Here is a 55,477-nt window from a genome sequence, read left to right on the forward strand (position 1 = left end):
CCGTCCTCACCTGTTGCGGGGGCCAATGCATGGTCGAGCCGGTCGAGTTGTTTGTAGATGCGCGCGGAACCGGTCTCGGCGGCGATCCCCACAGCCTGTGTTCCGATGCGAGCGGCCAGGACCACGTTTCCGGCTCCCGCGTGCGCGCGTGCAGCACGAGCCAGGTAGACGCCGCGGTCTCGCCGATAGGTGGCCGGAAGCCCTGCAATAGCGTTGTCGAAGCCGATTGCCGCCTGTTCGAAGTCACCCAAGGCAGCAAGAGAGCGGGCGCGGGCGGTATCGATGTACGCCGCATCGAGCCAAGAGCCCCATACCGAGTCGGCGTCCGCACGACCCAGAAGCGTGAATGCGGTGTCGTACGCTCGCTGTGCTTCACCGCCTTCGCCCAGCACGGCGTGGGCATGCGCCTCGTGCACGACGGCGATGACTTCGAGGCGGCTTCCTGAAGGCGCAGTACGCCGGGCGGCGGCAGCGAGCCCGAGTGCGTCGGCCGCGTATCCCGTATCGACCGCGAGTTGGGCCTTGCGTCCGAGGACGTACGCGGTGAGGCCGGTGTCACCGGTGATGTGGGAGGCGTCGAGCGCCTTGGCGGTGTGTCCGTGGGCGGCGCGGTCGTCACCCATGTCCTGGGCGAACCAGCCTCCCAGTTCCTCGTACCGCGTCTCCAGAGAGAGAAGCCTTGTCGCATCGGTTCCGCGTGCGGATCGGCGGCGGATCGAGAGCGCGGCGAGATGCTGTTGCAACGCGGGCAGTAGATATCGAGGGCCGATCAGATTGTCCGTCTGGATCATGACTCGGCGGAGTTGGGAGAAGTGCTCCAGAGGAGACCCCATGTCGGCGGGTTCGTCAGCGGCTGCCGCTCTTGTGGGAAGAGCCGTTGAGGCCAGGCCGGCGAGCCCGGAGGCAAGGACAACGCGGCGGGGCACGGGCACGAAGCGGATCCTTCCATTGATACGAGCCGGTACGACGACCAGGTCCGTGTCGCCCTCGCCCAAGCCTGCCTGCTCGTAGGGACTCAGAACCAGGGGCTTCGCATGCATGGCCCCATGCCTACGGGGCCTGGCCCCATGAACCGACGTCTCGGCCATGGACACCGAAGCGGAGCCGTTGCTCAGGGCCTCAAGTTCGGCCCTCTCCCAACCACGTACCAATGCACCGGCAGCATCCAGTGCCTTGTCGAGACGCACGGCGGCGGAGCGTGGAACGGGACGTTCGGCACGCTCGAAGCGCCCGATGTGGGAGCGGTCGAGCAACGCCCTTCGGGCGAGTACCTGCTGAGCGAGTCCGCGGGCTTCACGGAACTGACGTAACTCGTAACCCCAGCGGTGCCACGGGCCGGCATCGGGTGTCAGTTCATTCGGCCGCTGCCCCATGGTTCCTCCTCTCGTGTTGCGACGGATTGGTTGGCGTCGACCGATTGTCATGGCGCCGGAGCGACCTCCATGGGGCGCACGGGGCCATCAAGTAGGGCCCCGTGCGGGGACTCCCGATGGGCCTGACCATCGATTTCACTAGTGGCACGGGTCGTTCACACGCTATCCGGACGACCGAAGCGGCGATCCCTCTTCTCATCACGACGGGTGATCCCTCAGCCGCATATCGATCCATGCGCACATCGGGAGGTCTGCCATGCCCCACCCACAGCCCCGGAGCAACCGGCTCGCGTTGGCGGACACGCCCAACGCCGTGGCTCTGGCGCGGCTGCACACTGCCGATGTTCTGTCGGGCTGGGGAGTGTCCTCCGGCACCGTCGAGACGGCGCAGCTCCTGGTGTCGGAGCTGACGACCAATGCCGTGCGGCACTCGGAGGAAGGCGCGTCGTCGACGCCTCCGGTCTCGTCGCGGGGCGGCAGTCAGACCTTCGAGCTGTTGCTGGAGGCCGGGCCCGACGCAGTCAGGGTGTCGGTGTGGGACCGCGATGCGAGGCCGCCCGTTCTCAAGGAGGTCGGCGTGGACGCGACGGGCGGGCGCGGGATCTTCATTGTGGCGGTCATGAGCAGGGCCTGGGGCTACTACCCGGCTCGGAGTGCGCCGGGCAAAGTGGTGTGGGCCGAGATCGCACTCGCCGTTGCGGGGCCGAGGGCCGGCCGCGACGCTTCCCTGTCGTCTCCGGGCCTGCCCGAATCCGATGGCCGCCACGTACCCGATGCCGGACGGGCCGACCCGAACCTGATCGGTCGCGTGCTCGTCGGCATCAAGGATCTCTGAGCGCCCCGCCCGACTGGCCGGGCGTCAGCGCCAACGAGCGACGGACACCTTCTTCCGTCCGCGCAGCACGCCTCTGCGCCAGCACGTCCCCGTGCGGCTTGTCGCCGCACACACAAGCGGGCGTTCGCCCCATCTCATGAGGACTACCCGATGACGAATTCGCTGACGACCGCGATGGCCGCGCCCCACGCCCTGAAACTTGCCCTGGAGTACGCCGGTCTCGACTTCGAGTGGGAGGAAGGCCCCGCGCCCGGCGGCCGGCGCCTGCGGTTGACTCCCTCGGTCGCCCACCCCTGGACACACGGAGACGTGCGGGCCCACCTGCTCGCCGAGGGCATCGCCGCCGAGGTGGCGCGCCTGGAACAGCCCCTGCCGTGCCCCGGCCACGAACTGCTTCTCACCCTGCCCTCGGAAGAAGCGGTCCGGTCCCTCGGGCGGCTGATCGAGACCCGGCTCTCCGAGGTGCAGAACGCGGCATTGCAACTGCACCGTGCCCTGGCCCGCATCGGCATCGAGCGGCATCTCGACCTCCAGGCCACGGGGAACCGGGACCTCATCGACCTCGGCATGCTCGATACGGACGCGGCCACGCTGCTCTACCGCCGCCTCGGCGGCGACGAGTCGGTCCTGCGCGACCTCGACCTCGGGGACTGGCACGACCACGAGCGGTTCGCCCGGGAACTGGAGCGGGTGATCCCCGCGAGCGGGCAGGGTCTGCTCGTCGAGTCGGTGCCCACCTGCGGACACTGCCGCAGCCAGTACGGGGGCAACCGCATCCGCTTCGATTACCTGGACGCCGATGACGCGCTGCTGCTCGCGGACACGCTGCACCGGACCGCTGCATCGGCAGAATGCGGGCCGCTTCCCGCCAACTCCGCCTGAGGCTCAAGGAAGGGGCACCTACGGAGATCCGTAGGTGCCCCTCTCGTTCGGAGTGGCGGTCGTCGTCAGCTCTTGCAGACCGCCACGTTGTCGCTGGTGCCGGGGACGGCGGCGGCGCGGGTGGCCTGGAAGTTGGCTTCGAAGGCGTCGAAGACGGAGGGGGTGGTGATGCGGAGCATGGCCTCGTCGTTGTTGCGGAGGGCGGGGCCGCTCCAGTTGTGGCTGCCGGTGAACATCACCTTCTGGACCGTGCCGGCGTACATGCCGTCGACCATCCAGTTCTTGGAGTGGACGATCCGGTTGGGCGTGGTGGAGTCGCCGTCGTTGTCGTGCTGGTAGCAGCGGTTGGTGAGGCCGGAGACGCCGTGGAGGGCGGTCCAGGTGCCGGAGTCGGTCTCGCTGTAGACGAGGTCGACGAGGCAGCCCTGGCCGGCGAGGGCGCGGAGCTTGTCGGCGACGCCCTGGCGGGTGATCTTGAGCATGGCGGCGTGGACGGTGGTGCGGCGGGCGGTGCCGGCGGAGTCGGTGTAGCGGCAGGTGATGTTGTCCATCGCGTTGACGATGGTGTCCGTGGTGTTGTCGCTGCCCGCGCGGGGGAAGAAGTAGTACTTGTAGTCGCCGGCGTTGCCGTACGTGTACGACCAGGCGGTGCGGTTCTGGGCCGGGAGACGCGTGAAGTAGTCCACGTAGCCGTCGTACAGGGCGGTGTTGCCGGCGACGGTGACCGAACTGTTCCAGTAGCGGCTGTAGTTGGACGGCGTCAGGTTCGAGGTGAGCTGAACGACGACGTTCTTCTGGGCGCCGTCGCCGACGCTGCTCGCGAGCAGGAACTTGTTGTGGTTGATGCCGCTCGTGGCCGTGCCGAGGCAGGAGCGGCCCTTGGCGCAGAGGGCGACCCAGGAGGCGGCGGAGGTGCTGGTGCCGAGGCTGCTCTTGAGGAGGTCGTAGGAGGCCGGGTAGTCGAGGGTGCTCTCGTCGAGGACGACCTTGACGTTGACACCCCGGGCCTTCGCGGCGCCGAGTTCCGTGGCGACGGTCTCGTCCCAGAGGTGGTACATCGCGAGGCGGAGGACCGAGCCGCTGTCCGCGTTCGCGATGACGGAGCGGACCTGGGCGCGGATGGTCTGCTGCTCGGTGGTGGTGCCGGTCGGCTTGTTGAAGACCGGGCCGGTGGGGACGGTCGCCGCGGCGGCGGTCTGCGCGGGGACGAGCAGCGCGGCCACGCAGGCGGAGGCGGCGAGCAGCACGCCGGCCGCGCGCCTGCCGGGCGCGGAGCGCGGTGCGGAGGAGCGCGGGGAGGCGGACCACCGGGACAGGGACCATGAACGGGTTCTGGTGAGCGGCGGTATCATCGTCGGCTTTCCTCTTTCCTGGTGCGGTGCGTCCGCGCGGGATGCTGTGCGCGGGCCGTGCGTCTCTCGGTCCGTCAAACCGGGTCAGCAAAGCACGACTTCGACGCGGAGTCACCCGGCTCGGGGGCCGTGTCGCCGGGGCACGGGAAAAGGGCGTGGAGTACGGGACCGTATCCGTACTCCACGCCCTGGTTCCGGGAGGTGACAGGGGCCGCGGCGGTGGTGCGGGAGGGGGCGGTGTCCGGCTGCTTCAGGTCAGGAACCGGAACGCCGCCGCCCCGTACCACCGCACTGGTATCGCACCACCGCCGCGGCCTCGTCCTGCCCGTGCCGTGCGCGAACCCCTCATCCGGGTGGGCGCGGTCGGCACGGGCAGGGTCTGTGGGGTGGGAGGTCAGTCCTCGCGGAGGGCGCGGACCGCCTCCTCCACGCGGGCCCCGTACTCGGGGTCGGCCGCGTGGAAGTGGGCCAGGTTCTTCTCGATGACGTCGTCACGGGTGACCTGGGAGAGGCCCCCGGCGATGTTGGCGATCAGCCGGGCCTTCTCGTCGTCGGACATCAGGCGGTACAGCTCGCCCGCCTGGAAGAAGTCGTCGTCCTTGGTGTGGGCGGGGGCGGCGTGCGTGCCGGTCCAGCCGTGGACGGCGAGGGGGGCGGAGTGCGGGGCGTCCGTCTGGGCGGGGCCCGCGTACGAGTTGGGCTCGTAGTTCTTGTCGTGGCGCGAGCCGTTGCGGGTGGCGTGGAGGCCGTCGCGGCCGTAGTTGTCGACGGTCGCGGTGCGCGGGGCGTTCACCGGGAGGTGGGTGTGGTTGACGCCGAGGCGGTAGCGGTGCGCGTCCGCGTAGGCGAAGAGGCGGCCCTGGAGCATCTTGTCCGGGGACGGGCCGATGCCGGGCACGAAGTTGTTCGGGGAGAACGCGGCCTGCTCGACCTCCGCGAAGACGTTGTCCGGGTTGCGGTCCAGCACCAGCCGGCCCACCCGCTGGAGCGGGTAGTCCGCGTGCGGCCACACCTTCGTCACGTCGAACGGGTTGAAGCGGTAGTCCGCCGCCTCGGCTGCCGGCATGAGCTGCACGTACAGCGTCCAGGACGGGTTCATGCCGCGCTCGATGGCCTGGAGCAGGTCCGTCTGGTGCGAGCTGCCGTCCTTGCCGACGAGTTCGGCGGCCTGGTCGGCGGAGAGGGAGCGCACGCCCTGGTTCGTTTTGAAGTGGTACTTCACGAAGTACGCGTCGCCCTCGGCGTTCGTCCACTGGTAGGTGTGCGAGCCGTAGCCGTTCATGTGCCGGTACGAGGCGGGTATGCCGCGGTCGCCCATCAGCCAGGTGACCTGGTGGGTGGCCTCCGGTGCGTGCGCCCAGAAGTCCCAGACGTTGTCCGGCTCCTGACGGCCCGTGAACGGGTCGCGCTTCTGCGAGTGGATGAAGTCGGGGAACTTGATCGGGTCCTTGATGAAGAACACCGGGGTGTTGTTGCCGACGAGGTCGTAATTGCCCTCGTCCGTGTAGAACTTGAGCGCGAAGCCGCGCGGGTCGCGCACCGCGTCCGCGCCCCCGAGCGAGTCGGCGACGGTGGAGAAGCGGATGAACGTCTCGGTGCGGCGGCCCACCTCGGAGAGGAAGTCGGCGCGGGTGAAGCCGGTGACGTCGTCGGTCACCTCGAAGTAGCCGTACGCGCCGGAGCCCCGGGCGTGCACCACGCGCTCCGGGATGCGCTCCCGGTTGAAGCGGGCCAGCTTCTCCAGGAGATGGCCGTCCTGGAGGAGGATCGGGCCACCGACGCCGGCGGTGGCGGAGTTCTGGTTGTCGGCGACCGGGGCGCCGGACTCGGTCGTAAGCACACGCTGCGTCATGGTGTCGGGGCGACCTTCCGTACGGGAGCTGCTGAACTGCGACGAGACACCCCCTGGGGGCTCCAGGAGCGTAGATACGCCCCGAACCCGACGTCAACAGTTTGTTGAATTTCTTGAGGGGGAGGGAGAAGCGTGGTGTTCCGGACGGTGCCGGCGCCTGGGCGCGACAGGACAGGTGTCAGCGCCGGCACCGTCCGGAAGTCAGTGGGGGCGGGGCCGGGTCAGGCCCGGACGGACCCGCCCGAGAGGCGTTCCACCGAGCGCAGCAGCGCCGAGTGGTCCAGGCCGCCGTCGCCCTGCGCGCGCAGCGAGGCGACGAGCTGGGCGACCACGCCGCCGACGGGCAGCGCGGCACCGACGTTGCGGGCGGCGTCGGTGACGATGCCCATGTCCTTGTGGTGCAGGTCGATCCGGAAGCCCGGGGCGAAGTCCCGGTTGAGGAAGTTGTCCTTCTTGCGGGTCAGGACGGTCGAACCGGCGAGGCCGCCGTTCAGGACGTCCAGCGCCGCGCCGAGGTCGACGCCGGACTTCTCCAGGAAGACCACGGCCTCGGCGCAGGCCTGGATGTTGACCGCGACGATCAGCTGGTTGGCCGCCTTCACCGTCTGGCCGGAGCCGTGCGGGCCGCAGAGCACGATGGTCTTCCCGAGGGCTTCGAGGAGCGGCTTCGCCGCGTCGAAGTCGGCCTGCTCGCCGCCCACCATGATGGACAGCACGGCCTCGATCGCCCCGGCCTCGCCGCCCGACACGGGGGCGTCCAGGACCCGGACGCCCTTCTCGGCGGCGTTCTTCGCCAGGTCCACGGAGGTCTGCGGGGTGATCGAGGACATGTCGATCAGCAGGGTGCCGCGCCGGACGTTCTCCAGGATGCCGTCCGGGCCGTACGCGACCGCCTCGACCTGCGGGGACGCGGGCACCATCGTGATGACGACGTCCGCGTCCCGGACCGCGTCGGCGATCGAGGGGGCGCCGGTGCCGCCGGCCGCGGCCAGCCGGTCGATCTTGTCCTGCTCCAGGGTGTAGCCGGTGACGTCGTACCCGGCCTTGATCAGGTTCTCGGACATGGGCGAGCCCATGATGCCGAGCCCGATCCACGCGACCTTGGGGAGGTTGTTGCTCATGAGGGTGCCTTCCGATTCAGCGTGTGTACGGGGGGCCGCCGCGCTCAGCGGGCGGCCCGCGCGGTGGCCGGGAGCCAGTCGAAGGACGCGGCGCTCGGCCGGTCGCCGGGCTTGTACTCCAGGCCGACCCAGCCCTCGTACCCGGCCTTCGTCAGCTCGTCGAGCAGCCGCTCCAGCGGGAGCGAGCCGGTGCCGGGCGCGCCGCGCCCCGGGTTGTCGGCGATCTGGACGTGACCGGTCCGGCTCGCGTACGCGGCGATCACCCGGCCGAGGTCCTCGCCGTTCATCGACAGGTGGTACAGGTCCAGCAGGAACTTCGCGTTGCCGAGACCGGTCGCCGCGTTGACCCGGTCGACGACCTCGATCGCCGCCTCCGCGCTCACCAGCGGATAGTCCGGGGACTCCGGCCTGTTCAGGGTCTCGATCAACAGGACCGCGCCGATCCGGTCGGCGGCGCGGGCGGCCGCGGTCAGGTTCTCCAGGGCGAGCGCGTCCTGGACGGCCGGGTCGACGCCGTCGATCCGGTTGCCGTACAGCGCGTTGAGCGCCGTGCAGCCGACCGAGGCGGCGAAGTCCGCCGCCACCTCGATGTTGGCGCGGAAGCGGTCGGACTCCTCGCCCGGCACGGAGAGCGCGCCGCGGTCGGGGCCGGGCAGCCGTCCGGCGTAGAAGTTCAGGCCCACGAGCCGGGTGCCGGCGTCGTCGAGCGCCTTCTTGAGGGCGTCGAGCTCGGCCTGCTCGGGGGTGGGGTCGTCGATCCACGGCCACCACAGCTCGACCGCGGTGAAGCCCGCCGCGGCGGCGGCCGCGGGGCGCTCCAGGAGCGGGAGTTCCGTGAAGAGGATCGACAGGTTCACATCGAAGCGCTGGTCCGGGTAGCCCATGAGGGTGTCGGCGCTCCTTCCGTATTGCGGAAGTTTGTTTCTGCTTAATGGAAGGTTGCCGGGATGGATGGGTGGCTGTCAAGGGGTGTCCGGAAATCCCGTCGCTCCCCGGTTCCGAACGGACGGGCTCCGGCCCGGCGTTGCGCGGTGCGCAATGGCCGGTGCGTCTCTTGCCCGCGGCCCCCGGGGAGCGCCACTGTGGCTGTGCCGTCCGACGTCACCGACCCCACGAGGTGCCTCGCATGACTTCCCCCACCAGCCGCCGCACCGTCCTCGGCGCGCTCCTGGCGGGCGGCGCGCTCGCCGCCGCCCCCGGCCTCCCGCGCGAGGAGCGCCGCCCCCGCCCCCATCCGCCGAAGCCCCCGGTCCGCGCGTCCGGAACGCTCTTCCTCGGCACCTACACCTCGACCGGTCCCGGCGGCACCGGCATCGGCGTGGCCTCCTACGACCCGGTGAGCGGGGCGATCACCGCCCGTACGACCGTCACCGGAGTCCCCGACCCCTCGTACCTCGCGCTCCACCCCACGGGCCGCACCCTGTACGCCGTCGACGAGCGGAGCGACGGGGGCGTGAGTGCCGTCGCGCTCGCCGGGGACGGGACCTTCCGGGTGCTCGGCACCCGCTCCACCGGCGGCGCCGGCCCCTGCCACCTCTCGGTCCACCCGGGCGGCCGCTGGCTGCTGAGCGCCAACTACACCTCCGGCAGCGTCGCCGTGCACCCCCTGGCCGACGACGGGTCGATCGGCGAGCGCACCGACCTGGTCGCCCACACCGTGCCCGCCCCCGGACCCGGACAGGGCGGGCCGCACGCCCACCAGATCGTCACCGCCCCGGACGGCGCCCACGTCCTCGCCGTCGACCTGGGCAACGACACGGTGTACACCTACCGCCTCGACGAGACGCGCGGCACCCTGGAACGGCTCTCGTACGCCGCCCTGCGCCCCGGCGCCGGACCGCGCCACCTCACCTTCCACCCCGGCGGCCGGTACGCGTACCTCGCCTGCGAACTCGACAACACCGTCGTCGTCTGCGGCTACGACCCCGCCACCGGCACCCTCACCCCCGGCACCCCGCAGTCCACCGGCACCGGGACCGGCACCAGCTACCCCGCCCAGCTCCTGGTCACCGCCGACGGCCGCTTCGCCTACCTCGCCAACCGGGGGCACAACAGCCTCACCCGCTACGCCGTCGAGGACGAGGGGGCCGCGCTGCGCCTGCTGGACACCGTCCCGGTCGGCGGCGACTTCCCCCGCCACACCGCCTTCTCCCCGGACGGCGCCCTCCTCCTGGCCGCCAACCAGCGGTCCGGCACCGTCACCGTCTTCCGGGTCGACGCCGCCACCGGTGCCCTCACCCCGACGGGAGCGCCCTTCGCCTTCCCGGCCGCCGTATGCGTGCTGCCGGTGGCGGGCCCCGGACGCTAGGGTCTCCTCCGAGGTGCGGGCCGCCCCCCGAACGCGGCCCGAGGCAAGAGGAGAGACCGTGCGCCTGAGAGTGGAGTTCACCACCGAGCCCTTCGACCTCGACGAGGCACCGGCCCACGCGGTCGTGGCCCGCGAGGTCATCCAGTCCGCCGAACTGGACGCCGTGGACGTCGGCCCCTTCGGCAACACGGCGGAGGGCGGCGCGGACGCCGTGCTCACCGCGGTGGACTCCCTGCTCCGCCGGACCCTGGCGTCCGGGGCCACCCGGGTCTCCCTCCAGGTCAACGTGATCGGGGAGGGCCCGCGGTGACCGGGGCCGCGGACCACCCCCTGATCGGCGCGGTCAGACCGCTCGTCGACGCGATGGGCGCGGAGCTGCTCGGACCCGACGAGGCCGAGGCCGACGACGTCGTCCTGGCCTGGGAGGGCGAGGCCGTCATAGCCGTGCGGCTCCCGCAGCTCTCCGAATCGCTGGACCACATCCTCGCCGCGATGGAGCGCCGGCACGGCAGGCCGCTCGCCGAGCTGGACCGCCGCACCAAGCAGGAGGTCGTCCGCACCCTGGAGGCACGCGGTGCCTTCTCCGTGCGGCACGGCGTGGAGACCGTGGCGGGCGCGCTCGGCGTCTCGCGGTTCACCGTCTACAACTACTTGAACAGGGAAAACGGCTCCAAGAGCGGCTAGTTGGAGCCGCCTTCCCGCGTTACGGGCACATGAACGCGCGAGCCGCCGTCCGGATCACCGGGCGGCGGCTTTTTACATGAACGGAATTTCAACAAAGTGTTGACGTGGTGTGGTGGAGGGCGTTAGCTATCCCGCAGCCCGACCAACGCACAGCGCACCACAGCCACGGAGGCTCCCGTGACTTCGAGCTCCACGCCGGGCCTGGCCCGGTTCAACACCCTGGCGGACGAGGCCGCGGCCACCGCACTGCACGAGGTCTGTGCCAGTACGGCCTGGGGACGTGCCGTCCTCGCCCACCGCCCGTACGCCACCGCCGAAGCCCTGTTCTCCGCGAGCGACACCGCCACGGCGGCACTCGACGCGCGGGACCTGGCCGAGGCCATGGCCGGTCACCCCCCGATCGGCCGGCCGAAGCCCGGGGACCCGGTCTCCTCCCGCGAACAGCGGGGGATGGCCGGAGCCTCCGAGGAACTCAAGGCCGAGATGCTCGCCCTGAACCTGGCCTACCAGGAACGGTTCGGCCACGTCTTCCTGATCTGCGCCACCGGGGCCACCGGTGAGCAGATGCGCGACGCCGTGAAGTCCCGGATCGGGAACACGCCGGAGCGGGAGCGCGAGGTCGTCCGCACCGAACTGGGCAGGATCAACCGCGTCCGCCTCACGCGCCTCGTCGCCGAGGACACGTAACCGAAGGAGAGCAAGGCCTTGAGCACCTCGACCACCGCATCGGTGTCCACGCACATCCTGGACACCAGCATCGGCCGCCCGGCCGGGGCCGTCCCCGTCTCGCTCTCCGCCCGCGGCGGCGGCGACGCGCCGTGGGTGGCGCTCGGCGGGTCCACGACCGATGCGGACGGGCGCTGCAAGGACCTGCCGGCCCTGCCGGAAGGCACCACCCACGTACGGCTGGACTTCGAGACCGAGCCGTACTTCACCGCCAAGAAGCAAGCCGAGGCGCAGCAGGACGCCCCCCGCGTAAGGGACAGCGGTGCGTTCTTCCCGGAGGTGGCGATCACCTTCGCCGTCACTCCGGGCGAGCACTACCACGTACCGCTGCTGCTCAACCCGTTCGGCTACTCCGTATACCGAGGGAGCTAGCAGACCATGCCCACGATTCTCGGCCAGAACCAGTACGGCAAAGCAGAGAACCGCGTCGTCAGGATCGTGCGGGACGGCGACACCCACCACATCAAGGACCTCAACGTCTCCGTCGCCCTCTCCGGCGACATGGACGAGGTCCACTACTCGGGATCCAACGCCAACGTCCTGCCCACGGACACCACCAAGAACACGGTGTTCGCCTTCGCCAAGCAGCACGGCATCGACTCCGCCGAGCAGTTCGGCATCCATCTCGCCCGCCACTTCGTGACGTCCCAGGAGCCGATCAAGCGGGCCCGGATCCGCATCGAGCAGTACGCCTGGGACCGCATCGCCACCTCCGACGCCAACTCCCGCTTCATCGGCTCCGACGAGGTCAACCACTCCTTCGTCCGCCGCAACCAGGAGATCCGCACCAGCCAGATCACCTTCGACGGCGAGCACTGGCAGGTCATCTCCGGGCTCAAGGAGCTGACCGTGCTCAACTCGACGAACTCCGAGTTCTGGGGGTACGTCAAGGACGAGTACACGACGCTCAAGGAGGCGTACGACCGCATCCTGGCCACCGACGTCTCGGCCCGCTGGCGCTACAACTGGACCAGCGACGAGCAGCGGATGCCCAACTGGGAGAAGTCCTACGAGCAGGCGCGCACGCACATGCTCCAGGCCTTCGCCGAGACGTACTCCCTCTCGCTCCAGCAGACCCTCTACCAGATGGGTTCGCGGATCATCAACAGCCGCAGCGAGATCGACGAGATCCGCTTCTCGCTGCCGAACAACCACCACTTCCTCGTCGACCTGGAGCCCTTCGGCCTCAAGAACGACAACGAGGTCTACTTCGCGGCCGACCGGCCGTACGGCCTGATCGAGGCCACCGTGCTCCGGGACGGCGTCGAGCCGCAGATCCCGGTCGACCTGACCAACCTCTGACCCGGCGGCGCGCCGGGTCCGTCCGCCCGGGGCGGACCGGCGCGCCTCCACCGGTCACACCCAGCTCCTCCACCCTCTCGGCACCCGCGGCCCGCCTCACCGCCGCGGCACTCAAATCCTCCTAGGGTCCTGCCGTGCCCGCACCCCCGACGAGAGAAGGACGCACCATGGCAGCAACCGGCCGAGTGGAACGCATCGTCATCGAGAACTGCTCGATCGCGACCGTCGACGCCGACGACACCGAGTACGCCTCGGGCCACCTCGTCGTCGCGGACGGCCGCATCGAGTCCGTCGGCGCCGGCCGGGCCCCCGAGGGCCTGGAGAACGTCGTACGCCGGATCGACGGCACCGGGCATCTGCTCACCCCGGGCCTGATCAACACCCACCACCACTTCTACCAGTGGATCACCCGGGGCCTGGCCACCGACCACAACCTCTTCGAGTGGCTGGTCGCCCTCTACCCGACCTGGGCGCGCGTCGACGAACCGATGGTCCGCGCCGCCGCCCAGGGCTCGCTCGCCATGATGGCGCGCGGCGGCGTCACCACCGCGATGGACCACCACTACGTCTACCCGCGCGGCTCGGGCGACCTGTCCGGCGCGATCATCGGCGCCGCCCGGGACATGGGCGTACGGTTCACCCTCGCCCGGGGCTCCATGGACCGCAGCGAGAAGGACGGCGGACTGCCGCCGGACTTCGCCGTCGAGACCCTGGAAGGCGCGCTCGCCGCCACCGAGGCGACCATCGACGCCCACCACGACGCCTCCTTCGACGCGATGACCCAGATCGCCGTCGCCCCCTGCTCCCCGTTCTCCGTCTCCACCGCACTCATGCGCGAGGGCGCCGAACTGGCCCGCAGGCGCGGGGTCCGGCTGCACACCCACGGCTCGGAGACCGTGGAGGAGGAGAAGTTCTGCCACGAGCTGTTCGGCATGGGACCGACCGACTACTTCGCGTCCACCGGCTGGCTCGGCGAGGACGTGTGGATGGCGCACTGCGTCCACATGAACGACGCCGACATCGCCGCGTTCGCCCGCACCGGCACCGGCGTCGCCCACTGCCCGTCCTCCAACGCCCGGCTCGCCGCCGGCATCGCCCGGGTCCCGGACATGCTCGCCGCCGGGGTCCCGGTCGGCCTCGGCGTCGACGGCACCGCCTCCAACGAGTCCGGCGAACTCCACACCGAGCTGCGCAACGCCCTCCTCGTCAACCGCCTCGGCCCGCACCGCGAACGCGCCCTGAACGCCCGTCAGGCGCTCCGGCTCGGCACGTACGGCGGGGCCAGGGTCCTGGGCCGCGCCGACCAGATCGGCTCCCTGGAACCCGGCAAGCTCGCCGACGTCGTGCTCTGGAGGATGGACACCCTCGCCCACGCCTCCATCGCCGACCCGGTGACCGCGCTCGTCTTCGGCGCCGCCGCGCCCGTCACCCTCTCGCTCGTCGGCGGCCGGCCCGTCGTCGAGTCGGGCCGGCTGGTCACCGCCGACGAGGACGCCATCGCCGTCGCCACCCGTGACGAGGCCCGGCGCCTCGCCGGGATCGCCGCCGGAGCCTGACCCGCCCCCCCCCGAACCGGCCGGCCGAGGGGGACGGCCCTCGTCCGGCCGCCGCGGACCCGAGCGGGGTCCGCGGCAACCGGTGCGGGAGGCATCCGCCCAGCGCGGACGCCTCCCGCACCGGCGATCAAAGCTGCCCGCACCAGCTGCACGACCTGCCCCACCTGCATCAACGCACCACACGGGGCCCGGTCCCCGGACCGGCCCCGGCACCACCTCCCTGACACCCACGTCACCGCAGACGTGTAACCGACCGGAGGAACCGCCGTGGCAGCCACGCCCAGGTTTCGCAACGACGCCAGTGCAGCACCCGGACCCGAAGCGGCCGTCGACCGGAAGCATCCGGTCGACGAGACGCTCCCCCCACTGAAGATGGTGACCAGCGGCCTCCAGCACGTGGCCGCGATGTACGCGGGCGTGGTCGCCCCGCCCATGATCGTGGGGCCCGCCGTGGGCCTCACCCCCAAGGAGACCGCCTTCCTGATGGGGGCGAGCCTCTTCACCGCCGGCATCGCCACCCTGCTCCAGACGCTCGGCTTCTGGCGCATAGGCGCCCGGCTGCCGTTCGTCAACGGCGTCTCGTTCGCCGGGGTCACCCCGATGGTGGCGATAGGCAAGGACCGGGGGCACGACGGCATCGCCGTGATCTTCGGCGCGATCATCGTCGCCAGCCTCCTCGGCTTCGTCCTCGCCCCGTACTTCTGCAAACTCGTCCGCTTCTTCCCACCCGTCGTCACCGGCACCGTCATCACCCTGATCGGTGTCTCCCTGCTGCCGGTCGCCTTCAACTGGTCCCAGGGCGGCAACGCCACCGCCGACGACTACGGCTCCACCACCAACATCACCATGGCCGCCGTCACCCTGGTGATCGTGCTGGCGCTGCGCAAACTGCTCCGGGGCTTCCTCCAGCAGATCGCGATCCTGCTCGGCCTGGTCGCCGGCACCCTCGTCGCCATCCCCGTCGGCATCACCGACTTCGGTGCGATCGGCGACGCCGACGTGGTCGGCTTCCCCACCCCGTTCCACTTCGGCGCCCCGCAGTTCGAGATCGCCGCGATCGTCTCCATGTGCATCGTGATGCTGGTCTGCATGACCGAGTCGACCGCCGACATGCTGGCCCTCGGCCGGATCGTCGACCGCCCGGCCGACGAGCGGACGATCGAGGGCGGACTGCGCGCCGACACCCTGGGCAGCGCGCTCAGCCCGCTGTTCAACGGCTTCATGTGCAGCGCCTTCGCCCAGAACATCGGACTGGTCGCCATGACGAAGGTACGCAGCCGTTTCGTCGTCGCGGCGGGAGGCGGCATCCTCATCCTGCTCGGCCTCTTCCCCGTCGCGGCGTCCGTCATCGCGCTGGTCCCGCTGCCCGTCCTCGGCGGCGCGGGCATCGTCCTGTTCGGCTCGGTCGCCGCGAGCGGCATCCAGACCCTGGCCACCGCCGCGCTGGAGAAGGGCGAGAACGCGCTGATCGTCGCCGCGGCCGTCGGCGTCGGCCTGATACCGATCGCCGCGCCGGACTTCTACCACGCCTTCCCGAAGGACCTGCTGGTCGTGCTCGACTCCGGGATCTCGACCGGATGCGTGGTGGCGATCGTCCTCAACCTGGCCTTCAACCACCTGGGCCGCGCGGCGGACCCCGGTCCGGCGGAGCCGGCCCCCGAGGGCGAACCGCTCGACCGGGCGGCCGTGCCCGCGCACTGACGGGCCGCCGCACGGTCCGGTGCCGTGGTGCGTACGGCCTCCCGCGCGAGCGGGTCCGTACGCACCACGGCAGCGCGCCGTCCCGGGGTCAGCCGATGTGATAGCGGTCGCCGTAGACCTTCCAGTCGAGCGGCGGGTCGAGGTCCAGATTCCCCGCGCGCAGGAAGACCCGCTGCGCGGTGTCCACCCGGCTGGTGTCCGAGTGGGCCTCCTCCTGCCGCATGGCCCACACCCGGGCGTCCAGGAACGCGTCGAGATAGGCGGTCTCGTCACCGCCCCGGGCCGGTGGCTCCGCCTGCCGCAGCGCCCGCTCGCGGATCGCCCCGAAGCTCGCGCCGTCGTCGCCGTCGCCGTGCATCACGAAGGCGTCGTAGTACGCGAACTGGCCGAGCACGCGCAGGCCGTCGGCCTTGCCCCGGGCGACCGCCGGATCGAAGTACACCCGGTCGCGTTCGTCGTCCTGGGCCCGCCGGAAGGCCTCGTCCCGGGCCGCCTCCTGCCAGGCGGAGGTGAAACCGGGGTCCAGGCCCTCGTGCGAGTCACCGCCGTCGACCGCGCGGAGGGCCGGGAGGAAGCGGGCCAGGGGATTGTCCGGGGCCCGGCGGGTGTACAGCTCCACCAGACCGAGCATGTCGCCGGTGCCGGAGCAGAAGCCGATGATGCCGCCGGTGTAGCCGCGGCCGTCGCCGATGTCCTCGATGTAGCCGTACTGCGCCTTCCAGTCCAGCGTGGAGTTCTCCGCGCTGGAGACCAGTTGCATGGCGATGTCCTTCTTCGCCGGATCGTCCAGACCGTTCACGCTCGCCTCCTCGGGATGCGCCGCCGCACGGGGCGGCAGCCGCGAGCCCCGCACCGGGGGCGGTCATGTCCGGTGCGGGGCGGTACGGTGCCGGACTCAGCAGTCCAGGTAGGCCACGTAGATCCAGACGCCGGTGGGGCCACCCCACAGGTCGCCCATGATCCAGTCGCCGGTCCGGCCACGGTAGTTGAGGTTCTGGCCCTTGTTGACCTGGCCCAGGACCGGGAAGTTGGTGCCCGGTCCGCCACGGAAGTTGACGCCGTTGTCGTTCACCGTGCAGACGAGCGACGGCTGAGCCGCCTCGGCGCGGTGCGCGGGGGCCGTGCTGGGCGCGGCCTGCGCGGCGGGGGAGACGGCCAGACCGATGCCGGCGGCCAGCATCGTCATCGTCAGCAGAATCTTCTTCATCATGGTGCGGAACTCCTCGGTGATCCGGCCCACCCGTGTGGTGCCGTCCACCCCGCCCAACGGGCGGCGGACCTCGGGGACACGGGTCTGCCGGCCCTGTCGCCCGGGAGTGTAAGCGCAGGTCACGAGCGGTACGCACCGGCGCACACGGCCCATGCGGCCAACGCCTCGCGCGCCCGTCGATCGTGGGTTTGGCGGGGGTCGTGGAGACCTCCCGGGCCCCCGGGGACGCTCAGGAACCCTTGATCTCGTAGCTGTCGCCGTACACCTTCCACCGCAGCGGAGTCTCCAGAGCGAGATTGCCCTCCCGGAGGAACACCCGCTGGGCGGTCTCGACGCGGCTGGTGTCGTGGTGCGAGGGCTCCTTGCGGATCGCCGCGACGCGGGCGTCGAGGAACGCGTCGAGATAGGCGCGCTCGTCGCCGCCCTCGGCGGGGGAGTCCGCCTCGGCCAGTGCCCGGCGGCGCATCGTCGTGAAGCCGACGTCCCCCTCCGCGTCGGCCGAACCGTGCATCACATAGGCGTCGTAGTAGATGAACTGGCCGAGCGCGCCCAGCCCGTCCGCGCGGCCCCGGGAGACCGCCGGGTCGAAGTAGGACCGGTCCCGTTCGGTGTCCTGCGCGCCGCGGAACGCCGCGTCCTTCGCGGCGCCGGCCCACGCGTCGGTGAAGGCCCGGCCGAGCCCCGTGTGCGCGTCGGTGCCACGCACCTTCCGCAGCGCCGGAAGGAACCGTTCCAGCGCGTTGCCGGGCCGTGCCCTCGCGTACCGCTCCACGACGCTCAGCATGTCGCCGGTGCCGGAGCAGAAGCCGATGATGCCGCCGGTGTAGCCGCGGCCGTCGCCGATGTCCTCGATGTAGCCGTACTGCGCCTTCCAGTCCAGCGTGGAGTTCTCCGCGCTGGAGACCAGCTGCATGGCGATGTCCTTCTTCACCGGATCGTCCAGACCGGGACCGGCCGCGCCCTTGCCGGAATCGGAACCGGTCGTCGTGCATCCGGTCAGTACGACGGCGGCGAGGAGGAGGGCGAGACGGGAGGCGAGCGGTGGACGCGTGCTGATCTTCACCCCACCAGCCTGCCAGGCCCTACGGGACGAACGGTGCAGGCCGGGCGGTAGCGTCGGGGTCATGGATGATCAGTCAGTGGTGGATGTCGGCGATGTGCGCCTCGCGTACCGGAGCTGGGGCGACCCGTACGGCTCACCGGTCGTGCTGCTGCACGGCCTCGGGGACTCGGCGGCCTCCTGGGAGGCGGTGGGGGAGCTGCTGGGGCGGGAGTGGCGGGTGTACGCGATCGATCTGCGCGGACACGGGGAGAGCGACTGGCCCGACGACTACGACCTCGATCTGATGGCCGAGGACGTGCTGGGCTTCCTCGACGCGTGCGAGATCGACCGGGCCGGGGTGGCCGGACACGGCATGGGCGGTGTCGTCGCCCAGCTCCTCGCCCAGGAGAACCCGGACCGGGTGGAGCGGCTGGTGCTGGTGGAGACCCCGCCGCCGTTCCCCGGCGCGGCCGGACCCGCCGTCACCCCGCGGGGCCCGGTCGACTACGACGAGAACGCCGTCCCGGCCGTACGCGAGCAGCTCGACGAGCCCGGACCGGAGCGGGCGCGCGCTCTCGGCGAGATCGTCGCCCCGACCCTGGTCGTCTCGGGCGGCCCGGCGAGCGGCCTCTCCCAGGCGCGGCTCCAGGACATGGCCGCGCTCGTCCCGGACTCGCGGCTGCTGACCATCGACGGCGGTCACCGCGTGCACGAGACGAACGCCGCCCAGCTCGTCCAGGAGATGACGGAGTTCTTCACCAGCTGACCGCCTCGGTGCCGGGCCGTCCGGCTCCCGGCGCCGATCTCAGTCGCCGGGCCGCCAGTCCGGGCGGCGGCCGCCGCGCGCCACCGCCCGGTCCAGCAGCGGCGCGTCGTCGGCGACCGGCACCGGAGCGGCGAATGGCGAGGTGGGCGGCGGGTTGTCACCGAGGTCGGCCAGGACCGCGAGCGTGCTGTGCAGATGGTCCTCCTCGGCCGAGTAGGGCTGCCCGGTCGCCCGCGCCAGGTCCCAGCCGTGCAGCACCAGCTCGTTGAGGGCCACCATCCCGGCGATCCGGCCCGGCAGATCCACGCTGCCCGCCTGGGTCATGCCCTGCCAGGCGTCCGGGGAGCGCCAGGCCGCCGCCAGCTCGTCGAGCGCCGGGGGCAGCGTCTCGCGCCAGTCGTCCGCGAGCACACCCGACTCCACCGAGGGCGCCGTGCCGGTCGTCGGCCCCAGATCCTTGCGCGCTGCGTCCCGGAAGGCCACGGCCAGCCCGCCGACATGGGCGAGCATCGCGCCCACGGTGACACCGGGGCAGGGGGTCGGGCCGGTCAGCCGTGCGTCGTCGATGCCGTCGAGCAGGGCGGTCAGGTTCCGGGCGGCGGGCCCGAGATCGAGAGGGGCGGGGTTCGTCTGTGTGTCCATACCTGTGCAGACTCCCCGGACCCCGTGAACTCATCGCCCGGCCACGAGCGGATTGACTGCACGGCCCCGCGGCCGGGACCGGACCGGCGGCGCACACCGGCATATTGCGGAACGTTCCGCTCCGTCCCCTTGTCGGGAAGCCCCGGGCCGTGCGATACAGGTCTGGACCAATAGCTGCCGGATGGAAGGCAACACCGTGCAACGCCCCCACACCACCGCCGCGTTGTCCTGTTCCGCCGCCCTGCTCCTCGCCGCGCTGACCGCCTGCGGTTCGGAGGCCGAGGCCGACACCGGGAAGCCGACCGCGCCGGGCGGGGTGACCGTCCAGGCCGGCAGCGCGACCTCCGCGCACGTCATGTGGAAGGCGTCCACCGACGACACGGCCGTCACCGGCTACGAGGTCTACCGCGAGGGCAGGAAGGTCAAGTCCGTCCCCGCGTCCAAGGTGATGATCGACATCGAGGGGCTCACCGCCTCGACCGCGTACACCTTCACCGTCCGGGCCCGCGACGCCGCCGGAAACCTCTCCGCGCCCAGCGCCGCCGTCCGCGTCACCACCCCCGCCCCCACGCCCGCCGACCACGCGCCCCCCACCCGGCCGGTGAAACTGCGCGGCAAGGCCGACGGCAACCGGGCCGCCACCCTCTCCTGGGGCGGCTCCACGGACGACGTCGGCGTCACCGCGTACGACATCTACCAGGAGGGCTCCCGCATCCACACGGTGCCGGGCACCACGACCACGGCCCGGCTGACCGGACTGCGCCCCGGGATGGCGTACGCCTTCACCGTGCGGGCCCGCGACGCCGCCAACACCTCGTCGCCCGACAGCAACACCCTCCGCCTCACCACCGCCTCGGCGCCCGGCGCCCCGGCGAGCACCGCCCCCACCGGCCTGCGGGCGCGAACGAAGGTCCAGGGCAAGGAGTACGCCGTCGATCTGGACTGGGCCCAGCCCGAGACGGACGGCGAGGTCACCACCTACGAGCTGTACCTGGACGGAAAGATGACCACCACCGTCGTCTGGGGCATCGCACCGCCCGCCGGACGGGCGACCTACCAGTACACGACCGCCGAACCGCGCGGCACCCGCCATGTGGTCACGCTCCGCGCCAAGATGCCGGACGGCAAGTGGGGCGCGTTCTCGGCACCGCTCACGGTGGTCCTCGGACAGTGAGCCCGCGTCAGAGGGGGACGCGGACCGTCTCGATCCACGGCGGCGGCGCGGGCGCGTCCGCCCCGATGAGGGCGGCCACGAGCCGGCACGAGGGCGACTCCTCGGGCCAGGGGGTGTGGCCGTCCGTGAGGACCACGACGATGCCGGGGCGCTCCGGGGCGGCCAGCGCCGCGGCGATCCCGACCCGCATGTCGGTGCCGCCGCCCCCGCCGAGGACGACCTGCCCGGCCGACGTCACCCGCGAGACGGCGTGCACATCGGCGTCGCAGGCCAGCACGGTGACCCGGTTGCCGCCGATGCCCACCTCGCGCAGCACCCCGGTGACCTCGGCGAGGGCCGAGCCGAGTTCGTCGTCGCCCATCGAGCCGGAGGTGTCGACGACGACGGCGACCCGCGGCAGCGGCCGGCGCAGGCTCGGCAGCACCACGCCGCGCAGCGCCGCCCCGCGCCGGGCGGGACGCCGGTAGGTGTAGTCGACCGCGCCCGAGGCCCAGGCCGCCGCTTCCCGGACCGCTCCGGCCAGGGCCTGCCGCCAGTCGACGGCCGGTTCCAGGATCTCCTCGGCCCACCGCTTCCACCCCTGCGGCAGCGTGCCCCGGGTGCGCAGATGCGCCCGCATCGCCTCGGCCGTCCGGCGCCGCAGCGCCTCCGCCTCGACCGCCCCGACCTGCGGCGGGCCGTCCGGGCCGCTGGACTCCCAGGGCTCGGGACGGCCGTGCGCGCCCGAACCGCAGCTGTGCGGGGGACCGGGCGGGAGATCCGGCAGGTACTCCTCGAAGAGCCGCCCCTCGGCCAGACCGAAGAGCGCCGGTTCCATCCGCCCCTGTGGCAGGACCACCCCGTCGGCGAGCAGATCGTCGTTGATCTCGCAGTCCTGGGCGATGTTGATCCGGTGCGGGTCGCGCTGATCGGCCGCGGACAGCCGGCCGGCCCGGCCGTGGTGGTCGCGCAGCAGATGCGCGGCCTCGTGCAGCCAGACCCCGGCCAGTTCGGCCACCGGGGTCCGGTCGACGAACGCGGGCGACACATAGCAGCGCCAGTGCCGGTCCACGCCCATGGTCGGGACCTCGTCACTGGGCACCACCGACAACGCGTAGAGCGCGGTGGCGAGATACGGGCGGTCGGTCGCCGCCCGGTAGCGGGCGGCGAGCAGCTTGGTGAGGTCCAGCCGGAGCCGCGCCGGGGCGGGGTCCCCGGACTCCTCCCGGTGCGCGGACATGTCCTCAGCCGCTTCCCGGCAGCGCGCCGGAGAGCTGGAGCAGCTCCAGGAAGGCGTCGATGCCCTCGGGGACCGGCCAGGCGGGGTCGCGCATCGACGCCAGGTCGACCGCGGCGCGGGCCGCCACATCGGGCACGCCCGCCGCGACCGCCTTGGCCAGCACCGCCCAGCCGGCCTCCCAGCGCGGACGGGTGAGATCGGCCTGTACGGCGGCCACGACCGCGATGAGGAAGGCCAGTTGCCGGTCACCGCGCTCGGGCAGGGCGAAGGCCTCCGGGTCCGCCAGCACCCGGTCCGGATCGGGCAGGTCCAGATTCTCCAGGTACGCCAGCAGCTCGATGCCCGCCCCGTCGCCGACGGCCCCGGTCAGGGCGGCGGCGATCGCCTCCCGGCCCGTGCCCGTCGCGTATCCGGTGGCCAGCAGGCGCAGCGCCATGTCCCAGGTGCGGGGCGAGGGCCAGGCGCGGCCCCGGCTCTCGGCGTCGCCCGGAATGTGGTGGACGAGCCCCGGCCGCGCGTGCAGGAAACCGGAGACCGCGCCCCGGGCCCGCGCCACCGCACCCGGCACCCGGGACGGTTCGACCAGCGGAACGGCCGCCTCCGGCCAGGTGCCGGCCATGCCGCGCGCGACGGTGCGCGGGTCGTGCGTCCACGCCAGGTGCACGAAGCGGTTGGCGAGCGGCGGGCTGAGGTGCCAGCCGTCCGCCGCGCTCGACGGCGGATTGGCCGCCGCCACGATGCGTACGGACTCCGGGAGCGTGAGGCTGCCCACCCGCCGTTCCAGCACGACGCGCAGCAGCGCGGCCTGCACGGCCGGGGGAGCGGAGGACAGCTCGTCGAAGAACAGCAGGCCCCGCCCGCGCCGGGCGAGCCGCACCGCCCAGTCCGGCGGCGCCATCGGCACCCCGGTCGTGGCGGGGTCGTCACCGACGACGGGCAGTCCGGCGAAGTCGGAGGGTTCGTGGACGCTGGCGATCACGGTCTCCAGCTCCACCCCGAGCCCGGCCGCGAGCTGTTCGAGCCCGGCCGACTTGCCGATGCCCGGCTCGCCCCACAGCAGCACCGGCTGATTGGCCGTCACCGCCAGGGCCAGGGCCTCCAGCTGAGGACTGGCGACGGTTTCGGTACGACTGCTGCGCAGCCGCCGGTTCAGCGCGTCGGCGGCCTCCAGCGGATCCGGCCCGGAGGCGGCGCGGGAGGTCCGCGCCGGGCTGTCGGGGGCGACGGTGCTCATCCGTCCTCACCTTCCGCGTCGTCGGTCCCGGCGTCGCCGGAGTGGTCGTCCTCGTCGTCGCCGTCCTCGTCGTCGTCGGGCTCCCACTCCTCCCACCAGTCCGAGCCGATGTCCGGGAACTCCTTCGCCACCCGCTCGGCGAGGAACCTCAGATCGGTGCGCCGGTACTTGCGGATCACCTGCTCCAGCGACAGCTCCGTCTGGTCGACGACGTCCGGCCGGGCGCCCGCGTCGAGCAGGGCCCGGACGAGCGCGACCGAACCCCGCCCCGAGACCGCCGTGCTCAGTGCGGTGCGCTCCCGGTGGTCCCGGGCCTCCAGATCGAGCCCGGCGTCCAGCAGCCGGGGGAGCAGGGCGGTGTGGTCGAGCTGGGGCAGCAGATGGAGGAGGGTGCGCCGGCCGGCGTCGCGGATCCGCGGGTCGAATCCCGCGTCCAGCAGCGCGGTGACGGCCTCGGTGTTCCCGTGCTCGGCGTGCAGGAAGAGGTCGCGGCGCTGCGCGGCCAGGGCCCTCGGAAGCCGGCCGGTGCCGCCGGTGCAGGCGTGCTCGGCCGCGAAGCAGCCGGTGACCGCGCCGCCGAACGCGCGCAGGGCGTGCTCGCGCTGCCGTTCCTGCGCGGTGTGCGGGGAGTCCAGCACGCCGTCGCGGAACCGGACGGTGTGCCACGCGCCCCGGCACCGGACGCGTACGGGCCCCGGGGCCGTGGGTCCGTCCGGACCGAACTCCCCGTCGAGGCCGGGGAAGAGGGCCCCGGCGACCAGCGGATGGAGCCGACGCGCGGTCAGGTCGCCGGTGCGCAGCAGATCGACGTCGGGCAGCCGCCGCCAGACGGCCTCGGGCAGCGGTGCCGCACCCTCGGCGGCCTCGCGTTCGACGAGCCGGACCCGCAACCGCCCCTCGTGCCCGGGACCGGTGAAGTCCAGCAGGACGCGCACCCGCCAGTCCCGGGAGATCTGGAACCGCTCCGCCCCGGTGAGCGCGGCGACCCGGCGGACCTCGGCCTCCAGCCGGGGCACGTCCAGCGCCACCGCGCGGATCAGCGTCTCGGGGGTGGCGCGGTACCAGGCGGGCATCTCCGGCGGTGTCGGGTCCCAGACGAGGCCGGCCGCCTCCAGCGCTCCTGCGATGTCACCGCGCTGGTGCAGCAGCGTCGCCCATTCGGCGCGGGCCGCCGGGTCCGTGCCGTCGGGGGCGTCGTGCGGCAGCCGGTCCACCGGGCGAGGGGTGCCGTCCGCGTCGAGGAACGGCAGCCGGGTGCCGCCACCGGCCCGCTCCCACAGTTCGGCGGTGCGGCGCGCGTCCCACAGGTGCCGCAGGGTCCGCCAGTCCTTGAGGGCCGGTGCGCCGGAGCCGCGGTGCCGGGCCGGGCCGAAGCGAAGGGCGACCCGCTGCGGTCCGTCGACCATGGCGCCGGTCCGCAGTATCAGGTAGGGGGCGCCGCCCCGTTCCCCGTTCACCGGTCCGTACCCCGCCAGCAGCAGGGTTTGTTCGGTGGCCAGGGTCGAGCGCCCGCCGAGGATCCGGGGCAGATGCCAGCGGAGCAGGTCGGGCACGAGGTGGCGCAGATCGTCCTCGACGGCCGACGCCACGGCCGTCCCGTACCGCGCGGAGATCCCGGCCGGGTCGAGTTCCAGGTCGTACCCGGCCGCCGCGAGGGCGCCCCGCCAGTCTCCGGCGGCCCGGCGCGCGGCCGAGGTCTCGATCATGGTGCGCGGCACGGCGTACCGGCGGACCTGCCGCCAGCTCGCGGCCTCCTCGGGCGAGAGCAGGCCCGAGGCGGGGTGCGGGCTCATCGGTACTGGCTCCTGACCGCGCGCAGATCGGTGTGGGCGCCGCCGTCCGGACGCAGCGCCGTGGCGAAGGAGCGCTTCACCCGGCGGGGCAGCCCGGGGCCGAGCCCCATGTACTCCAGCCGCGAGCCGTGTCCGACGGCGGCGAGCAGGGTCTTGGCGCCACGGCCGGTGAGGCCGGTGTGGCACAGGTCGAGCCGGCGCAGCGGACTGCCGGGCAGGGCGGCGGCCAGCGCATCGGCGCCGAGGTCGCCGGTGGCGTTGGGCGGGGCGCCGAGGCTGCGCTCCGAGGGCGGCCGGCCCAGGTCCAGGGCCTCGATCCCGTCGAGGGCGGCGGCCAGCGCGCGGGCGCCCTCGGGTCCGATGCCGTTGCCGCCGAGGCCGAGCCGGATCGGGCGGGCCGGGTCGGCGGCGCCCGCGAGGACGGCGGCGCCACGGTCCCCGAGGTGGTTGGAGGGCAGGTACAGCTCGCGGACGCCCGCGTCGCGGATCAGCCGGGCCAGCAGGGGAGCGGCGTCCGCGTCGAGCCCGTTGCCCCCGAGGAACAGCCGTTCCACGGGCCGCTCGCGGCCCGCGAGCACGTCCAGGAGCGTGGCCAGACCCTCGGTGCTGACACCGGTGTTGACGAGGTCGAGGGTGCGCAGCGCGGAGGCGCGGCGCAGCATCGGCACCAGGGCCCGCACTCCGGCGTCGCCCACCGGATTGCGCTTGAGCCACAGGGCGCGGACGGTGCCGTCGTCGGCGAGGGCCCCGGCGAGCGCCGCGGCACCGGCGGCGGTGATGCGGTTGCAGCCCAGATACAGGGTGTGCAGTCCGTGGCCGGATGCGGCGGTCGCCTCGGCGACGGCCCGCGCGCCCTCGTCGCCGAGGGCGTTGGTGCCGAGCAGGACGTGGACGGCGTGCGGCGAGGCGGCGACGGCGGGCATGATCCGCGCGGCACCGGCGGCCCCGAGCCCCTGCTTGCACAGGTCGACGCGTCCGTCGGTCCGCAGCGCGCCCAGCGGGAAGGTCTCGTCGGCGGTCACCGGTCGCCCGTCCGCGAGGCGTTCGAGCAGGGGACCGAGCAGCGCCGGGTCGGCGAGCGGAAGGTCCGGATGCTCGATCGCCGGACAACGCACCGGCATCGGCTGCGACATCGCCACTCCCCAGATCCCCCGCCGGGTGCCGGCCGAGGGAAGGGCGGCCGTGCGCCGCCCGCTCGGGCGGACCGACACGTCGACGTCCCGTTACGTAAAGGCGGCAGAACCGGTCGGATTCGAACCGACGTCCTCCAGCTTGCTGCTTGGGCGCGACGACCTCTGCGCTACAGCCCTGCCGCGCATGATCCTAGTGCGTGCCGCGGTGAACTCGCACACCAGTGCCAGGGATTGGCGCCGCACGGGGCGGACCGACGCGGGGACCGGGACGCCTTCCGTAAATGGTCTGTACCTATTGACGGGCTGGTCCAGACCAATTACCTTCCTCTGTGCTCCATGGAACGACATGCATTCCCGCTCCCCCCGAGGACCGCCTCACCGGTCCCAGTCGCTAGGGAGAACCATGTTCGAGCACATGCCCCTCAGACGGAGAACGGCGACCGCGCTGCTCGCGGTACTCGCCCTGCTCCTCGCCCTGCTGTCCCTGCAGACCGGACCCGCGCACGCGGCCGGCAAGCTGACGGCGACCTTCACCACCGCCGACAACGGCTCGTGGTGGAAGGGGACCTACGTCCTGCACAACGACACGGACACGGCCGTGACCGGCTGGAGCCTGGAGTTCGACCTTCCCGCCGGGGTCGCCATCAGCTCCTCGTACAACGGCACGGTCACCACCCAGGGCAGTCACCTCACCGCGGCCAACGCCCACTACAACGGCACGGTCGCCGCGCACAGCACCACCGAGCCCTACAGCTTCTGGTTCGTCGCCACCGGCCCGATCAAGGAGCCCACCGGCTGCCGGATCAACGGCGACAAGTGCGACGGATCCGCGGACGCCCCGCCCGGCGCGCCCGGCGGGCTGAAGCAGACGGACGTCACCGCGCGCACCGCCTCGCTCTCCTGGACCGCCTCCACCGCGGGCGACTTCCCCGTGGCCTCGTACGACATCCTGGCCGGCGGCAAGGTCCTGGGATCGGCCACCGCCGCGACCTCCGCCACGGTCACCGGACTGACCCCGGCCACGGCCTACGCGTTCACCGTCCGGGCCAAGGACACCCGCGGCAACGTCTCCGCCGAGAGCGCCCCGCTGACCGTCACCACCGTCGACCCGGCCACCGACACCTCGCCGCCGACGGCCCCCGGCTCGCTGCGCGCCACCGCCAAGGACTCCTCGTCGGTCTCCCTGGCCTGGAACGCCGCGACGGACAACCAGCGCGTGGCGGCGTACGACATCTACAAGGGCGCCGCGCTCGCCACCACGGTCTCCGGCACCACGACCACCGCGAGCATCGGCGGGCTGTCGCCCGCGACCTCCTACTCCTTCACCGTCAAGGCGCGTGACGCGGCCGACAACGCCTCGCCCGCGAGCAACACGCTGACGGTGAAGACCGACGACATCGCCGGCGCGGGCAACTACGCCAAGGTCGGCTACTTCGTCCAGTGGGGCATCTACGGCCGCCAGTACTTCGTCAAGAACCTGGAGACCTCCGGCGCCGCGGACAAGCTCGACGTCATCAACTACTCGTTCGCCAATATCGACCCCAACAACCTCACCTGCCTCAACGGGGTCACCAAGGGCACCACGGCCGACCCGCAGGACCCCGAACAGGGCACCGGTGCCGGGGACGCGGACGCCGACTACGCCCGTCCCTTCAGCGCCTCCCAGTCCGTGGACGGCGTCGCGGACGACGGCTGGGGCACGCTGCGCGGCAACTTCAACCAGCTGAAGAAGCTCAAGCAGCGCCACCCGAACCTGAAGATCGTGGTCTCGCTCGGCGGCTGGACGTACTCGAAGTACTTCTCCGACGTCGCCGCCACCGACGCCGCCCGCAAGAAGTTCGTCTCCTCCTGCATCGACATGTACATCAAGGGCAACCTGCCCGTGTACAACGGCGCGGGAGGTCCCGGCACCGCGGCCGGCATCTTCGACGGCTTCGACATCGACTGGGAGTGGCCGGGCACCGGCACCGGACACCCCGGCAACCACTACTCGCCCGACGACAAGGACAACCTCACCCTGCTCCTCGCGGAGTTCCGCAAGCAGCTCGACGCGCTCGGCGGCGGCCACCGCCTGCTGACCGCGTTCACCCCGGCCGACCCGCAGAAGATCGACGAGGGCTGGGACCTGGGCAAGGTCTTCGACTCCCTCGACGTCGCCAACGTCCAGGGCTACGACTTCCACGGCTCGGGCAGCGACAACTCCTGGGAGCCCAACCGCACCGGCCACCAGGCCAACCTCTACAACGACGCACAGGACCCCTACGACTTCCACTTCAGCGCCGACACCGCGATCAAGGCGTACACCGACGCGGGGGTCGACCCCCGCAAGCTGACCCTCGGCATCCCCTTCTACGGACGGGGCTGGCAGGGCGTCACGGACGGCGGAGCGGCCGGCGAATGGCAGTCCGCGGGCGGAGCCGCCCCCGGCCAGTTCGCCGAGGAGGCCGGGACCCGGGGCTACTCCAACCTCGTCGGGGCCTATCCGACGATGGCCGTGCACCATGACGAACAGTCCGTCTCGACGTACGGATACACCGGCAGTCAGTGGTGGTCCTTCGACGACGCCTGGTCCATCGGCAAGAAGATGGACTACGTGAAGGACAAGGGGCTGCTCGGCGTCATGGTCTGGGAGATGTCCGGTGACACCGCCCAGGGCACGCTGATGAACGCCATCACCACCGGGCTGCAATGACCGGTCCGGGATGAGGACGGGGAGCCGTGCGCCCGCACGGCTCCCCGTTTCCGTTCCCGCCGGCCGTCGTTCCCGTCCCCGCGGTTCTGCCGAATCGTGAGGAAACGCCCCAAGCGTTACGGTTGGTGCGGCGGTGTCCGAGGGCGCCGCCGTGCCTGACGACCGGTCCCGGTACGCGGGTCCGGCTCCGTTCGATGCGCGGGAGGACCCATGACCAGCCCCGAGCAGGACCCGAATCAGCAGGAAGGCCCCGCCGACGGCGGCGCGGAGGGCACCCCCGGCGTCCACGACGGCGGCGCGGACGGCGGCGCCGATGGCGGTGCTGATGGTGGTGCGGACGGTGGCGCCGATGGCGGTGCTGATGGTGGCGCCGACGGCGGTGCGGACGGTGGTGCTGATGGTGGCGCCGATGGAGGTGCCGACGGCGGCGCGAACGGTGGCGCCGACGGTGGTGCGAGTCCGTCCGGCGCCGGTTCTTGAGTTCCACCACGACCGGAACCGGAACCAGGACCGGGACCGAGGCCCAGGAGCCCCGGACCGCCGACGCGGCGCCCGGGGTCCTGGAGACCCGTCTGACGGGCGGCCTGAGCCGCGAGGAGTTCGCCCGCGACGTCTGGGCCCGCCGGGCGCTGCTCACCCGTGGCGCGGACGACTTCTCCGACCTGCTCACCGCCCGCTCCGTCGACGAACTCGTCGCGCGGCGCGGGCTGCGCACCCCGTTCCTCCGGGTCGCGAAGAACGGCGCCACCCTCCCCGACACGGCGTTCACCGCCCCCGCGGGCGTCGGCGCCACCATCGGCGACCAGGTCGACGACACCGCGCTGTGGCGGGAGTTCGCCGACGGTGCCACCCTCGTCCTCCAGGCCCTGCACCGCACCTGGGCCCCCGTCGGCGACCTCGTCACCGCGCTCGGCACCGAACTGGGCCACCCGGTGCAGGCCAACGCCTACATCACCCCGCCGCAGAACCGGGGCTTCGCCGCCCACTACGACGTCCACGACGTCTTCGTCCTCCAGACCGAGGGCACCAAACGCTGGACCGTCCACCCGCCGGTGCACACCGACCCGCTGCGTGACCAGCCCTGGAACGACCACCGCCGGGCGGTCGCCGACGCGGCCCGGCGCGAACCGTACCTGGACACCGTCCTCGCCCCCGGCGACGTCCTCTACCTGCCGCGCGGCTGGCTGCACGCCGCCGAGGCCCAGGGCGAGATCTCGGTCCACCTGACGCTCGGCGTCCACGTCTGGACGCGCTACGCCGTGGCCGAACAGCTCGTGCAGGCCGCGCTCGCCGCCCTGCGCGACGACCCCTGGGCACGCGGGACCCTGCCGCTGGGCACGGACGGGCCGGAGGACGAGACGGACCCGGTGCGCGCCCGGCTCCTCGCGGCCCTCGCCGACGCGGACCCGGCACCCCGCTTCCACCGCGCCCGGCGCGCGCAGGCCCGTCCGGCCCCGCTCGGACCACTGGCCCAGTACGCCGCCGCCCGGGACCTCGGCACCACCACCCCCGTACGGCTCCGCGCCGCCCTGGACGCCCGGCTGGACGGGGCGCGCCTGGTCACCCGGGTCTGCGCGCTCGACCTCCCGGAGGACGACGTCCCGGCCGTGGCCCGGCTGCTCGCCGGCGAGGTGCGCACCGCCGGTGACCTGGGTCTCGCCTGCGCGGGACGGCTGCTGCGCGCGGGCGTCCTCGTGCCCGCCGGGCCGTGACCCCGCCCCCGGAGACCCGTATGACCGGCCCCGGCCGCTTCTTCTGCGCCCAGGCCGCGCGCGCCCGCGGCGACGTCCTCGCGGGCACGGCGCCCCCCGGCACCGTCTGGGTGCTCGTCGAGTACGCGGGCGCCTGGCCCGCCGACGGCTTCGACGGTCTCGCCCTGGCCGCGGGCCCCGGCGCCGTCCTCCTCGACGCCGCCCGCGCGGTCCGCGCCCGGGTGCTCCTGATCCGCCGCCACGGGCGCCGCGGCCCCGGAGGGCCCCGCCGCTGGGCCGTGCTGCGGTACGACGCCACCGGCGCCCACCGGCAGCTCTGGGGCACCTGGGAGCGGGAGGCGGACCTGGTCCGGGCCGCGGCGGCGCTCGACGCCCCCGGCGAGACCGGCCACCCGCCCGTCGTCCTCGTCTGCACCCACGGCCGCCACGACACCTGCTGCGCCCTGCGCGGCCGGCCCGTGGCGGCGGCGCTCGGGGCGTACCGGCCCGAGCTGGTCTGGGAGTGCACACACGTGGGCGGCGACCGGTTCGCGGCCAACGTCCTCGTCGCCCCGGACGGTGTCTACTACGGCGGTCTCGACGCCGGATCGGCCGTCGCCGTGCTCGAACAGCATCTCGCCGACCGGGTCCACGCCCGCCATCTGCGCGGCTACACCGACCTGATCGCCCCCCAGCAGGCCGCCGTCGCCGCTCTCCTCGCCCGCCTCGGCCCGGCCGGCCGCCACGACTACACCGTCACCGCCACCACCCGGGCCGGCCCCCACTGGCTGATCAGTGTCACCGGCCCCCCGCCCTACCCCGTGACGTACGACATCGAGGTGAGCGCCCACCGCGCGCCGCCCCACCGCCTCACCTGCAAGGGACCGCCCACCGGCGCGGCCCTCGTCCACGAGGTCGTCTCGATCCGCGTCGGCTGAGCCGCCCCGCACACGGACGACGCCCCGCCCCCGGGCCGCTGGCCGGGGGCGGGGCGTCGCGGGGCCGTACGGGGTCAGCGCAGCCGCTCGTACGCCGGGAGCGTCAGGAAGTCCGCGTAGTCCTGGTCCAGGGAGACCTGGAGCAGCAGGTCGTGGGCCTCCTGCCAGCGGCCGGCGGCGAAGGCCTCGTCGCCGGTCTCGGCGCGGATCGCGGCCAGTTCCTCGGCGGCGACCTCGCGGGCCAGCTCCGCCGTGGCGTGCTCGCCGTTCTCGAAGACGACGTCCGCGTTGATCCACTGCCAGATCTGCGAGCGCGAGATCTCGGCGGTGGCCGCGTCCTCCATCAGGTTGAAGATGGCGACCGCGCCCATGCCGCGCAGCCAGGCCTCGATGTAGCGGATGCCGACCGCGACGGCGTTGCGCAGACCCTCGTACGTGGGCCTGGCGTCCAGGGTGTCGACGGCGATCAGATCGCCGGCGGCCACCGAGACGTCCTCGCGCAGCCGGTCCTTCTGGTTCGGCTTCTCGCCGAGGACCGCGTCGAAGGAGGCCATGGCGATCGGGACCAGGTCGGGGTGGGCGACCCAGGAGCCGTCGAAGCCGTCGCCGGCCTCGCGGTCCTTGTCGGCCTTGACCTTCTCGAAGGCGACCTTGTTGACCTCGGCGTCGCGCCGGGACGGGATGAAGGCGGCCATGCCGCCGATCGCGTGCGCGCCGCGCTTGTGGCAGGTGCGGACCAGGAGTTCGGTGTACGCCCGCATGAACGGGGCGGTCATCGTCACCGCGTTGCGGTCCGGCAGGACGAACTTGGCACCGCCGTCACGGAAGTTCTTCACGATGGAGAAGAGGTAGTCCCAGCGGCCCGCGTTGAGCCCGGAGGCGTGGTCGCGCAGCTCGTAGAGGATCTCCTCCATCTCGTACGCGGCGGTGATCGTCTCGATCAGGACCGTGGCGCGGACGGTGCCCTGCGGGATGCCCAGCGCGTCCTGGGCGAAGACGAAGACGTCGTTCCAGAGGCGGGCCTCCAGGTGCGACTCCGTCTTCGGCAGGTAGAAGTACGGGCCCTTGCCGAGGTCGATCAGGCGCTGGGCGTTGTGGAAGAAGTACAGGCCGAAGTCGACGAGGGCGCCGGGCACGGGGGTGCCGTCGAGCTGGAGGTGGCGCTCGTCCAGGTGCCAGCCGCGGGGGCGGGTGACGACGGTCGCCAGCTCGTCGGCGGGCTTCAGCGCGTAGGACTTGCCGGACTTCGGGTCGGTGAAGTCGATGGAGCGGTTGTACGCGTCCATCAGGTTGAGCTGGCCGAGGACGACGTTCTCCCACGTGGGGGCGGAGGCGTCCTCGAAGTCGGCGAGCCAGACCTTCGCGCCCGAGTTCAGGGCGTTGATGGTCATCTTGCGGTCGGTCGGACCGGTGATCTCCACCCGGCGGTCGTTCAGCGCGGCGGGGGCGGGGGCGACCTTCCAGGAGTCGTCCGCCCGGATCGCGGCCGTCTCGGGCAGGAAGTCCAGCGTGGAGGTGCGGGCGATCTCGGCGCGGCGCTCGGCGCGGCGGGCGAGCAGCTCGTCGCGCCGGGGCGTGAACCGCCGGTGCAGCTCGGCCACGAAGGCGAGGGCCGCCGGGGTCAGGACCTCGTCCTGCCGGGGCAGGGGCTCGGCATCGACGATGGCCAGCGAGGACGGCGCTGGTGCGGACATGAGCGGTCACTCCTTCAGCGGGCGGTGCGGGCGACGTGTCACGGCCGCCGGGTCGCCCGAAACGGCACGGGGTGCCAGGGCTCCGGGATACGGCTGCGGTCGCCTTCTGAGGTGCAGAGGGCTTCTGACCAGTGGATAGTAGTTTCCTCATGGTGGAAGTTCAATGTTTTGTTGATGTCGAGATTCTCCGGGTCGACAGAACCTGGCACTCCCGGCAGGCTTCTCGCTCCATGTGCCGGGACGCTCACTCCAGGTGTGCGAGATCCGCCGCCGTGTCGATGTCGTACGCCTCGGCCACATCGGAACACTCGACCAGCGTGAGCGCATCACGGTGCTCCCGCAGATACGCCCGCGCGCCCCGGTCGCCCGTCGCCGCCGCCGCGACGTCCGCCCACCGGTCCGCCCCGAACAGCACCGGATGGCCCCGCTCGCCCCCGTACGACGCCGCCGCCAGACTCGACCGCGAGCGGTACGCCGCCCGGACCCGGGCCACCGCCTCCGCCCCGATCCCCGGCTGGTCCACCAGCAGTACCAGCACCGCGTCCGCCCCCGACCCGGCCAGCCCGGCGAGCCCCGCCCGCAGCGAGGAACCCATCCCCCCGGTCCACTCCGGATTGACGTCCACCACGCAGCCGGCCAGCTCCGCCCGCGCCCGCACCTCCTCCGCCGCCGCGCCCAGCACCACATGCACCGGACCGCAGCCGCCCGCCCGCAGCACCTCCACCGCCCGGTCGGCCAGCAGCCGGCCGCGATGCTCCAGCAGGGCCTTCGGACGCCCGCCCAGCCTGCGCCCGCCGCCCGCCGCGAGCAGCAGCCCGGCGACGACGGGGGCGGGGGACGGGACGTCCGGGGCGGTGGTGCGCGAGGTGTGTGTCATGGCGTCTGGATACCGCAGAGCGGCCGCTTCCGCACGGGCCGGGGCGCGCCGTCCGTCCGTGTCCGCGCACCGGACACTCCGAGTTCGGTCCGTGGAGTGGCGCCCGGCACCTTTCATGGCGTTAACTTGCCCGCACCCCCGGACACTTGACCACGGTCCGGGAATCGCCGGACACACCGGCACAAGATCGATCGACACACCGGCACAAGGGCGTGCGAGGGGGAGTGCTTTGTTGAAGAGCGTGGGGCAGGGCCGGCTGACCGGGGTCGAGGACCCGAGGGTGACGGAGCTGCGGACGGCCGTGGCCCGGCTCCGCAGAGAGCTGGCCGGACATCCCGCGGAGTTCCCGGACCGTGCCGTCGCCGAGGACGAGCTGGCGGCGCTGGACGCGATGGCGGCGGACGGCGTGCCCGAGATCCCCCGGCTCCGTCGTTCGCTGCTGCTGATCGCGAGCGCGATCGGTTCGGTCAGCGCCCTCGCCTCGGCCCTGCGCGACGTGCGGGTCGCGGTCGACCTCTTCGGCGAGCCGCCGCGCCGCTGAACGGCCCCGCCCCGCCCCGGCCTCAGCGCCGGATGAGCCGCCGCGCCCTCGCCGCCGCCACGGCCGCGGTGCGCGAGTCCACGCCCAGCTTGGCGTAGATGTGCACCAGATGGGACTTCACCGTGGCCTGGCTGAGGAAGAGCCGCTTGCTGATCTGAAGGTTCGACAGCCCCTCGCCGACCAGCCGCAGCACCTCCAGCTCGCGTTTGGTGAGCGCCTGCGCCGGGGTCCGCATCCGGTCCATCAGCCGGTGCGCCACCGCCGGTGCCAGCGCCGAGCGGCCGGCCGCCGCCGTGCGCACCGCCGTCGCCAGTTCCTCCGGCGGGGCGTCCTTGAGCAGATAGCCCGCCGCCCCCGCCTCCACCGCCGCGAGGATGTCCGCGTCGCTGTCGTACGTCGTCAGGATCAGCACCCGGGGCGCCTCCGGCTCCGCCGTGATCGCCGCCGTCGCCTCGGAACCGTGCATTCCCCCACCGAACTGGAGATCCATGAGGACGACGTCCACCCCGCCCGCCGCGGCCAGGGAGACCGCCTGTTCGGCGGTGGCGGCCTCGGCGACGACCCGGAAGTCCGGTTCGGTGTCGAGGACGGCGCGCAGCCCCGCCCGGACCACCGGATGGTCGTCGGCCAGCAGCAGCCGGATCGGCGCGCTCATGCGGCGTCCCGTCCCGCCCGGCCCCCGGGCAACGGCAGTGTCAGGGCCACGGCCGTGCCCTGACCCGGCGCCGATTCGACGCTCAGCGTGCCGCCCAGCGACCGCGCCCGGGACCGCATCGCGGGCAGCCCGAAGCCGCCCGTACCGCTCTCCGAGCCCGGGGCTCCCGCGTCCGTGAAGCCCCGGCCGTCGTCGACCACGTCCAGCGAGACCGAGGTGTCCATGAAGCTCAGGGTGATCTCCGCCCGCCGGGCCTCCGCGTGCCGCACGGTGTTGGCCAGCGCCGACTGCGCGGTCCGCAGCAGCGCCACCTCGTAGGGCGTCGGCAGCTCCACCGGGGTGCCGCTCACGGCGAACTGCACGGTCAGCCCCGGAGCGGTGGTGCGGGCCGAGAGCCGTTCCAGGGCGGCGGCCAGCGAACCGTTCGCCAGATCGGGCGGGGTCAGCGCACGGACGAAGCGGCGGGCCTCGGCCAGATTGTCCTGCGCGGCCTCCCGGGCCCGCCGGACATGACCGGCGGCCGGGGCGTCCTCGGGCAGCGTCCGCTCGGCGGCGCGCAGCAGCAGCTGGATGCTGGACAGGCCCTGGGCGAGGGTGTCGTGGATCTCCCGGGCGAGGCGCTCGCGCTCGGCGAGCGTTCCGGCGGTGCGCTCGGCCTCGGCCAGCTCCGCCCGGGTCGAGACCAGCTCCTCGATGAGTTCGCGCCGCCGCTCGCTCTCCCGGAACAGCGCGTCGTAGCCGAGCACCGTGGCCACTGCGACCGCCCCGCCCAGCAGCGGTCCGATGAACGTGCCCGGGGTGACCGCCGCGCCGTGCGCCAGGAACCCGGCGATGGCCGCCCCCGCCGTCACCGCCACGGCCGGCACGCTCCAGCGCACCGGCAGCAGATGCAGTTGGAGGAAGTACAGCGGGAACGCCAGCCACAGCGCGTCCGGCGACAGCGCCAGCAGCACCACCCAGAGCGCCCCCAGCACCCCCAGCCACACCGCCCCCGCCCGGGTCAGCGGCCGCACGGCGGGGGCGAGCGCGCCCACCGCGTACACTGCCGCGAGCACGGCCGCCACCGCCACGACCGCTCCCGCGCGCGGGATCCCGTCACCGACGGCCTTCACGACCGTGAGCGCCAGCAGCCCCAGCAGCAGGGCGTGCAGACAGAGCCGCAGCGCGGCGGCGACCGGGGGGTGGGGGCGGATCTCCATGATGCTGTCCAGCGTAAGCGGGGTGCGCGCGGGGCCGGTCAATCGAAAGGTTGATGTCGGGACCGGCCCGCGGGCGATGCCCCGGGCGGGGGCGGCGGCCGAGGCTGGAGCCATGTTCGTCGCATGGAGAGATCTTCGGTTCGCCAAGGGGCGGTTCGCGCTCTTGGGCACGGTGGTCGTGCTGATCACCCTGCTCGTGGGGCTGCTGTCCGGGCTCACGGCCGGACTGGCCCGGGAGAACACCTCGGCCGTCACCGGGCTGGACGCCGACCACCTGGCCTTCGCCGCGCCGCCCGACGGCCGCGCGGTGTCCTTCACCGACTCCGCGGTCGGGGAGGACGCCTGGCGGAGCTGGGCCGGACGCCCCGGGGTGGAGGCCGCGCAGCCCCTGGGCATCCGCACCCTGAACGCCGCCGCCGTCACGGGGCAGCGGACGACCGCCGTATCGGCCTTCGGTGTCGAACCCGGCGGCACGCTGGCACCGCCCGGCACCCGGGTCGGTCCCGGCCGGGTCGTCGTCAGCGCGCCCGCCGCCGACGACCTGGGCGTCGGCGCGGGCGACCGGCTGCGGCTCGGCCCCACCGAGGTCACCGTCGCGGCGGTCGCCGGGGACGCCTCGTACAGCCACACCCCGGTCGTGTGGACCTCGCTGGCCGACTGGCAGCGGTTCGGCGACGGGGCGGGCGGCACACCGCACGCCACCGTCGTCGCGCTGACCACGACCGGCGGCGCCGATCTCGCCGCCGGGGACCGGGCGGCGGGCACCAGCACCCGCACCCTGGACGACTCCCTCACCGCCATCGGCTCCTACCAGGCGGAGAACGGCTCCCTCCAGCTGATGCGCGGCTTCCTCTTCGTCATCTCCGCCCTGGTCATCGGCGCCTTCTTCACCGTCTGGACGATCCAGCGCGGCGCCGACGTCGCCGTCCTCAAGGCGCTGGGCGCCGGGACGCCGTATCTGCTGCGGGACGCCCTCGGCCAGGCCGTGGTGATGCTCGTCGCCGGTACGGGGCTGGGCGCCGCGCTCGCCTGGGGCATCGGCGCCCTGATCGGCGGCGGGGCCGTGCCCTTCGTTCTCGACGCCGCGACCGTGCTCGTCCCCTCGGCCGTGATGATCGCCCTCGGCGCGGTCGGCGCGGCCCTCTCCGTCCGGCGGATCACCGCCGTCGACCCGCTCACCGCCCTCGGAAGTGCCCGATGACCCTCACCCTCACCGATGTCACGCTCACCTACCCCGACGGCGACGGACGGCTCACCGCCCTGGACCGCGTCCGCCTCGACGTGCCCGCGGGCACGCTCACCGCGGTCGTCGGGCCCTCCGGTTCCGGCAAGTCCAGCCTGCTCGCGGTCGCCGCCACCCTGGTCACCCCGGACTCCGGCTCCGTCGTCGTGGACGGGACGCCGACCGGCGGGCTCGGCCGCGCCGAGAAGGCGGCGCTGCGCCGGGAGCGGATCGGCATCGTCTTCCAGCAGCCCAATCTGCTGCCCTCGCTGACCGCGGCGGAACAACTCCAGGTGATGCGGCATCTGTCGGGCGGTTCGGCCAGGGCCGCGCGGGCCCGTGCGCGGGACCTGCTCGACGCCGTCGGTCTCGGGGACCGGGCGGACCGCAGGCCGCATCAGCTCTCGGGCGGGCAGCGCCAGCGGGTCAACATCGCGCGGGCACTGATGAACGAGCCCTCGGTCCTGCTCGTCGACGAGCCGACCAGCGCCCTGGACCACGAACGCGGGGCGGCGGTGCTGGACCTGCTCGTCGCGCTGACCCGGGAGCGCGCCACGGCCACCGTGCTGGTCACCCACGACCGGACCCATCTGGACCGGATGGACCGCACGGTCACGATGCGGGACGGCGGACTGACCGAGGCGGCCCTGGCCTGAGGCACGGCCGCCCGCCGGGACCGGAGCGTGGAACCGCCGCCGGACCCGGCGGGGTCAGTGCGCGGAACCGCTGCTGGCCAGCGCCTCGGAGAGGTCCTTCGCGGCCTGCTGGAGGATCGGCACGATGTGCTCGGTGGCCGCCTCGGTGACCCGGCCCGCCGGGCCGGAGATCGAGATCGCCGCCGAGGTGGGGGAGTCGGGGACCGGGACCGCCAGGCACCGGACCCCTATCTCCTGCTCGTTGTCGTCCACCGCGTATCCCGTCCGGCGGACCTGCTCCAGCGCGTCCAGGAAACCGTCCGGGGTGGTGATCGTCTTCTCGGTGGCGGCCGGCATGCCGGTGCGCGCGAGCAGCGCCCGCACCTCGTCCGCCGGGGCGTGCGCGAGCAGCGCCTTGCCGACGCCCGTGGAGTGCGGCAGCACCCGCCGGCCCACCTCGGTGAACATGCGCATGGAGTGCTTGGACGGCACCTGCGCCACGTACACCACCTCGTCGCCGTCGAGCAGCGCCATGTTGGCCGTCTCGCCGGTCTCCTCGACCAGCCGGGCCAGATAGGGGCGGGCCCAGGTGCCCAGCAGCCGGGAGGCGGACTCGCCCAGGCGGATCAGCCGGGGGCCCAGCGCATAGCGGCGGTTGGGCTGCTGGCGCACGTAACCGCAGAGGACCAGGGTGCGCATCAGACGGTGGATGGTGGGCAGCGGGAGCCCGCTGCTCGCGGAGAGCTCGCTCAGTCCGACCTCGCCCCCGGCGTCGGCCATCCGCTCCAGCAGATCGAAGGCGCGCTCCAGGGACTGCACACCGCCGCTGGAACCGGCGGGCTTGGAGTCGGAAGTGCTGGCGTGGGACGACGGCACGTCAACGGTCCTTTCGGTACGGAGGAGCAAGGCAGCAGCCTACCGGGCACCGGGCGATCGGCCCACTGCCGCACGGACGCCGTCCTGGCCGGTCAGGACACGTTTGTCCGGGTCTCCCGGCTCCGGTCCGGGCTCCGTGCCGCCCTGGATCCGGCTCATTCTACGTTCCGTACTCCGAAAGAGTACTTTTACTTTGTGGAAACCTCTAGCCGGTGCGCGAGGTGATCGGATGCGTGGTGGCACGGCGGGCGGGGGTCTTGACGGCGCACGGTCGCGAGTGAAGACTCCTGCACCAATTGGCTTCAACAGTTCGTTGAATTCCTGGAGTGGGGAGTACGGGTGCCCGGTACGGACGTGAAACTGGTTCTGCGCTCGACGCGCGTCGTCACCCCCGAGGGCACCCGCCCCGCCGCGGTGCACGTCGCCGGCGGGACGATCGACGCGGTCCTGCCGTACGACGCGGGCGTACCGGACGAGGCCGCCGTCGAGGACTTCGGCGACGACGTCCTGCTGCCCGGCCTCGTCGACACCCACGTCCACGTGAACGACCCCGGACGCACGGAGTGGGAGGGGTTCCACACCGCCACCCGCGCCGCCGCGGCCGGCGGCATCACCACCCTGCTCGACATGCCGCTCAACTCGCTGCCGCCGACCACCACGGTCGAGCACCTGCGGGTCAAGCAGCGGGTGGCCGCGCCCAAGGCCCATGTGGACACCGGCTTCTGGGGCGGGGCGGTCCCCACCAACACCAAGGACCTGCGCCCCCTGTACGAGGCCGGGGTCTTCGGCTTCAAATGCTTCCTCTCGCCCTCCGGCGTCGAGGAGTTCCCCGAGCTGGACCAGGAGCAACTGGCCCGCGCGATGGCCGAGATCACCGGCTTCGGCGGTCTGCTCATCGTGCACGCCGAGGACCCGCACCATCTCGCCTCGGCCCCCCAGCAGGGCGGCCCCGCCTACGCCGACTTCCTCGCCTCCCGGCCGCGCGACGCCGAGAACACCGCGATCGAGGGGCTCATCGCCCAGGCGAAACGGCTGAACGCCCGCGTCCACGTCCTGCACCTGTCCTCCGCCGACGCGCTGCCGCTCATCGCCGCCGCGAAACGCGAGGGCGTCCGCGTCACCGTCGAGTCCTGCCCGCACTTCCTCACCCTGACCGCCGAGGAAGTCCCCGACGGCGCCACCGAGTTCAAATGCTGTCCGCCGATCCGCGAGGCCGCCAACCAGGACGTGCTCTGGCAGGGCCTCGCCGACGGCACCATCGACTGCATCGTCTCCGACCACTCGCCGTGCACCACCGACCTGAAGACCCCGGACTTCGCCTCCGCGTGGGGCGGCATCTCCTCCCTCCAGCTCGGACTGCCCGCCATCTGGACCGAGGCCCGCCGGCGCGGCCACACGCTGGACGACATCGCCCGCTGGATGTCGGCCGCCCCCGCCGCCCTCGCCGGACTCACCGCCAAGGGTGCCGTCGAGCCCGGCCGCGACGCCGACTTCGCCGTGCTGGACCCCGACGCCGCCTTCACCGTCGACCCCGCCGCGCTCCACCACCGCAACCGGGTCACCGCGTACGCCGGGCGCACCCTGTACGGCGTGGTGCGCTCCACCTGGCTGCGCGGTGTCCGCATCGCGTCCGCGGGAACGGTCGGCGCCCCCACCGGACGGCTCCTCGAACGGAACCGCTGACGACGGCGGCGGTGGCCGGGTCCGGGGCCCGGTGGCCCCGGACCCCGGAGCCGGCTCAGGCCGCGTGGCCGCCGTCCACCGCCAGTTCGGTGCCGGTGATGTACGCCGCCTCGGCCCCGGCCAGATAGGCGATCAGCCCGGCGACCTCCTCGGTCCTGCCGAACCGGTCCAGCGCGTTCGCCGCGCGCTGCCCGGCGGCGAACGGGCCGTCCGCCGGATTCATGTCGGTGTCCACCGCCCCGGCCTGGACCAGGTTCACCGTGATCCCGCGCGGGCCCAGTTCGCGGGCGAGCGGCTTGGTCAGCCCGGTCAGGGCCGATTTGCTCATCGCGTACAGGGCGGCGCCCGGCCCGCCGGCGTACCGGCTCAGGGCCGTGCCGACGGAGATGATGCGGCCGCCGTCCTCCAGCACCCCGGCCGCCGCCCGGCAGGCCTGGAAGACCGCCCGGACGTTGACGGCGAGGACCCGGTCCACATCCGCGTCCGTGAGGTCCGCGATCGGACCGAGGACGCCGATGCCCGCGTTGTTCACCAGGATGTCGAGCCGGCCGAAGTCCTCCGCCACCCGGTGCACGGCCGCCGGGACCGCGTCCGTTTCGGCGGCGTCCGCGCGCAGGGCCACCGCCCGGCGGCCGGTCGCCTCGATCCGCCGGACCACATCGGCGGCGGCGTCCTTGTCGTGCACATAGGTGAGCGCCACATCGGCACCGTCCCGGGCGAGCCGGAGCGCCGTCGCGGCCCCGATCCCCCGGCTGCCGCCCGTGACGAGCGCGGTGCGGCGGTTGCTGGTGAGGGTGTTCATGAGAGGTTCCCGTCCCTTGCCGTTTCCTGCTGACGGGAACCAGGAAAGTCCGTCGCGGCCCCCGGTACCGGCGGGAAACGGACGCCTACTCCGGTACGTCCGGGAGCGCCGCCGATGAGCTCCGCTCCGCCGGTCGGCCGGTACGGGAGAAGGGCCGCATCCGGCTCCGACTCCACGGCGGCGGCGCCCTCGGCCCGATCCCCGACGGAACGCGAACCCTCCGGCGGGTCTCGCCAACCGGGCCGGAGCGGCGGTAGCGTGATCGCTCCGCGTGCGAGCCGGTGAGGTCTCCACATCAGTCCTGTGGAGAACCAGGAGAATCCGGGTGTCCTCTGTCGCCGTGCCCGTCCTCGCCCCGCCGCGCCGGGCCTGGACCACCGATCTGCCCGTCCTGCTCGTCGCGGTGGTCTGGGGGTCCAGCTATCTGGCCGCCAAGGGCATCACCACACCGCGGACCGTCGTCGCCGTCCTGGTGCTGCGGTTCGCCGTCGTGCTGCCCGTGCTGGTCGTCGCCGGATGGTCCCGGCTGCGGGCGCTGACCGCCGCCCAGTGGCGCGGCGCCGGACTGCTGGGGCTGGTGCTCAGCGGGATCTTCCTGGTGGAGACGTACGGCATCGTGCACACCTCGGCGACCAACGCCGGGCTCATCATCAGCCTCACCATGATCTTCACCCCGCTCGCCGAGGCCGTCGTGACCCGCACCCGGCCGACCGGGGCGTTCCTCGCCGCCGCCGGGCTGTCCGTCGCCGGGGTCGTGCTGCTCACCCAGGGCGGCGGCTTCACCGCCCCCTCGGCCGGCGACCTGCTGATGCTCGTCGCCGCCCTCGCCCGCACCCTCCACGTCCTGCTGATGGCACGCATCCGCTCCGTCCGCGCCGCCGACTCGCTGTCCCTGACGACGGTCCAGCTCGGCAGCGCGGTCGCCGTCTTCGCCCTGCTGGCTGCCGCGCCGGGCACCGGACCGGCCCCGTGGACGGTCGCCGCCGGATTCGGGACGCGGGACTGGGCCGGGCTGCTCTTCCTGGCGGTGTTCTGCACGCTCTTCGCGTTCTTCGTGCAGATGTGGTCCGTACGCCGGACCTCGCCGTCCCGCGTCAGCCTGCTGCTCGGCACGGAACCGCTCTGGGCCGCCGCCGTCGGCATCGCGCTGGGCGGCGAACGGCTCGGCGCCGCCGGGATCGCCGGTGCGGTCCTGGTCCTCGCCGGGACGGCGTGGGGGCGGCGCAGCGCGGAGCCGCTCACTTCGTGAGCGGGGTGTCGCCCCCGTTCGACCCGCTCTCCCCGTCCTCCTTGATGGCATCCGAGGCGATCATCAGCGCCACCCCCGTCACCAGCAGCACCAGCGAGACGAAGAGCCCGTGGTCGCGCAGGAACGGCAGCCGTGCCACCAGGTTGAACAGCCGGAACCAGTCCACCCACTGGTGGATCAGCCCCGCCACACCCTGGACGAAGATCAGGAATCCGGCCGTCTCGCAGAGTCGCTTCATACCACCGAGCCTCGCGGACCGGCCCCGCCCGGCGCGTCGGCCGGTCGGCCGCGGGCGCGCGCCGAAAGTATCCGGCCGCTCGACTTTGGTCGCCGTACGGGCCCCGAGACCCCGGAGCCCGGCTCCGGCTGCGTAGTTTTGTCGACATGACGCGTACGGAATACCCCTGGCTGCTGCCCTCGTCGATGGCGGACCCGGAACTGCCCGGGGACCGGGGAGGCCGTGCCCGCCGCACCGTGCGGGACTGGGCGGTCGACCTGACGGCCTTCCTCTGCGCGGCCGGCCTCGGCATGGCGGCCCTCTCGACGATCGACGCCGACCCCACCACCGACGACGTCTTCGTCCTCGTGGACTCGCTGGTGGGCGCCGCCGCCTGCTGCGCCCTGTGGGTCAGGCGGCGCTGGCCGGTCGGGCTCGCCGTCGCCCTGACCGTGCTCTCCCTGGTCGAACCGGTCGCGGCGGGTGCCTGGCTGGTGTCGCTCTTCAGCGTCGCGGTCCACCGGCCGTTCCGCCCCGTCGCCCTCATCGGCGCCGCCGCCCTGGTGGCCGTCCCGGTCCAGCCGTATCTGCGCCCGGACCCGACCACGTCCTTCCTCGCCTCCACCGTCGTCGGGGCGCTGCTCGTCCTGCTCGTCCTCAGCTGGGGCATGGTCGTACGCTCCCGCCGCCAGCTCGTCGTCACCCTGCGCGAGCGCGCCGTGCGGGCCGAGACCGAGGCCGCACTCCGCGCCGAACAGGCCCAGCGGCTGGCCCGCGAGGCCATCGCCCGCGAGATGCACGACGTCCTCGCCCACCGGCTGACGCTGCTCAGCGTGCACGCGGGCGCCCTGGAGTTCCGGCCGGACGCGCCCCCGGCCGAAGTGGCCCGCGCGGCCGGCGTCATCCGGGACAGCGCCCACGAGGCGCTCCAGGACCTCCGCCAGATCATCGGCGTGCTGCGCGGCCCCGGCGACAGCGACGGCGGCGGCGACCGGCCGCAGCCCACCCTCGCCACCCTCGACGCGCTCGTCGCCGAGTCCCGGCTGGCCGGGATGCGGGTCACGCTCGACAACCGGATCGCCGACCCGGCCGCCGCGCCCGCCGCCGCCGGCCGCACCGTCTACCGGATCGCCCAGGAGAGCCTGACCAACGCCCGCAAGCACGCCCCCGGCGCCGAGGTCACCCTCACCGTCGACGGCGGACCCGGCCGGGGCATCACCGTCGAGATCCGCAACCCCGCCCCCGTCGAACCCTTCGAGCAGGTCCCCGGATCGGGTCAGGGACTCATCGGGCTGACCGAACGGGCCACCCTGGCCGGCGGCCGCCTCGACCACGGACCCGAGCCCGACGGCGGGTTCGGCGTACGGGCCTGGCTACCGTGGTCCCCATGATCTCCCCGGCACCCGCCCCCGCCGCCCGGCCCGTCCGGCTCCTCGTCGTCGACGACGACCCGCTGGTCCGCGCCGGACTCACCCTGATGCTCGGCGGCGCCGACGACATCGTCATCGTCGGCGAGGGTGCCGACGGAGCCGAGGCGGCCGCCCTCGTCGACCGGCTGCGGCCCGACGTGGTGCTGATGGACATCCGGATGCCGGTCATGGACGGACTGACCGCCACCGAACGGCTGCGGGCCCGCCCCGACGCACCCGAGATCATCGTCCTCACCACCTTCCACGCCGACGAGCAGGTGCTGCGCGCGATCCGCGCCGGGGCGGCCGGCTTCGTCCTCAAGGACACCCCGCCCGCGCAGATCGTCGAATCGGTGCGGCGGGTCGCCGCCGGCGATCCCGTCCTCTCGCCCGCCGTCACCCGGCAGCTGATGGCACGGGCCGCCGGACCCGGCGGGGACGAGCGGGCCGGCCGCGCCGAACGGGCCCGGCAGCGCGTCGCCGGCCTCGCCGACCGGGAGCGCGAGGTCGCGCTCGCCGTCGCACGGGGCCGCTCCAACGCGGAGATCGCCGCCGCGCTCTACCTCAGCGTCGCCACAGTGAAGACCCAGGTGTCACGGATTCTCGCCAAGTTCGATTTCAACAACCGGGTGCAGATCGCGCTGTTGATCCACGACGCGGGCCTTCTGGACACCGAGGACGGCAACGACCTGGCCTGAACCCTTCGTTCGCCGTTTCCGGACCGCCCTAGGCTGACCCCGGCGGTCCGGGCGGCCGGACCGCGCAGACAGGGAGGGTGGGGCCCATGTCCGACGTCGAGACCGACCTCTACGCGAACGCCGACTTCCTCGCGGACCCGTATCCGTACTACGCGAGGATGCGCGCCGCCGGACCCGTGCACAGCGTCCGCACCGACGAGTACGAACACGCCTGGCTCGTCGTCGGCCACGAGGAGGGGCGGGCCGTCCTCGCCGACCCCCGCTTCGCCAAGAACTGGCGGACCATGCCCGGCCAGACGGACTCCGGCTCGGCGGCCATCAAGTACAACATGCTGGAGATGGACGGGGAGGACCACACGCGGCTGCGGAAGCTGATCTCCCGGGAGTTCACCCCGCGCCGCATCGAGGCCCTGCGCCCGCGCGTCCGGCAGATCACCGGGGAACTGCTCGACGCGATGGTGCCCGCCGGGCGGGCCGACCTCGTCGACGCGCTCGCCTTCCCGCTGCCCATGACCGTCATCTGCGAGCTCATCGGCGTCCCCGACCTGGACCGCGAGGCCTTCCGCGCGATGTCCGCCGCCGTTGTCTCCACGCTCGGCGAGAAGGAGGACCCCGACGCCTTCGGCACCATGGGCGCCTACCTCGCCGAACTCATCGCGACCAAACGCCGGACACCGGGCGACGACCTGCTGAGCGCCCTGATCGCCGCCCGGGACGACGACCTCGGCCGGCTGTCCTCCGACGAACTGATCGGCATGGCCTTCCTGCTCCTGGTCGCCGGCCACGAGACCACCGTCAACCTGATCGGCAACGGGGTCCGGGCACTGCTCGACCACCCGGACCAACTCGCCGCCCTGAAAGCGGACTTCGGACTGCTCGACGCGGCGGTCGAGGAGATGCTGCGGTACGAGGGGCCGGTGGAGAACGCCACCTACCGCTTCGCCCGGGAGCGGGTCACGGTCGCCGGCCGGGTCATCGAGGCCGGGGAGACGGTCCTGGTCTCCCTCGCCGGGGCCGGCCGCGACGGCGCGCGCCACCCGGCACCCGACACCTTCGACATCCGCCGCGAACCGCGCGGCCACCTGGCGTTCGGCCACGGCGCGCACTTCTGCATCGGCGCCCCGCTGGCCCGGATGGAGGGCCGCATCGCGATCCGCGCCCTGCTGGAGCGCTGCCCCGGCCTCGCCCCGGACCCGGACGGCGCCGCCCCCGAATGGGTGCCCGGTCTGCTGATCCGGGGGGCGCGGCGGCTTCCGGTCCGCTGGTGAGCCGAACCGCCCCCGCGCCGGCCGCCGCTCCGGATACGTTCGGTTCCTCGGAACCCGGAAAGGACCCCTCATGACCGGACTCGACCTGCGGGCGGCTCAGAAGGTGCTGGACAGCCAGCCGTTCAGCACCCTCGTCGGCGCACGCGTCACCGCCTTCGGCGGTGGCGCGGCCACGCTGGAGATCGACAGCCGCGAGGAACTGCGGCAGCAGAACGGATTCCTGCACGGCGGTGTGCTGGCCTACGCCGCCGACAACGCGCTCACCTTCGCCGCCGGGACGACGCTCGGCCCGGCCGTGCTGACCGGCGGCTTCTCCATCCAGTATCTGCGGCCCGCCACCGGAGCCACCCTGGTCGCCCGCGCCGAGGTCGTCCACAGCGGACGCCGGCAGGCCGTGGCCCGGTGTGATCTGTCCGTGGTGGGGGAGGACGGTGCCGAGACGCTCTGCGCCGTCGCCCAGGGCACCGTCCTGAGCGCCACCCCGTCCTGAAGGAGCCCTCCCAGTGACCCTCGCCTCCATAGTCGACCTCGGAGCCCTCGGGGACGCGTTCACCCGGGACCCGCACCCCGTCTACGCCTCCCTGCGCGCCCGCGGCCCCGTCCACCGCGTCCTGCTCCCGGACACCACCCCCGCCTGGCTCGTGGTCGGTTACGAGGAGGGCCGCGCCGCCCTCGCGGACCAGCGGTTCTCCAAGGAGTGGCACAACTCCGCGCCCGAGCTGGGACTCAGCCAGGTCGCCGCCGGGGTCTCCATGCTCAGCTCGGACGCCCCCGTCCACACCCGGCTGCGCAAACTGGTCACCCGCGAGTTCACCGCCCCCCGCATGCAGCGGCTCGTCCCGCGGGTGCGGGAGATGACGGACGACCTGCTCGGCACGATGCTGGCCGCCCCGCACCGCTCGGCCGACCTCGTCGAGGCCCTGGCGTTCCCGCTGCCGATGTCCGTCATCTGCGAACTGCTCGGGGTGCCCTTCCTGGACCGCCGGCGCTTCCGCGACTGGTCCAACACCGCGGTCTCCTCCCTCGACGCCGCGGCCCGCCGCCGCGCCACCGCCGAGATGACCGCGTATCTCACCGGACTCCTCGCCGACAAACGCGAACAGCCCGGCGAGGACCTGATGAGCGCGCTCATCCACACGGCCGACGAGGACGGCGACCGGCTCTCCGCCGGCGAACTCCTGGGCATGGCCTGGCTGCTGCTCGTCGCGGGCCACGAGACCACCGTCAACCTCATCGCCAACGGCGTCCTCGCCCTGCTCACGCACCCGGACCAACTCGCCGCCCTGCGCGCCGACCCCGGGCTCATCGACCGGGCGGTGGAGGAGATGCTGCGCTACGCGGGCCCGGTCGAGACCCCCACGTACCGCTTCACCACCGAAGCCGTCGACGTGGCCGGCACCCGTATCCCGGGCGGCGGCGAACTCGTCCTGATCGCCCTGTCCGACGCCAACCGCGACCCGGAGCGCTTCCCGGACGCCGACCGCTTCGACATCACCCGGGACGCCCGCGGCCATCTGGCGTTCGGCCACGGCATCCACTACTGCCTGGGTGCGCCGCTGGCCCGGATCGAGGCGGCGGTGGCGATCGGGTCCCTGCTGGAGCGCTGCCCGGACCTGGCCATGGACGCGGACCCCGAGGAGCTGACCTGGCGTACGGGGATGCTCATCCGGGGGCCGGAGTCGCTGCCCGTGCGCTGGTGAGCGGGCGGGGCGTCCCGGATCCCGGAGCGTCTGCGCGAACCCCGTCCGGATCGGCCGCCGGCCCCGGGCGCGGGGGTGCCGACACGCTCTCAGCCGGTCGGGATCTCCGCCGGATCCACCGGGCGCCCCTGACGCCGTGAGCGCTCGCACGCCTCCGCGATCCGCAGCGCGTGCAGCGCCTCCGTGCCGTCGCACGGATTGCGGCCCTCGCCCCGCACCAGCCGGACGAAGGCGTCGAGTTCGGCCTCGTACGCCGGGGCGAAGCGCTCCAGGAAGCCCGGCCACGGCTTCGCGTCCCCGCTGCCGCGCCGTTCGGCCGGGGTCAGCGGGGTGCGCTCGTCCAGGCCCACCGCGAGCTGGTCGCGCTCGCCCGCCAGCTCCATCCGCACGTCGTACCCCGCGCCGTTGCAGCGCGTCGCCGTCGAGGTGACCAGGGTGCCGTCGTCCAGGGTCAGCAGCGCCGCCGCGGTGTCCACGTCACCGGCCGCGCGGAACATCCCCGGACCGGCGTCCGCACCGGTGGCGTACACCCGGACCACCTCACGGCCCGTCACCCAGCGCACCATGTCGAAGTCGTGGATCAGACAGTCCCGGAACAGCCCGCCGGAGAGCGGCAGATAGGCGGCGGGCGGCGGCTCGGGGTCCGAGGTCACCGTGCGCACCGTGTGCAGCCGGCCGAGCGCGCCCTCCCGCACGGCGGCCCGCGCCGCGAGGTAGCCGGCGTCGAAGCGGCGCATGAAACCGAGCTGGAGGACGGTGCCCGCCCGCTCCACCGCGCGCAGCGCGTCCAGGGTGCCCGGCAGGTCGAGCGCGACGGGCTTCTCGCAGAACGCGGGCAGTCCGGCACGCGCCGCCCGGCCGATCAGCGCGGCGTGCGCCGAGGTCGCCGAGGCGATCACCACCGCGTCCACCCCCGCCTCGAACACCTCGTCCGCCGTGGCCGCCGCGCGCGCCCCGGTCCGCGTCGCGACGGCCGCCGCGCGCTCCGGGTCGGCGTCCGCCACGACCAGCTCGCGGACCGAGGGATGGCGGGCCAGGACGCCCGCGTGGAAGGAACCGATCCGGCCGGTGCCGAGGAGTCCGATGCGCATGGACCCAACGTGCCGTCCCCTTCCAGCCCTGTCAATCGAATGTCAGGACAAACGCCGGTGTCCGTGCGGTGACGCGGCCCGCGTACCCCCGTCCGGGCGGAATTGTCCGGACAACCGGACTACCGGGGGTCCGGGCCCGGAGGTACGCTCCCGGCGTGCCGAAACCCACCGCCGACGCCGACGCCCTCGATCTGGCCGTGGACCGCTCCAGCCCGGTCCCGCTCTACTACCAGCTGGCCCAGCGGCTGGAGGCGGCCATCGAGGCGGGCACCCTCGCCCCCGGTGGCCTCCTCGGCAACGAGATCGCGCTCGCCGCCCGGCTCGGACTCTCCCGGCCCACCGTCCGCCAGGCCATCCAGTCCCTCGTCGACAAGGGCCTGCTGGTCCGCCGCCGGGGCGTCGGCACCCAGGTCGTGCACCGGGGCGCGGCCCGCCCGCCCGGACCGGGCAGCCTCTACGACGAACTCGAAGCGGCCGGCCGGCACCCCACCACCACGGTCCTCGTCAACGAGGCCCGGCCCGCCGACGCCGCCGTCGCCGCCGTCCTGGACGTCCCCGAGGGCGCCGAGGTCCGCTACCTGGAACGGCTGCGGCTCGCCGACGGCGAACCGCTCGCCCTGCTCCGCGACCATCTGCCCGCCGGGCTCCTCGACCTCTCCGGCGACCGCGCCGGCGCCACCGGCCTCCAGCGCATCCTGAGCACCGCCGGCATCACCCTGCACAGCGCCCGCCAGAGCGTCGGCGCCCGGCTCGCCACCGCCGAGGAGGCCGCCGTCCTCGGCGAACCGGAGGGCGCCGCCGTGCTCACCCTGGAGCGCACCGTCCTCGACGCCACCGGCCGGGCCGTCACCCACGGCACCCACCTCTACCGCGCCAGCCGCTACACCTTCGATTTCCAGCTCCTCGTACGGTGACACCGGCGCCGGGCTCTCGTACGGTGACACGAGTTCCCCGTACGACGAGCCCGGCCGCACCCGGCCGCCGGACCCGTACACGCCCCGGTCCGACACACGTGCGTCGCCCCTCCGGGGGGCGGCGCCCCGGGCTCGGGGATACTTGCCCAGCCGGGCCGGGACCTGACGGACCCGGCTCCACCAGCAGCACAAACGAGCAGCACAAGAAGGGCACGGCGTCGTGGCAAGGGTTCGGACAGGGGTACGCGCGATGGGCGCCGTGCTTGCGGCGGTGCTCGGGGTCTCCCTCATGGGATGCAGCAGCACCGGCGGAAAGCGGGCGGAGGAGCGCGCGGCCCAGGCCGCCGCCGAGGGCCGGTCCGCGGTGAACACACCCCGCTGGACCTTCGCCATGGTCACCCACTCGGGCGATGGCGACACCTTCTGGGACATCGTCCAGAAGGGCGCCAAGACGGCCGCCCAGAAGGACAACATCAACTTCCTGTACTCGCACAACGACGAGGCGCAGCAGCAGGCCCAGCTCGTCCAGGCCGCCATCGACAAGAAGGTCGACGGGCTGATCGTCACGCTCGCGAAGCCCGACGCCATGAAGGACGTCGTGGCCAAGGCCGTCAAGGCCGGCATCCCGGTGATCACCGTGAACTCGGGCTCCGCCGAGTCCAAGAAGTACGGCGCGCTCACCCACATCGGCCAGGACGAGTCCATCGCGGGCGAGGCCGTCGGCGAGGAGCTGAACGCGCGCGGCCGCAAGAAGGCCCTCTGCATCCTGCACGAGCAGGGCAACGTCGGCCACGAGCAGCGCTGCGCCGGGGCGAAGAAGACCTTCGACGGGGAGATGCAGAACCTGTACGTCGAGGGCACCAACATGCCCGACGTCCAGGCCTCCATCGAGGCCAAGCTCCAGGCGGACAAGGACATCGACGCGGTCGTCACCCTCGGCGCCCCGTTCGCCGACGCCGCCGTCAAGGCCAGGAACACCGCCGGCAGCAAGGCCGAGATCGACACCTTCGACCTGAACGCCAAGGTCGCGGCCGAGCTCCAGGCCAAGACCCTCGGCTTCGCCGTCGACCAGCAGCCCTACCTCCAGGGCTACGAGGCCGTCGACCTGCTCTGGCTCTACCGCTACAACCGCAACGTCCTCGGCGGCGGCCGCCCGGTCCTGACCGGCCCGCAGATCATCACCGCCGACGACGCCGCGCAGCTCGCCGCGTACGCCGACCGGGGCACCCGATGACGGCGTCCGGAGCGTCCCCCGCCCCGGCCGACGAGCGGCTGCTGCGCACCTCGCCGCTGCGCAGGCTCCTCGGCCGCCCCGAGCTGGGCTCGGTCGTCGGCGCGCTGGCGGTCTTCCTGTTCTTCTCGGTCGTCGCGGACAGCTTCCTGCGGGCCACCAGCTTCGGCACGGTGCTCTACGCCGCCTCCACCATTGGGATCATGGCGGCGCCGGTCGCGCTGCTGATGATCGGCGGCGAGTTCGACCTCTCCGCCGGTGTGCTGGTGACCAGCTCGGCGCTGGTCTCCTCGATGTTCAGCTACCAGATGACGGCCAACGTCTGGGTCGGCGTGTTCGTGTCGCTGCTGGTCACCCTCGCCATCGGCGCGTTCAACGGCTTCATGCTGACCCGGACGAAACTGCCCAGCTTCATCATCACGCTCGGCACCTTCCTGATGCTGACCGGGCTGAACCTCGGCTTCACCAAGCTGATCAGCGGCACCGTCTCGACGAAGACCATCGGCAACATGGAGGGCTTCCCCTCGGCCCGCAAGGTCTTCGCCTCGCACCTGACGATCGGCGGCGTCGAGCTGAAGGTGACCATCCTGTGGTGGGCCGTCCTCGTCGCGCTCGCCACCTGGATCCTGCTCCGCACCCGCTTCGGCAACTGGATCTTCGCCGTCGGCGGGGGAGCGGACGCGGCCCGCGCGGTCGGCGTCCCGGTGGTCCGCACCAAGATCGGCCTCTACCTCGGAGTCGCCTTCGCCGCCTGGGTCTCGGGCCAGCACCTGCTGTTCAGCTACGACGTGGTGCAGTCCGGCGAGGGCGTCGGCAACGAGCTGATCTACATCATCGCGGCCGTCATCGGCGGCTGTCTGATCACCGGCGGCTACGGCTCCGCCATCGGCTCGGCCGTCGGCGCCTTCATCTTCGGCATGACCAGCAAGGGCATCGTCTACGCGGAGTGGAACCCCGACTGGTTCAAGTTCTTCCTCGGAGCCATGCTGCTCCTGGCCACCCTGCTCAACGCATGGGTACGCAAGCGCGCGGAGGCGACCTCATGACGGCACCCCGGGAAACGAGCGGGCAGCCGCTGGTCGAGCTGGACCACGTCAGCAAGTTCTACGGCAACATCAAGGCGCTCCAGGACGTCTCCCTGGAGGTCCACGCCGGGGAGATCTCCTGCGTCCTCGGCGACAACGGCGCAGGCAAGTCCACCCTGATCAAGATCATCGCGGGACTGCACCGGCACGACGCCGGGCGCTTCCTCGTGGACGGCGAGGAGACCACCCTCGCCAATCCGCGCGACGCCCTGGACCGGGGCATCGCCACCGTCTACCAGGACCTCGCCGTCGTCCCGCTGATGCCGGTCTGGCGGAACTTCTTCCTCGGCTCCGAGCCGACCGTCGGCGCCGGCCCCTTCAAGCGCCTGGACGTCCGGCTGATGCGCGAGACGACGCGCTCCGCGCTGCTGCGGATGGGCATCGACCTGCGCGACGTCGACCAGCCCATCGGCACCCTGTCCGGCGGTGAGCGCCAGTGCGTCGCCATCGCCCGCGCCGTCCACTTCGGCGCCAAGGTCCTCGTCCTCGACGAGCCGACGGCCGCGCTCGGCGTCAAGCAGTCCGGGGTCGTGCTCAAGTACGTCGCCGCCGCCCGGGACGCCGGGCTCGGCGTGGTCCTCATCACCCACAACCCGCACCACGCCTTCCTCGTCGGCGACCGCTTCGTCCTGCTCAAGCGGGGCGCGATGGCCGGGAGCCACACCAAGGACGACGTCACGCTCGACGAGCTGACCCGCCAGATGGCGGGCGGCAGCGAGCTGGAGGAGCTGAGCCACGAGCTGGAGCGGACCTCGACGCCCGGCCGCCCGGACGCCCCGGCGTCGAAGGACGGCACCACCGGCTGACCGCCCCCGCCGCGCACCCGTGCCCCGCCCGCCGGGCCCGCCGGGCGCGCGGCGGCACGGCGGCCGACGTACGCGCCCCGTCCGGCAGTGGCAGAATCGGGGGCGGCGGGCACCGCGTCCGCCGCCGGAACCCCAGGGACCGGCCCCCCCAGACCCCGCAGGGACGATGAGCACGTACCGCGACTTCACACACCGCGGCTCCGCCCGCGCCACCGTCCTGCGGACCGTCGGCACCCGGGAACGGCGTTCGCACCTCACCGCGCCCCGGGTCCCCACCGTCGGCATCGACATCGGCGGGACGAAGGTGATGGCCGGCGTCGTCGACGCCGACGGCACCATCCTGGAGACCGTGCGCACCGAGACGCCGGACAAGTCCAAGAGTCCCAAGGTCGTCGAGGACACCATCGTCGAGCTGGTCCTGGACCTCTCCGACCGCCACGACGTCCACGCCGTGGGCATCGGCGCGGCCGGCTGGGTCGACGCCGACCGCTCCAAGGTCCTCTTCGCCCCGCACCTCGCCTGGCGCGACGAACCCCTGCGCGACGCCCTCGCCTCCCGGCTCGTCGTTCCCGTCATGGTGGACAACGACGCCAACACCGCCGCCTGGGCCGAGTGGCGCTTCGGCGCCGGCCGCGGCGAGGACCACCTGGTCATGATCACGCTGGGCACCGGCATCGGCGGCGCGATCCTGGAGGACGGCCGGGTCAAGCGCGGCCGCTACGGCGTCGCCGGTGAGTTCGGCCACATGCAGGTGGTGCCCGGCGGCCACCGCTGCCCCTGCGGCAACCGGGGCTGCTGGGAGCAGTACAGCTCCGGAAACGCCCTGGTCCGGGAGGCGAAGGAGCTGGCCGCCGCCGACTCGCCGGTCGCCCACGGGATCATCGAGCGCGTCAAGGGCAACATCCCCGACATCACCGGCCCGCTCATCACCGAACTGGCCCGCGAGGGCGACGCGATGTGCGTGGAACTCCTCCAGGACATCGGCCAGTGGCTCGGCGTCGGCATCGCCAATCTGGCCGCCGCCCTCGACCCCTCCTGCTTCGTCATCGGCGGCGGCGTCAGCGCCGCCGACGACCTGCTGATCGGACCGGCCAGGGACGCCTTCAAACGGCACCTCACCGGGCGCGGCTACCGCCCCGAGGCCAAGATCGCCAAGGCCCAGCTCGGCCCCGAGGCCGGTATGGTCGGCGCTGCCGACCTGGCCCGGCTGGTGGCCCGCCGGTTCCGGCGCACCAACCGCCGGCGCGTGGAGCGCTACGAGCGGTACGCCCAGATCTACGACCAGGCCGCGAGCACCATCCGCAACACCCGCAACACCCGCACTTCCTAGGGACGCCCACACCCATGACCGCAGCCGAGCACCCCGTCGTGCCGCGCCAGTCCCCGCCGCCCGGCGAGGGCCCGCCCCCCGAGGAGCGGCGGCGGACGATCCGCCGGCGCCTGATCACGGCGACCATCATCGTGCTGCTGATCGGCGTCCCCGCCGGGTACCTGCTGATCTCCGCGGGCCAGAGCCGCCGCTCCGGCCAGGACAAGGCCGCCGAGGCGGCCGCCCAGGGACTGCGCGAGGGCTGGCCCTCGCGCATGCTCCGCCGCATCTTCGAGGTGCCGATCCCCAGGGACGCGGTCGAGGTACAGTACTACGAGACCAACAACTGGAAGGCCAGCCGGATGTACGTGCAGTTCCGCACGTCGTCCAACGGTCTGGACCGCTTCCTGACCCAGGTCGGTACCGGCCGGGCCGCGCTGGAGGCGGGCGAGGTCACCGTCGGGGCCCGCGACCGGAAGATCGCCGGCTGGCACTTCGTGGACGGCGTCTCCTGGGCCGGCGTCCGGCACACCAACCCCGACCCGCGCCCCACCCAGGACATCACCGTCGACATGACGGACCCGGCGTCCCCGGTCGTCTACGTGGTCTCCGCGGCGACCCCCTGACCCGGGCCGCCGTCCGGCGGGAGCGGTTCAGGACGCGGTGTACTCGTGGGCGGCGGCGCCCTGCCACTCGACGAGCGACGGGGTGTCGAGCGCCCGCTCGGGGTCGGCCATCCCGGCGTCCGCGAGGAAGACGATGACGTCGTGGTCGCTGTGGGCGAGCCCCAGCTTCTCTTCGCGTCCGGCGATGTGCACGGTGACGAGCCGGGCCCCGGACGGGGTCGGCCGGTGGATCACGATCGGAGGAGTAGCCATACCTCCAGCGTGGCCCGGAGCGCCCGCGCGCGCATCCGGTCCCCGCACAACCGCCCGCCCGACGCCGGAATCCGGTATTTTGCCGCCCCGGCACCGTGGGACCGCCCCGGCACCGTGACCTCGGCGCGGCCCCGGCACCGTGGCACCGCCCCGCGCACATCCCGGCACCGGCACCGTGCACCGCCCCGCACACCCCGGCACCGCCCCGGCCC

54 protein-coding genes and 1 tRNA gene (1 of these 55 running past the window's edge) are annotated in these 55,477 nt (G+C 73.0%); 32 read left to right on the forward strand and 23 right to left on the reverse strand.

The genetic code is table 11. The annotated features are described in order from the left end of the window. Positions 1–1,373: the 5' portion of a helix-turn-helix domain-containing protein gene (locus ACZ4FH_RS07145; protein WP_467302929.1), read on the reverse strand. Its footprint begins 52 nt before the window's first position; the window shows 1,373 of its 1,425 coding nt (coding positions 1–1,373); the start codon lies at positions 1,371–1,373; its stop codon lies off the left edge, out of view. 256 nt (positions 1,374–1,629) lie between these two features. Here ACZ4FH_RS07145 and ACZ4FH_RS07150 point away from each other — a divergent pair, with 256 nt between their 5' ends. Together ACZ4FH_RS07150 and ACZ4FH_RS07155 are read left to right on the forward strand one after the other, a co-directional pair. Next, the gene (locus ACZ4FH_RS07150; RefSeq protein WP_467302930.1) at positions 1,630–2,208 is read left to right on the forward strand and encodes an ATP-binding protein; all 579 of its coding nucleotides are present in this window, start codon (positions 1,630–1,632) and stop codon (positions 2,206–2,208) included. A gap of 150 nt (positions 2,209–2,358) precedes the next feature. Then, a complete protein-coding gene (locus tag ACZ4FH_RS07155; protein ID WP_467302931.1) occupies positions 2,359–3,090 on the forward strand; it encodes a hypothetical protein in 732 nt (243 codons plus the stop codon). Between the two features lie 65 nt (positions 3,091–3,155). Here ACZ4FH_RS07155 and ACZ4FH_RS07160 read toward each other — a convergent pair whose 3' ends face one another. The 4 genes from ACZ4FH_RS07160 to ACZ4FH_RS07175 all read right to left on the reverse strand — a co-directional run bounded on the left by ACZ4FH_RS07160 (position 3,156) and on the right by ACZ4FH_RS07175 (position 8,299). After that, positions 3,156–4,442 carry a phospholipase D-like domain-containing protein gene (locus ACZ4FH_RS07160; protein ID WP_467302932.1) on the reverse strand — a complete coding sequence of 429 codons (1,287 nt, stop codon included), beginning with the start codon at positions 4,440–4,442 and terminating at the stop codon, positions 3,156–3,158. Positions 4,443–4,836: 394 nt separating this feature from the next. Next, the gene (locus tag ACZ4FH_RS07165) at positions 4,837–6,294 is read right to left on the reverse strand and encodes a catalase (protein WP_467302933.1); all 1,458 of its coding nucleotides are present in this window, start codon (positions 6,292–6,294) and stop codon (positions 4,837–4,839) included. A gap of 221 nt (positions 6,295–6,515) precedes the next feature. Further along, a complete protein-coding gene (locus ACZ4FH_RS07170; RefSeq protein ID WP_467302934.1) occupies positions 6,516–7,415 on the reverse strand; it encodes a 2-hydroxy-3-oxopropionate reductase in 900 nt (299 codons plus the stop codon). Positions 7,416–7,459: 44 nt separating this feature from the next. Then, the gene (locus ACZ4FH_RS07175; protein WP_467302935.1) at positions 7,460–8,299 is read right to left on the reverse strand and encodes a TIM barrel protein; all 840 of its coding nucleotides are present in this window, start codon (positions 8,297–8,299) and stop codon (positions 7,460–7,462) included. A gap of 242 nt (positions 8,300–8,541) precedes the next feature. Between ACZ4FH_RS07175 and ACZ4FH_RS07180 the strand changes: the two genes are divergently transcribed. From ACZ4FH_RS07180 to ACZ4FH_RS07215, 8 genes are all read left to right on the forward strand, one after another. Further along, complete coding sequence (locus ACZ4FH_RS07180; protein WP_467302936.1) at positions 8,542–9,723, forward strand: lactonase family protein; 1,182 nt, start codon at positions 8,542–8,544, stop codon at positions 9,721–9,723. A gap of 58 nt (positions 9,724–9,781) precedes the next feature. After that, positions 9,782–10,033 carry a YkoF family thiamine-binding protein gene (locus ACZ4FH_RS07185; protein WP_383639469.1) on the forward strand — a complete coding sequence of 84 codons (252 nt, stop codon included), beginning with the start codon at positions 9,782–9,784 and terminating at the stop codon, positions 10,031–10,033. Then, on the forward strand, positions 10,030–10,407 hold the full coding sequence (locus ACZ4FH_RS07190; protein WP_450890961.1) for a helix-turn-helix domain-containing protein: 378 nt from the start codon (positions 10,030–10,032) through the stop codon (positions 10,405–10,407). Before ACZ4FH_RS07185 ends, ACZ4FH_RS07190 begins: the two co-directional genes overlap by 4 nt. 177 nt (positions 10,408–10,584) lie before the next feature. After that, positions 10,585–11,094 carry a 2-oxo-4-hydroxy-4-carboxy-5-ureidoimidazoline decarboxylase gene (gene uraD, locus ACZ4FH_RS07195; RefSeq protein WP_467302939.1) on the forward strand — a complete coding sequence of 170 codons (510 nt, stop codon included), beginning with the start codon at positions 10,585–10,587 and terminating at the stop codon, positions 11,092–11,094. Positions 11,095–11,112: 18 nt separating this feature from the next. Continuing rightward, positions 11,113–11,505 carry a hydroxyisourate hydrolase gene (gene uraH / locus ACZ4FH_RS07200; RefSeq protein ID WP_383639475.1) on the forward strand — a complete coding sequence of 131 codons (393 nt, stop codon included), beginning with the start codon at positions 11,113–11,115 and terminating at the stop codon, positions 11,503–11,505. Positions 11,506–11,511: 6 nt separating this feature from the next. Then, positions 11,512–12,435, forward strand: a complete 924-nt coding sequence (pucL, locus tag ACZ4FH_RS07205; protein ID WP_467302941.1) for a factor-independent urate hydroxylase — start codon at positions 11,512–11,514, stop codon at positions 12,433–12,435. A gap of 167 nt (positions 12,436–12,602) precedes the next feature. Beyond that, entirely contained in the window at positions 12,603–13,991 is a 1,389-nt protein-coding gene (locus ACZ4FH_RS07210; RefSeq protein ID WP_467302943.1) for an 8-oxoguanine deaminase, read from the forward strand. A 267-nt stretch (positions 13,992–14,258) separates the two neighbouring features. Then, positions 14,259–15,692, forward strand: a complete 1,434-nt coding sequence (locus tag ACZ4FH_RS07215) for a nucleobase:cation symporter-2 family protein (RefSeq protein ID WP_467302944.1) — start codon at positions 14,259–14,261, stop codon at positions 15,690–15,692. 88 nt (positions 15,693–15,780) lie between these two features. Here the strand turns inward: ACZ4FH_RS07215 and ACZ4FH_RS07220 are convergent, their stop codons facing one another. The 3 genes from ACZ4FH_RS07220 to ACZ4FH_RS07230 form a co-directional block, all read right to left on the reverse strand. Beyond that, the gene (locus ACZ4FH_RS07220) at positions 15,781–16,545 is read right to left on the reverse strand and encodes a chitosanase (protein WP_467302945.1); all 765 of its coding nucleotides are present in this window, start codon (positions 16,543–16,545) and stop codon (positions 15,781–15,783) included. 42 nt (positions 16,546–16,587) lie between these two features. Further along, entirely contained in the window at positions 16,588–16,950 is a 363-nt protein-coding gene (locus ACZ4FH_RS07225) for an SH3 domain-containing protein (protein WP_467302947.1), read from the reverse strand. Between the two features lie 181 nt (positions 16,951–17,131). Continuing rightward, positions 17,132–17,965, reverse strand: a complete 834-nt coding sequence (locus ACZ4FH_RS07230; protein WP_467302948.1) for a chitosanase — start codon at positions 17,963–17,965, stop codon at positions 17,132–17,134. A 61-nt stretch (positions 17,966–18,026) separates the two neighbouring features. Here ACZ4FH_RS07230 and ACZ4FH_RS07235 point away from each other — a divergent pair, with 61 nt between their 5' ends. Beyond that, on the forward strand, positions 18,027–18,710 hold the full coding sequence (locus ACZ4FH_RS07235) for an alpha/beta fold hydrolase (protein WP_467302949.1): 684 nt from the start codon (positions 18,027–18,029) through the stop codon (positions 18,708–18,710). A 39-nt stretch (positions 18,711–18,749) separates the two neighbouring features. On the opposite strand, the gene ACZ4FH_RS07240 is transcribed toward ACZ4FH_RS07235, so the two are convergent. Next, a complete protein-coding gene (locus tag ACZ4FH_RS07240; RefSeq protein WP_467302951.1) occupies positions 18,750–19,352 on the reverse strand; it encodes a TIGR03086 family metal-binding protein in 603 nt (200 codons plus the stop codon). A 181-nt stretch (positions 19,353–19,533) separates the two neighbouring features. Between ACZ4FH_RS07240 and ACZ4FH_RS07245 the strand changes: the two genes are divergently transcribed. Continuing rightward, positions 19,534–20,526 (forward strand): fibronectin type III domain-containing protein, encoded by a 993-nt coding sequence (locus tag ACZ4FH_RS07245; RefSeq protein ID WP_467302952.1) that lies wholly within the window; start codon positions 19,534–19,536, stop codon positions 20,524–20,526. Positions 20,527–20,533: 7 nt separating this feature from the next. Here ACZ4FH_RS07245 and ACZ4FH_RS07250 read toward each other — a convergent pair whose 3' ends face one another. The 5 genes from ACZ4FH_RS07250 to ACZ4FH_RS07270 all read right to left on the reverse strand — a co-directional run bounded on the left by ACZ4FH_RS07250 (position 20,534) and on the right by ACZ4FH_RS07270 (position 26,082). Continuing rightward, on the reverse strand, positions 20,534–21,745 hold the full coding sequence (locus tag ACZ4FH_RS07250) for a vWA domain-containing protein (protein ID WP_467302954.1): 1,212 nt from the start codon (positions 21,743–21,745) through the stop codon (positions 20,534–20,536). A 4-nt stretch (positions 21,746–21,749) separates the two neighbouring features. Then, complete coding sequence (locus ACZ4FH_RS07255) at positions 21,750–22,979, reverse strand: AAA family ATPase (protein ID WP_467302955.1); 1,230 nt, start codon at positions 22,977–22,979, stop codon at positions 21,750–21,752. Then, complete coding sequence (locus tag ACZ4FH_RS07260) at positions 22,976–24,772, reverse strand: ankyrin repeat domain-containing protein (protein WP_467302956.1); 1,797 nt, start codon at positions 24,770–24,772, stop codon at positions 22,976–22,978. The genes ACZ4FH_RS07255 and ACZ4FH_RS07260 overlap by 4 nt, the downstream gene beginning before the upstream one ends. Continuing rightward, positions 24,769–25,905 (reverse strand): leucine-rich repeat domain-containing protein, encoded by a 1,137-nt coding sequence (locus ACZ4FH_RS07265; RefSeq protein ID WP_467302957.1) that lies wholly within the window; start codon positions 25,903–25,905, stop codon positions 24,769–24,771. The genes ACZ4FH_RS07260 and ACZ4FH_RS07265 overlap by 4 nt, the downstream gene beginning before the upstream one ends. Before the next feature lie 104 nt (positions 25,906–26,009). Then, positions 26,010–26,082 (reverse strand) — tRNA-Cys (locus tag ACZ4FH_RS07270). Between the two features lie 226 nt (positions 26,083–26,308). On the opposite strand from ACZ4FH_RS07270, the gene ACZ4FH_RS07275 reads away from it, so the two are divergent. From ACZ4FH_RS07275 to ACZ4FH_RS07290, 4 genes are all read left to right on the forward strand, one after another. Next, positions 26,309–28,597: a glycosyl hydrolase family 18 protein gene (locus tag ACZ4FH_RS07275; RefSeq protein ID WP_467302958.1), complete on the forward strand. Its 2,289-nt coding sequence runs from the start codon at positions 26,309–26,311 to the stop codon at positions 28,595–28,597. 210 nt (positions 28,598–28,807) lie between these two features. Next, positions 28,808–29,077 carry a BatC protein gene (locus ACZ4FH_RS07280; protein ID WP_467302960.1) on the forward strand — a complete coding sequence of 90 codons (270 nt, stop codon included), beginning with the start codon at positions 28,808–28,810 and terminating at the stop codon, positions 29,075–29,077. An 80-nt stretch (positions 29,078–29,157) separates the two neighbouring features. Beyond that, positions 29,158–30,309, forward strand: a complete 1,152-nt coding sequence (locus tag ACZ4FH_RS07285) for a cupin domain-containing protein (protein ID WP_467303084.1) — start codon at positions 29,158–29,160, stop codon at positions 30,307–30,309. Positions 30,310–30,329: 20 nt separating this feature from the next. Next, complete coding sequence (locus ACZ4FH_RS07290) at positions 30,330–31,226, forward strand: sucrase ferredoxin (RefSeq protein ID WP_467302961.1); 897 nt, start codon at positions 30,330–30,332, stop codon at positions 31,224–31,226. 74 nt (positions 31,227–31,300) lie between these two features. Here the strand turns inward: ACZ4FH_RS07290 and aceB are convergent, their stop codons facing one another. Then, on the reverse strand, positions 31,301–32,920 hold the full coding sequence (aceB, locus tag ACZ4FH_RS07295) for a malate synthase A (RefSeq protein WP_467302963.1): 1,620 nt from the start codon (positions 32,918–32,920) through the stop codon (positions 31,301–31,303). Between the two features lie 244 nt (positions 32,921–33,164). After that, positions 33,165–33,797: a nucleotidyltransferase family protein gene (locus ACZ4FH_RS07300; RefSeq protein ID WP_467302964.1), complete on the reverse strand. Its 633-nt coding sequence runs from the start codon at positions 33,795–33,797 to the stop codon at positions 33,165–33,167. A gap of 241 nt (positions 33,798–34,038) precedes the next feature. Here ACZ4FH_RS07300 and ACZ4FH_RS07305 point away from each other — a divergent pair, with 241 nt between their 5' ends. After that, positions 34,039–34,338, forward strand: coding sequence for a DUF5955 family protein (locus tag ACZ4FH_RS07305; protein ID WP_383650962.1), 300 nt, complete (start codon positions 34,039–34,041; stop codon positions 34,336–34,338). Between the two features lie 22 nt (positions 34,339–34,360). On the opposite strand, the gene ACZ4FH_RS07310 is transcribed toward ACZ4FH_RS07305, so the two are convergent. Next, positions 34,361–34,993 (reverse strand): response regulator, encoded by a 633-nt coding sequence (locus ACZ4FH_RS07310; RefSeq protein ID WP_383650946.1) that lies wholly within the window; start codon positions 34,991–34,993, stop codon positions 34,361–34,363. Next, complete coding sequence (locus ACZ4FH_RS07315) at positions 34,990–36,192, reverse strand: sensor histidine kinase (protein ID WP_467302966.1); 1,203 nt, start codon at positions 36,190–36,192, stop codon at positions 34,990–34,992. The genes ACZ4FH_RS07310 and ACZ4FH_RS07315 overlap by 4 nt, the downstream gene beginning before the upstream one ends. A 112-nt stretch (positions 36,193–36,304) precedes the next feature. On the opposite strand from ACZ4FH_RS07315, the gene ACZ4FH_RS07320 reads away from it, so the two are divergent. Then, positions 36,305–37,393: an ABC transporter permease gene (locus ACZ4FH_RS07320; protein ID WP_467302968.1), complete on the forward strand. Its 1,089-nt coding sequence runs from the start codon at positions 36,305–36,307 to the stop codon at positions 37,391–37,393. Further along, positions 37,390–38,070, forward strand: a complete 681-nt coding sequence (locus ACZ4FH_RS07325) for an ABC transporter ATP-binding protein (protein WP_467302969.1) — start codon at positions 37,390–37,392, stop codon at positions 38,068–38,070. Before ACZ4FH_RS07320 ends, ACZ4FH_RS07325 begins: the two co-directional genes overlap by 4 nt. 54 nt (positions 38,071–38,124) lie before the next feature. On the opposite strand, the gene ACZ4FH_RS07330 is transcribed toward ACZ4FH_RS07325, so the two are convergent. Then, on the reverse strand, positions 38,125–38,925 hold the full coding sequence (locus tag ACZ4FH_RS07330) for an IclR family transcriptional regulator (protein ID WP_383650942.1): 801 nt from the start codon (positions 38,923–38,925) through the stop codon (positions 38,125–38,127). Positions 38,926–39,264: 339 nt separating this feature from the next. On the opposite strand from ACZ4FH_RS07330, the gene allB reads away from it, so the two are divergent. After that, on the forward strand, positions 39,265–40,608 hold the full coding sequence (gene allB / locus ACZ4FH_RS07335; protein ID WP_467302970.1) for an allantoinase AllB: 1,344 nt from the start codon (positions 39,265–39,267) through the stop codon (positions 40,606–40,608). A gap of 55 nt (positions 40,609–40,663) precedes the next feature. On the opposite strand, the gene ACZ4FH_RS07340 is transcribed toward allB, so the two are convergent. After that, on the reverse strand, positions 40,664–41,410 hold the full coding sequence (locus ACZ4FH_RS07340) for an SDR family NAD(P)-dependent oxidoreductase (protein WP_467302971.1): 747 nt from the start codon (positions 41,408–41,410) through the stop codon (positions 40,664–40,666). 325 nt (positions 41,411–41,735) lie between these two features. Here ACZ4FH_RS07340 and ACZ4FH_RS07345 point away from each other — a divergent pair, with 325 nt between their 5' ends. Continuing rightward, entirely contained in the window at positions 41,736–42,659 is a 924-nt protein-coding gene (locus tag ACZ4FH_RS07345) for a DMT family transporter (RefSeq protein ID WP_467302972.1), read from the forward strand. On the opposite strand, the gene ACZ4FH_RS07350 is transcribed toward ACZ4FH_RS07345, so the two are convergent. Further along, the gene (locus ACZ4FH_RS07350) at positions 42,649–42,897 is read right to left on the reverse strand and encodes a hypothetical protein (RefSeq protein ID WP_467302974.1); all 249 of its coding nucleotides are present in this window, start codon (positions 42,895–42,897) and stop codon (positions 42,649–42,651) included. The genes ACZ4FH_RS07345 and ACZ4FH_RS07350 overlap by 11 nt on opposite strands. Before the next feature lie 146 nt (positions 42,898–43,043). Between ACZ4FH_RS07350 and ACZ4FH_RS07355 the strand changes: the two genes are divergently transcribed. The 5 genes from ACZ4FH_RS07355 (at position 43,044) to ACZ4FH_RS07375 (ending at position 47,951) form a co-directional block, all read left to right on the forward strand. Further along, positions 43,044–44,267, forward strand: coding sequence for a sensor histidine kinase (locus ACZ4FH_RS07355; protein WP_467302976.1), 1,224 nt, complete (start codon positions 43,044–43,046; stop codon positions 44,265–44,267). Continuing rightward, the gene (locus ACZ4FH_RS07360; protein WP_467302977.1) at positions 44,264–44,983 is read left to right on the forward strand and encodes a response regulator; all 720 of its coding nucleotides are present in this window, start codon (positions 44,264–44,266) and stop codon (positions 44,981–44,983) included. The genes ACZ4FH_RS07355 and ACZ4FH_RS07360 overlap by 4 nt, the downstream gene beginning before the upstream one ends. Positions 44,984–45,069: 86 nt before the next feature. Beyond that, a complete protein-coding gene (locus tag ACZ4FH_RS07365; protein ID WP_467302978.1) occupies positions 45,070–46,251 on the forward strand; it encodes a cytochrome P450 family protein in 1,182 nt (393 codons plus the stop codon). Between the two features lie 70 nt (positions 46,252–46,321). Beyond that, positions 46,322–46,741 (forward strand): PaaI family thioesterase, encoded by a 420-nt coding sequence (locus ACZ4FH_RS07370; protein WP_383650923.1) that lies wholly within the window; start codon positions 46,322–46,324, stop codon positions 46,739–46,741. 13 nt (positions 46,742–46,754) lie between these two features. Continuing rightward, positions 46,755–47,951, forward strand: coding sequence for a cytochrome P450 family protein (locus tag ACZ4FH_RS07375; RefSeq protein ID WP_467302979.1), 1,197 nt, complete (start codon positions 46,755–46,757; stop codon positions 47,949–47,951). A gap of 89 nt (positions 47,952–48,040) precedes the next feature. On the opposite strand, the gene ACZ4FH_RS07380 is transcribed toward ACZ4FH_RS07375, so the two are convergent. Further along, on the reverse strand, positions 48,041–49,042 hold the full coding sequence (locus ACZ4FH_RS07380; RefSeq protein ID WP_467302981.1) for a Gfo/Idh/MocA family protein: 1,002 nt from the start codon (positions 49,040–49,042) through the stop codon (positions 48,041–48,043). Between the two features lie 155 nt (positions 49,043–49,197). Between ACZ4FH_RS07380 and ACZ4FH_RS07385 the strand changes: the two genes are divergently transcribed. The 6 genes from ACZ4FH_RS07385 to ACZ4FH_RS07410 all read left to right on the forward strand — a co-directional run bounded on the left by ACZ4FH_RS07385 (position 49,198) and on the right by ACZ4FH_RS07410 (position 55,013). After that, positions 49,198–49,956 carry a GntR family transcriptional regulator gene (locus tag ACZ4FH_RS07385; RefSeq protein ID WP_467302983.1) on the forward strand — a complete coding sequence of 253 codons (759 nt, stop codon included), beginning with the start codon at positions 49,198–49,200 and terminating at the stop codon, positions 49,954–49,956. A gap of 220 nt (positions 49,957–50,176) precedes the next feature. Continuing rightward, the gene (locus ACZ4FH_RS07390) at positions 50,177–51,190 is read left to right on the forward strand and encodes a sugar ABC transporter substrate-binding protein (RefSeq protein WP_467302985.1); all 1,014 of its coding nucleotides are present in this window, start codon (positions 50,177–50,179) and stop codon (positions 51,188–51,190) included. Continuing rightward, positions 51,187–52,233: an ABC transporter permease gene (locus ACZ4FH_RS07395; RefSeq protein WP_467302987.1), complete on the forward strand. Its 1,047-nt coding sequence runs from the start codon at positions 51,187–51,189 to the stop codon at positions 52,231–52,233. The genes ACZ4FH_RS07390 and ACZ4FH_RS07395 overlap by 4 nt, the downstream gene beginning before the upstream one ends. After that, a complete protein-coding gene (locus tag ACZ4FH_RS07400) occupies positions 52,230–53,078 on the forward strand; it encodes an ATP-binding cassette domain-containing protein (RefSeq protein ID WP_467302988.1) in 849 nt (282 codons plus the stop codon). The genes ACZ4FH_RS07395 and ACZ4FH_RS07400 overlap by 4 nt, the downstream gene beginning before the upstream one ends. A gap of 166 nt (positions 53,079–53,244) precedes the next feature. Beyond that, positions 53,245–54,408 carry an ROK family glucokinase gene (locus tag ACZ4FH_RS07405; RefSeq protein WP_383650907.1) on the forward strand — a complete coding sequence of 388 codons (1,164 nt, stop codon included), beginning with the start codon at positions 53,245–53,247 and terminating at the stop codon, positions 54,406–54,408. Between the two features lie 14 nt (positions 54,409–54,422). Continuing rightward, positions 54,423–55,013 (forward strand): hypothetical protein, encoded by a 591-nt coding sequence (locus ACZ4FH_RS07410; protein ID WP_467302989.1) that lies wholly within the window; start codon positions 54,423–54,425, stop codon positions 55,011–55,013. A gap of 27 nt (positions 55,014–55,040) precedes the next feature. Here ACZ4FH_RS07410 and ACZ4FH_RS07415 read toward each other — a convergent pair whose 3' ends face one another. After that, complete coding sequence (locus ACZ4FH_RS07415) at positions 55,041–55,265, reverse strand: hypothetical protein (RefSeq protein WP_383650903.1); 225 nt, start codon at positions 55,263–55,265, stop codon at positions 55,041–55,043. Positions 55,266–55,477 lie beyond the last annotated feature (212 nt).

The sequence above is a fragment of the Streptomyces sp. NPDC024555 genome (assembly GCF_055559335.1).

Bases quoted from the DNA above. Each gene is read 5' to 3' on its own strand.
- ACZ4FH_RS07275 (WP_467302958.1), top strand. From the start codon at position 26,309: ATGTTCGAGCACATGCCCCTCAGACGGAGAACGGCGACCGCGCTGCTC.
- ACZ4FH_RS07255 (WP_467302955.1), bottom strand. From the start codon at position 22,979: ATGAGCACCGTCGCCCCCGACAGCCCGGCGCGGACCTCCCGCGCCGCC.
- ACZ4FH_RS07350 (WP_467302974.1), bottom strand. From the start codon at position 42,897: ATGAAGCGACTCTGCGAGACGGCCGGATTCCTGATCTTCGTCCAGGGT.
- ACZ4FH_RS07165 (WP_467302933.1), bottom strand. From the start codon at position 6,294: ATGACGCAGCGTGTGCTTACGACCGAGTCCGGCGCCCCGGTCGCCGAC.
- ACZ4FH_RS07235 (WP_467302949.1), top strand. From the start codon at position 18,027: ATGGATGATCAGTCAGTGGTGGATGTCGGCGATGTGCGCCTCGCGTAC.
- ACZ4FH_RS07340 (WP_467302971.1), bottom strand. From the start codon at position 41,410: ATGAACACCCTCACCAGCAACCGCCGCACCGCGCTCGTCACGGGCGGC.
- ACZ4FH_RS07365 (WP_467302978.1), top strand. From the start codon at position 45,070: ATGTCCGACGTCGAGACCGACCTCTACGCGAACGCCGACTTCCTCGCG.
- aceB (WP_467302963.1), bottom strand. From the start codon at position 32,920: ATGTCCGCACCAGCGCCGTCCTCGCTGGCCATCGTCGATGCCGAGCCC.
- ACZ4FH_RS07360 (WP_467302977.1), top strand. From the start codon at position 44,264: ATGATCTCCCCGGCACCCGCCCCCGCCGCCCGGCCCGTCCGGCTCCTC.
- ACZ4FH_RS07410 (WP_467302989.1), top strand. From the start codon at position 54,423: ATGACCGCAGCCGAGCACCCCGTCGTGCCGCGCCAGTCCCCGCCGCCC.
- ACZ4FH_RS07415 (WP_383650903.1), bottom strand. From the start codon at position 55,265: ATGGCTACTCCTCCGATCGTGATCCACCGGCCGACCCCGTCCGGGGCC.
- ACZ4FH_RS07290 (WP_467302961.1), top strand. From the start codon at position 30,330: ATGACCGGCCCCGGCCGCTTCTTCTGCGCCCAGGCCGCGCGCGCCCGC.
- ACZ4FH_RS07400 (WP_467302988.1), top strand. From the start codon at position 52,230: ATGACGGCACCCCGGGAAACGAGCGGGCAGCCGCTGGTCGAGCTGGAC.
- ACZ4FH_RS07265 (WP_467302957.1), bottom strand. From the start codon at position 25,905: ATGTCGCAGCCGATGCCGGTGCGTTGTCCGGCGATCGAGCATCCGGAC.
- ACZ4FH_RS07155 (WP_467302931.1), top strand. From the start codon at position 2,359: ATGACGAATTCGCTGACGACCGCGATGGCCGCGCCCCACGCCCTGAAA.
- ACZ4FH_RS07175 (WP_467302935.1), bottom strand. From the start codon at position 8,299: ATGGGCTACCCGGACCAGCGCTTCGATGTGAACCTGTCGATCCTCTTC.
- ACZ4FH_RS07280 (WP_467302960.1), top strand. From the start codon at position 28,808: ATGACCAGCCCCGAGCAGGACCCGAATCAGCAGGAAGGCCCCGCCGAC.
- ACZ4FH_RS07395 (WP_467302987.1), top strand. From the start codon at position 51,187: ATGACGGCGTCCGGAGCGTCCCCCGCCCCGGCCGACGAGCGGCTGCTG.
- ACZ4FH_RS07325 (WP_467302969.1), top strand. From the start codon at position 37,390: ATGACCCTCACCCTCACCGATGTCACGCTCACCTACCCCGACGGCGAC.
- ACZ4FH_RS07380 (WP_467302981.1), bottom strand. From the start codon at position 49,042: ATGCGCATCGGACTCCTCGGCACCGGCCGGATCGGTTCCTTCCACGCG.
- ACZ4FH_RS07240 (WP_467302951.1), bottom strand. From the start codon at position 19,352: ATGGACACACAGACGAACCCCGCCCCTCTCGATCTCGGGCCCGCCGCC.
- ACZ4FH_RS07310 (WP_383650946.1), bottom strand. From the start codon at position 34,993: ATGAGCGCGCCGATCCGGCTGCTGCTGGCCGACGACCATCCGGTGGTC.
- ACZ4FH_RS07150 (WP_467302930.1), top strand. From the start codon at position 1,630: ATGCCCCACCCACAGCCCCGGAGCAACCGGCTCGCGTTGGCGGACACG.
- ACZ4FH_RS07300 (WP_467302964.1), bottom strand. From the start codon at position 33,797: ATGACACACACCTCGCGCACCACCGCCCCGGACGTCCCGTCCCCCGCC.
- ACZ4FH_RS07245 (WP_467302952.1), top strand. From the start codon at position 19,534: ATGGAAGGCAACACCGTGCAACGCCCCCACACCACCGCCGCGTTGTCC.
- ACZ4FH_RS07405 (WP_383650907.1), top strand. From the start codon at position 53,245: ATGAGCACGTACCGCGACTTCACACACCGCGGCTCCGCCCGCGCCACC.
- ACZ4FH_RS07320 (WP_467302968.1), top strand. From the start codon at position 36,305: ATGTTCGTCGCATGGAGAGATCTTCGGTTCGCCAAGGGGCGGTTCGCG.
- ACZ4FH_RS07260 (WP_467302956.1), bottom strand. From the start codon at position 24,772: ATGAGCCCGCACCCCGCCTCGGGCCTGCTCTCGCCCGAGGAGGCCGCG.
- ACZ4FH_RS07370 (WP_383650923.1), top strand. From the start codon at position 46,322: ATGACCGGACTCGACCTGCGGGCGGCTCAGAAGGTGCTGGACAGCCAG.
- pucL (WP_467302941.1), top strand. From the start codon at position 11,512: ATGCCCACGATTCTCGGCCAGAACCAGTACGGCAAAGCAGAGAACCGC.
- ACZ4FH_RS07170 (WP_467302934.1), bottom strand. From the start codon at position 7,415: ATGAGCAACAACCTCCCCAAGGTCGCGTGGATCGGGCTCGGCATCATG.
- ACZ4FH_RS07160 (WP_467302932.1), bottom strand. From the start codon at position 4,442: ATGATACCGCCGCTCACCAGAACCCGTTCATGGTCCCTGTCCCGGTGG.
- ACZ4FH_RS07210 (WP_467302943.1), top strand. From the start codon at position 12,603: ATGGCAGCAACCGGCCGAGTGGAACGCATCGTCATCGAGAACTGCTCG.
- ACZ4FH_RS07180 (WP_467302936.1), top strand. From the start codon at position 8,542: ATGACTTCCCCCACCAGCCGCCGCACCGTCCTCGGCGCGCTCCTGGCG.
- ACZ4FH_RS07355 (WP_467302976.1), top strand. From the start codon at position 43,044: ATGACGCGTACGGAATACCCCTGGCTGCTGCCCTCGTCGATGGCGGAC.
- ACZ4FH_RS07315 (WP_467302966.1), bottom strand. From the start codon at position 36,192: ATGGAGATCCGCCCCCACCCCCCGGTCGCCGCCGCGCTGCGGCTCTGT.
- ACZ4FH_RS07250 (WP_467302954.1), bottom strand. From the start codon at position 21,745: ATGTCCGCGCACCGGGAGGAGTCCGGGGACCCCGCCCCGGCGCGGCTC.